This is a genomic window from Rhizobium sp. 01T437 (assembly GCF_056398505.1).
In genome coordinates this window covers 1-56,561 of the sequence record NZ_JBFTPM010000021.1, presented here as the reverse complement: position 1 = coordinate 56,561, position 56,561 = coordinate 1, and the positions used below count along the sequence as shown (strand labels likewise).

Annotated in this window: 55 protein-coding genes and 2 pseudogenes (1 of these 57 running past the window's edge); 26 read left to right on the top strand and 31 right to left on the bottom strand. The window is 60.6% G+C overall.

Annotated elements, in window-relative coordinates; translation table 11 throughout:
- Together AC1DM5_RS29845 and AC1DM5_RS29840 are read left to right on the top strand one after the other, a co-directional pair.
- A pseudogene (locus tag AC1DM5_RS29845) lies at window positions 1-238 on the top strand (MFS transporter) (its annotated part extends 16 nt beyond the left edge of the window); the annotation flags it as partial.
- Between the two features lie 116 nt (window positions 239-354).
- Window positions 355-558 carry a cold-shock protein gene (locus AC1DM5_RS29840; RefSeq protein ID WP_477823680.1) on the top strand — a complete coding sequence of 68 codons (204 nt, stop codon included), beginning with the start codon at window positions 355-357 and terminating at the stop codon, window positions 556-558.
- Window positions 559-674: 116 nt separating this feature from the next.
- Here AC1DM5_RS29840 and AC1DM5_RS29835 read toward each other — a convergent pair whose 3' ends face one another.
- From AC1DM5_RS29835 to repA, 4 genes are all read right to left on the bottom strand, one after another.
- Window positions 675-968 carry a DUF2934 domain-containing protein gene (locus AC1DM5_RS29835; RefSeq protein ID WP_477976425.1) on the bottom strand — a complete coding sequence of 98 codons (294 nt, stop codon included), beginning with the start codon at window positions 966-968 and terminating at the stop codon, window positions 675-677.
- Between the two features lie 555 nt (window positions 969-1,523).
- Window positions 1,524-2,744 (bottom strand): plasmid replication protein RepC, encoded by a 1,221-nt coding sequence (gene repC, locus AC1DM5_RS29830; protein ID WP_477976423.1) that lies wholly within the window; start codon window positions 2,742-2,744, stop codon window positions 1,524-1,526.
- 157 nt (window positions 2,745-2,901) lie between these two features.
- A complete protein-coding gene (gene repB, locus AC1DM5_RS29825; RefSeq protein ID WP_477976421.1) occupies window positions 2,902-3,879 on the bottom strand; it encodes a plasmid partitioning protein RepB in 978 nt (325 codons plus the stop codon).
- A gap of 72 nt (window positions 3,880-3,951) precedes the next feature.
- Window positions 3,952-5,160, bottom strand: coding sequence for a plasmid partitioning protein RepA (repA, locus tag AC1DM5_RS29820; RefSeq protein ID WP_477823502.1), 1,209 nt, complete (start codon window positions 5,158-5,160; stop codon window positions 3,952-3,954).
- A gap of 371 nt (window positions 5,161-5,531) precedes the next feature.
- Between repA and AC1DM5_RS29815 the strand changes: the two genes are divergently transcribed.
- The 12 genes from AC1DM5_RS29815 to AC1DM5_RS29760 all read left to right on the top strand — a co-directional run bounded on the left by AC1DM5_RS29815 (window position 5,532) and on the right by AC1DM5_RS29760 (window position 15,696).
- Window positions 5,532-6,158: an acyl-homoserine-lactone synthase gene (locus AC1DM5_RS29815; protein ID WP_477976419.1), complete on the top strand. Its 627-nt coding sequence runs from the start codon at window positions 5,532-5,534 to the stop codon at window positions 6,156-6,158.
- Between the two features lie 10 nt (window positions 6,159-6,168).
- Window positions 6,169-7,128, top strand: a complete 960-nt coding sequence (gene trbB, locus AC1DM5_RS29810; protein ID WP_477976417.1) for a P-type conjugative transfer ATPase TrbB — start codon at window positions 6,169-6,171, stop codon at window positions 7,126-7,128.
- Complete coding sequence (locus AC1DM5_RS29805; protein WP_477976415.1) at window positions 7,118-7,486, top strand: TrbC/VirB2 family protein; 369 nt, start codon at window positions 7,118-7,120, stop codon at window positions 7,484-7,486. The genes trbB and AC1DM5_RS29805 overlap by 11 nt, the downstream gene beginning before the upstream one ends.
- Window positions 7,486-7,785, top strand: a complete 300-nt coding sequence (locus AC1DM5_RS29800; RefSeq protein WP_477976413.1) for a conjugal transfer protein TrbD — start codon at window positions 7,486-7,488, stop codon at window positions 7,783-7,785. The genes AC1DM5_RS29805 and AC1DM5_RS29800 overlap by 1 nt, the downstream gene beginning before the upstream one ends.
- Before the next feature lie 8 nt (window positions 7,786-7,793).
- On the top strand, window positions 7,794-10,226 hold the full coding sequence (locus tag AC1DM5_RS29795) for a conjugal transfer protein TrbE (protein WP_477976490.1): 2,433 nt from the start codon (window positions 7,794-7,796) through the stop codon (window positions 10,224-10,226).
- A gap of 34 nt (window positions 10,227-10,260) precedes the next feature.
- Window positions 10,261-11,007, top strand: a complete 747-nt coding sequence (trbJ, locus tag AC1DM5_RS29790) for a P-type conjugative transfer protein TrbJ (protein ID WP_477976488.1) — start codon at window positions 10,261-10,263, stop codon at window positions 11,005-11,007.
- Window positions 11,001-12,203, top strand: coding sequence for a P-type conjugative transfer protein TrbL (trbL, locus tag AC1DM5_RS29785; protein WP_477976411.1), 1,203 nt, complete (start codon window positions 11,001-11,003; stop codon window positions 12,201-12,203). The genes trbJ and trbL overlap by 7 nt, the downstream gene beginning before the upstream one ends.
- A 16-nt stretch (window positions 12,204-12,219) precedes the next feature.
- Entirely contained in the window at window positions 12,220-12,879 is a 660-nt protein-coding gene (locus AC1DM5_RS29780) for a conjugal transfer protein TrbF (protein WP_310388809.1), read from the top strand.
- 14 nt (window positions 12,880-12,893) lie between these two features.
- Entirely contained in the window at window positions 12,894-13,724 is an 831-nt protein-coding gene (gene trbG / locus AC1DM5_RS29775; RefSeq protein ID WP_477976409.1) for a P-type conjugative transfer protein TrbG, read from the top strand.
- A 1-nt stretch (window position 13,725) separates the two neighbouring features.
- Entirely contained in the window at window positions 13,726-14,148 is a 423-nt protein-coding gene (locus AC1DM5_RS29770) for a conjugal transfer protein TrbH (RefSeq protein WP_477976407.1), read from the top strand.
- A 10-nt stretch (window positions 14,149-14,158) separates the two neighbouring features.
- A complete protein-coding gene (gene trbI / locus AC1DM5_RS29765) occupies window positions 14,159-15,451 on the top strand; it encodes an IncP-type conjugal transfer protein TrbI (protein WP_477976405.1) in 1,293 nt (430 codons plus the stop codon).
- A 92-nt stretch (window positions 15,452-15,543) separates the two neighbouring features.
- On the top strand, window positions 15,544-15,696 hold the full coding sequence (locus tag AC1DM5_RS29760) for a hypothetical protein (protein ID WP_477976403.1): 153 nt from the start codon (window positions 15,544-15,546) through the stop codon (window positions 15,694-15,696).
- An 88-nt stretch (window positions 15,697-15,784) separates the two neighbouring features.
- Here AC1DM5_RS29760 and AC1DM5_RS29755 read toward each other — a convergent pair whose 3' ends face one another.
- The 3 genes from AC1DM5_RS29755 to AC1DM5_RS29745 form a co-directional block, all read right to left on the bottom strand.
- The gene (locus tag AC1DM5_RS29755; RefSeq protein WP_477976401.1) at window positions 15,785-16,528 is read right to left on the bottom strand and encodes a hypothetical protein; all 744 of its coding nucleotides are present in this window, start codon (window positions 16,526-16,528) and stop codon (window positions 15,785-15,787) included.
- Between the two features lie 171 nt (window positions 16,529-16,699).
- The gene (locus AC1DM5_RS29750; protein WP_477823492.1) at window positions 16,700-17,404 is read right to left on the bottom strand and encodes an autoinducer binding domain-containing protein; all 705 of its coding nucleotides are present in this window, start codon (window positions 17,402-17,404) and stop codon (window positions 16,700-16,702) included.
- A 128-nt stretch (window positions 17,405-17,532) separates the two neighbouring features.
- Window positions 17,533-18,234, bottom strand: coding sequence for a winged helix-turn-helix domain-containing protein (locus AC1DM5_RS29745; protein WP_477976400.1), 702 nt, complete (start codon window positions 18,232-18,234; stop codon window positions 17,533-17,535).
- Window positions 18,235-18,435: 201 nt separating this feature from the next.
- On the opposite strand from AC1DM5_RS29745, the gene AC1DM5_RS29740 reads away from it, so the two are divergent.
- Both AC1DM5_RS29740 and AC1DM5_RS29735 read left to right on the top strand, forming a co-directional pair.
- Window positions 18,436-19,134: a winged helix-turn-helix transcriptional regulator gene (locus AC1DM5_RS29740; RefSeq protein WP_477976398.1), complete on the top strand. Its 699-nt coding sequence runs from the start codon at window positions 18,436-18,438 to the stop codon at window positions 19,132-19,134.
- Between the two features lie 16 nt (window positions 19,135-19,150).
- Window positions 19,151-20,554, top strand: a complete 1,404-nt coding sequence (locus tag AC1DM5_RS29735; RefSeq protein WP_477823489.1) for an amidohydrolase family protein — start codon at window positions 19,151-19,153, stop codon at window positions 20,552-20,554.
- Window positions 20,555-20,570: 16 nt separating this feature from the next.
- Here AC1DM5_RS29735 and AC1DM5_RS29730 read toward each other — a convergent pair whose 3' ends face one another.
- The 13 genes from AC1DM5_RS29730 to AC1DM5_RS29670 form a co-directional block, all read right to left on the bottom strand.
- Complete coding sequence (locus AC1DM5_RS29730) at window positions 20,571-21,914, bottom strand: MmgE/PrpD family protein (RefSeq protein ID WP_477976396.1); 1,344 nt, start codon at window positions 21,912-21,914, stop codon at window positions 20,571-20,573.
- A complete protein-coding gene (locus AC1DM5_RS29725) occupies window positions 21,902-22,981 on the bottom strand; it encodes an ornithine cyclodeaminase (protein WP_477976394.1) in 1,080 nt (359 codons plus the stop codon). The genes AC1DM5_RS29730 and AC1DM5_RS29725 overlap by 13 nt, the downstream gene beginning before the upstream one ends.
- Before the next feature lie 423 nt (window positions 22,982-23,404).
- Window positions 23,405-23,527: a DUF2188 domain-containing protein gene (locus tag AC1DM5_RS29720; RefSeq protein WP_477823486.1), complete on the bottom strand. Its 123-nt coding sequence runs from the start codon at window positions 23,525-23,527 to the stop codon at window positions 23,405-23,407.
- 144 nt (window positions 23,528-23,671) lie between these two features.
- On the bottom strand, window positions 23,672-24,013 hold the full coding sequence (locus AC1DM5_RS29715) for a hypothetical protein (protein WP_477976392.1): 342 nt from the start codon (window positions 24,011-24,013) through the stop codon (window positions 23,672-23,674).
- Window positions 24,014-24,039: 26 nt separating this feature from the next.
- Window positions 24,040-24,327, bottom strand: a complete 288-nt coding sequence (locus AC1DM5_RS29710) for a hypothetical protein (protein WP_477976390.1) — start codon at window positions 24,325-24,327, stop codon at window positions 24,040-24,042.
- A gap of 73 nt (window positions 24,328-24,400) precedes the next feature.
- Window positions 24,401-25,294 (bottom strand): carbon-nitrogen hydrolase family protein, encoded by an 894-nt coding sequence (locus AC1DM5_RS29705; protein WP_477976388.1) that lies wholly within the window; start codon window positions 25,292-25,294, stop codon window positions 24,401-24,403.
- Window positions 25,291-25,944, bottom strand: coding sequence for an RraA family protein (locus AC1DM5_RS29700; RefSeq protein WP_477823482.1), 654 nt, complete (start codon window positions 25,942-25,944; stop codon window positions 25,291-25,293). Before AC1DM5_RS29700 ends, AC1DM5_RS29705 begins: the two co-directional genes overlap by 4 nt.
- Before the next feature lie 24 nt (window positions 25,945-25,968).
- On the bottom strand, window positions 25,969-26,832 hold the full coding sequence (locus AC1DM5_RS29695; protein ID WP_477823481.1) for a TauD/TfdA dioxygenase family protein: 864 nt from the start codon (window positions 26,830-26,832) through the stop codon (window positions 25,969-25,971).
- A gap of 112 nt (window positions 26,833-26,944) precedes the next feature.
- Complete coding sequence (locus tag AC1DM5_RS29690; RefSeq protein WP_477823480.1) at window positions 26,945-28,030, bottom strand: ABC transporter ATP-binding protein; 1,086 nt, start codon at window positions 28,028-28,030, stop codon at window positions 26,945-26,947.
- A complete protein-coding gene (locus tag AC1DM5_RS29685; RefSeq protein ID WP_477823479.1) occupies window positions 28,027-28,830 on the bottom strand; it encodes an ABC transporter permease in 804 nt (267 codons plus the stop codon). The genes AC1DM5_RS29690 and AC1DM5_RS29685 overlap by 4 nt, the downstream gene beginning before the upstream one ends.
- On the bottom strand, window positions 28,827-29,660 hold the full coding sequence (locus tag AC1DM5_RS29680) for an ABC transporter permease (protein ID WP_477823506.1): 834 nt from the start codon (window positions 29,658-29,660) through the stop codon (window positions 28,827-28,829). The genes AC1DM5_RS29685 and AC1DM5_RS29680 overlap by 4 nt, the downstream gene beginning before the upstream one ends.
- Before the next feature lie 75 nt (window positions 29,661-29,735).
- A complete protein-coding gene (locus AC1DM5_RS29675) occupies window positions 29,736-30,752 on the bottom strand; it encodes an ABC transporter substrate-binding protein (protein ID WP_477976486.1) in 1,017 nt (338 codons plus the stop codon).
- 225 nt (window positions 30,753-30,977) lie between these two features.
- Entirely contained in the window at window positions 30,978-31,106 is a 129-nt protein-coding gene (locus tag AC1DM5_RS29670; protein WP_477823478.1) for a hypothetical protein, read from the bottom strand.
- A gap of 477 nt (window positions 31,107-31,583) precedes the next feature.
- Here AC1DM5_RS29670 and AC1DM5_RS29665 point away from each other — a divergent pair, with 477 nt between their 5' ends.
- On the top strand, window positions 31,584-32,450 hold the full coding sequence (locus tag AC1DM5_RS29665; RefSeq protein ID WP_477976386.1) for a type IV toxin-antitoxin system AbiEi family antitoxin domain-containing protein: 867 nt from the start codon (window positions 31,584-31,586) through the stop codon (window positions 32,448-32,450).
- Window positions 32,440-33,204, top strand: a complete 765-nt coding sequence (locus AC1DM5_RS29660) for a nucleotidyl transferase AbiEii/AbiGii toxin family protein (protein WP_477976384.1) — start codon at window positions 32,440-32,442, stop codon at window positions 33,202-33,204. The genes AC1DM5_RS29665 and AC1DM5_RS29660 overlap by 11 nt, the downstream gene beginning before the upstream one ends.
- Before the next feature lie 797 nt (window positions 33,205-34,001).
- On the opposite strand, the gene AC1DM5_RS29655 is transcribed toward AC1DM5_RS29660, so the two are convergent.
- The 4 genes from AC1DM5_RS29655 to traA all read right to left on the bottom strand — a co-directional run bounded on the left by AC1DM5_RS29655 (window position 34,002) and on the right by traA (window position 39,679).
- On the bottom strand, window positions 34,002-34,619 hold the full coding sequence (locus AC1DM5_RS29655; RefSeq protein ID WP_477976382.1) for a TraH family protein: 618 nt from the start codon (window positions 34,617-34,619) through the stop codon (window positions 34,002-34,004).
- Between the two features lie 17 nt (window positions 34,620-34,636).
- A complete protein-coding gene (locus tag AC1DM5_RS29650; protein WP_477976380.1) occupies window positions 34,637-35,800 on the bottom strand; it encodes a conjugal transfer protein TraB in 1,164 nt (387 codons plus the stop codon).
- On the bottom strand, window positions 35,790-36,287 hold the full coding sequence (gene traF / locus AC1DM5_RS29645; RefSeq protein WP_477976378.1) for a conjugative transfer signal peptidase TraF: 498 nt from the start codon (window positions 36,285-36,287) through the stop codon (window positions 35,790-35,792). Before traF ends, AC1DM5_RS29650 begins: the two co-directional genes overlap by 11 nt.
- A 65-nt stretch (window positions 36,288-36,352) precedes the next feature.
- Window positions 36,353-39,679 (bottom strand): Ti-type conjugative transfer relaxase TraA, encoded by a 3,327-nt coding sequence (traA, locus tag AC1DM5_RS29640; RefSeq protein ID WP_477976376.1) that lies wholly within the window; start codon window positions 39,677-39,679, stop codon window positions 36,353-36,355.
- A gap of 252 nt (window positions 39,680-39,931) precedes the next feature.
- Between traA and traC the strand changes: the two genes are divergently transcribed.
- The 3 genes from traC to traG are packed head-to-tail and all read left to right on the top strand — an operon-like array spanning window position 39,932 to window position 42,360.
- Window positions 39,932-40,225: a conjugal transfer protein TraC gene (gene traC, locus AC1DM5_RS29635; protein ID WP_477976374.1), complete on the top strand. Its 294-nt coding sequence runs from the start codon at window positions 39,932-39,934 to the stop codon at window positions 40,223-40,225.
- Window positions 40,226-40,229: 4 nt separating this feature from the next.
- Complete coding sequence (gene traD, locus AC1DM5_RS29630; protein ID WP_477976372.1) at window positions 40,230-40,445, top strand: type IV conjugative transfer system coupling protein TraD; 216 nt, start codon at window positions 40,230-40,232, stop codon at window positions 40,443-40,445.
- Complete coding sequence (traG, locus tag AC1DM5_RS29625; RefSeq protein WP_477976370.1) at window positions 40,432-42,360, top strand: Ti-type conjugative transfer system protein TraG; 1,929 nt, start codon at window positions 40,432-40,434, stop codon at window positions 42,358-42,360. Before traD ends, traG begins: the two co-directional genes overlap by 14 nt.
- A 317-nt stretch (window positions 42,361-42,677) precedes the next feature.
- Here traG and AC1DM5_RS29620 read toward each other — a convergent pair whose 3' ends face one another.
- Both AC1DM5_RS29620 and AC1DM5_RS29615 read right to left on the bottom strand, forming a co-directional pair.
- Window positions 42,678-44,639 (bottom strand): elongation factor G, encoded by a 1,962-nt coding sequence (locus tag AC1DM5_RS29620; protein WP_477976368.1) that lies wholly within the window; start codon window positions 44,637-44,639, stop codon window positions 42,678-42,680.
- A gap of 796 nt (window positions 44,640-45,435) precedes the next feature.
- The gene (locus AC1DM5_RS29615; protein WP_477824255.1) at window positions 45,436-45,747 is read right to left on the bottom strand and encodes a DUF736 domain-containing protein; all 312 of its coding nucleotides are present in this window, start codon (window positions 45,745-45,747) and stop codon (window positions 45,436-45,438) included.
- 446 nt (window positions 45,748-46,193) lie between these two features.
- On the opposite strand from AC1DM5_RS29615, the gene AC1DM5_RS29610 reads away from it, so the two are divergent.
- Entirely contained in the window at window positions 46,194-46,364 is a 171-nt protein-coding gene (locus tag AC1DM5_RS29610) for a hypothetical protein (protein ID WP_477824254.1), read from the top strand.
- Between the two features lie 52 nt (window positions 46,365-46,416).
- On the opposite strand, the gene AC1DM5_RS29605 is transcribed toward AC1DM5_RS29610, so the two are convergent.
- The 5 genes and pseudogenes from AC1DM5_RS29605 to AC1DM5_RS29585 all read right to left on the bottom strand — a co-directional run.
- Window positions 46,417-46,683, bottom strand: a complete 267-nt coding sequence (locus tag AC1DM5_RS29605) for a WGR domain-containing protein (protein WP_477976366.1) — start codon at window positions 46,681-46,683, stop codon at window positions 46,417-46,419.
- A gap of 367 nt (window positions 46,684-47,050) precedes the next feature.
- Window positions 47,051-47,971: a DUF2493 domain-containing protein gene (locus AC1DM5_RS29600; protein WP_477824256.1), complete on the bottom strand. Its 921-nt coding sequence runs from the start codon at window positions 47,969-47,971 to the stop codon at window positions 47,051-47,053.
- A 333-nt stretch (window positions 47,972-48,304) separates the two neighbouring features.
- The gene (locus AC1DM5_RS29595) at window positions 48,305-49,339 is read right to left on the bottom strand and encodes a DUF7146 domain-containing protein (RefSeq protein ID WP_477976364.1); all 1,035 of its coding nucleotides are present in this window, start codon (window positions 49,337-49,339) and stop codon (window positions 48,305-48,307) included.
- Window positions 49,340-49,643: 304 nt separating this feature from the next.
- Window positions 49,644-50,840 carry a DUF932 domain-containing protein gene (locus tag AC1DM5_RS29590; RefSeq protein ID WP_477976362.1) on the bottom strand — a complete coding sequence of 399 codons (1,197 nt, stop codon included), beginning with the start codon at window positions 50,838-50,840 and terminating at the stop codon, window positions 49,644-49,646.
- Window positions 50,841-51,128: 288 nt separating this feature from the next.
- Window positions 51,129-51,446: pseudogene (locus AC1DM5_RS29585) on the bottom strand (PIN domain-containing protein); the annotation flags it as partial.
- Window positions 51,447-51,562: 116 nt separating this feature from the next.
- On the opposite strand from AC1DM5_RS29585, the gene AC1DM5_RS29580 reads away from it, so the two are divergent.
- The 4 genes from AC1DM5_RS29580 to AC1DM5_RS29565 form a co-directional block, all read left to right on the top strand.
- Window positions 51,563-52,381, top strand: a complete 819-nt coding sequence (locus AC1DM5_RS29580; protein ID WP_477976360.1) for a helix-turn-helix transcriptional regulator — start codon at window positions 51,563-51,565, stop codon at window positions 52,379-52,381.
- A gap of 298 nt (window positions 52,382-52,679) precedes the next feature.
- Window positions 52,680-54,419: a type I secretion system permease/ATPase gene (locus AC1DM5_RS29575; protein ID WP_477824249.1), complete on the top strand. Its 1,740-nt coding sequence runs from the start codon at window positions 52,680-52,682 to the stop codon at window positions 54,417-54,419.
- Window positions 54,416-55,720, top strand: a complete 1,305-nt coding sequence (locus AC1DM5_RS29570) for an HlyD family type I secretion periplasmic adaptor subunit (RefSeq protein ID WP_477824248.1) — start codon at window positions 54,416-54,418, stop codon at window positions 55,718-55,720. The genes AC1DM5_RS29575 and AC1DM5_RS29570 overlap by 4 nt, the downstream gene beginning before the upstream one ends.
- 43 nt (window positions 55,721-55,763) lie before the next feature.
- Window positions 55,764-56,561: calcium-binding protein (locus AC1DM5_RS29565; RefSeq protein WP_477976358.1), on the top strand; the 798-nt coding region annotated here is incomplete at its 3' end.

Here is a 56,561-nt window from a genome sequence, read left to right as displayed (position 1 = left end):
GGGTAGGCGCGGGCCTCATTGGCATTGCGACACCGATCGCCGCAGAGCGCATCCTGTCAGGCACCGGGCGCTTCAATGTCGGCCTCCCGCCGTCCTGACGGTTCAGGGCATCGGCGCGTCTCTAAGCAATATCGTCGCCGGCTGGCTGACGGATCCCAGCGGCTACAGCCTTGCTATTTCGTTCATGGTGGGGGCGGCACTCCGTGGCCGTCGCGATGCGCGGGTTTCCGCTCCATAGCGCCGTCGCAAACAAATGAGGATGCCGAAGAGACCAAAGGCTAGGCCTGGGTTGATCTCGAAGAATGCGAAGGCTAGGATGCCGTTCCACAACAAGTGCAAACACACGAGGATGTCATGCCGACTGGCAACGTTAAGTTTTTCAATCAGGACAAGGGCTTCGGCTTCATCACGCCGGAAAGCGGAGGACCTGATGTCTTCGTCCATGTTTCCGCGCTCCAATATGGCGACGCTTTGAAGGAAGGTCAGAGCGTCTCCTACGACCTCGGCCAGGATCGGAAGACCGGCAAGTCGAAGGCGGAAAACGTCAGACCACTCTGATCTGCAAAAGAGTTGTTGTCGCAAGACACAACTGATCGCGGGGCGCCCATCAAGGCGCCCCGTTTCTCTAAGACCCATACGCCTGTCGACCGAATTGCCGCTCGCACTCAAACCCGTCAGTGCTTGGTGACGCTCGCGACAGGCCTGGCAGCTTTCGGCGGTGGAGTTGTCGTTGGAACGCTCTGGGCGCCCCCCTTGGATCTGCTTGCGACCTTTGGCTTTGCCGCATTGTCGGCGCTTGTGGCCTTCTTCGCGCGCGGCTTCTTGGCCGGCCGGCTGTCGGCGTCAGCACTCGCGGCAATTTCCTGAAATGCCTGAAGCCAGTGCCTCATATCCTCTCCATCCGGCCGGCCTTCCCGCTCCCAGATTTCATAGGCGCGCTGTCTGATACGGTCTTCTTTAGCTGACATCGTCGTCCTCCACTTGCTCATCCTGTCCGGATGAGACAGATGGCGCTGCAACCCGCGTCGACAACGGTGACGCGTGCTTTTCTAACTTCGGCCGCCATCACGAAATCGCGATTGCCGGATCCATCCTGACGTTTGCTCCGACCTCATGCCAGTCAGTCCCCTCCCCTCCTCAGATTTCAGCTCACCACGGGCCGGTTCGATGGTTCCACGGCCGTTAACCATGTTTGCGAAGCCTGTGGCTCCTGGAAAATTCCAGCGTGACTGCCGGTTCACGACTGCAGCTAGAAAAGTGGGCGATCCCATCATCCCTCTCGGCCGGCCCAAGCGCTCTGCTCATGCGGAACTCTTCACCGCTCTTCGCATTATCGCGCTGCTTCAACAAGGACCGTTCCATTGACCATCAGACGCTTCACGCAACCACCTTCGCCTTTGCATCTTTCGCGCTTGTCTGGTGGCAAACGAAAGCCTGATGGCTCACACTTACTGGAAATCCGGGATCCGATCGTCGCGAGGACGGATAGGTCGCCGACCGTCCCTCACTGCGGCGCGACCGCCCTAGCCTTTGCCGGCATGCCCGCTCGCACTCCCGTTGCTGCGATAAAGCGCCATCAGCATCGGCCCAAGCGAGAATTCACCGCGCGCAGCCTTCGCCGTCAGGTCCCTGAGATAGCCGCCTGCCGAATTAATGTGCCCGGCCCGCTCCAGAATACAGGCAATCGCGACGGCGGCATTCTCCGCCCCCATGACCTCGCAGGCCTCCTGATAGGCCGACGGGCTGACACCCAGCATCGAGCGGACGGTGATCGCAGCACTCATCAGTTCGCGCCAGTTGCCGATGCTTCCGCCCTGGCCATAGTCGGCAATCGCGGGGCAAGCCTGCAGCACCATGCCCAAAGGAAACGCCTTTATCGGCTCGGCAGGCGGCCTGATCTTATAACTCGACTTTTCGCCCTGCTCTTTTTCAGAGCGAGGTTCAAGTTCATTGCTGGATTCGGTATTTGAATTCTGTATGTGACGTTCAAAATGGACATCATTGCCGTCTGATTTTCGACTATTTTGCTGCAAATCCAGCTGGTTGATGATTTCTTCGTGCAACATCTCCATCTCTTCGAGTATCGGGGCGAGGTCTGCAATGCCGGGCGTGCGTGGAATCCGCGCGAGAAGTGCCACGAACTGGCTCTCGATGTAGCTCCAATCTCCCGGAGCGCCCTCTTCCATGGCCGCCGAAATCAGCTTGCGAATGTCGCGACGGCAAAGCGAAAGGTTCTCCTTGACGATCTGGAAACGTCTGCGCTCGGCAGCCACGCTCTGAGCAAGTGAAGCCAGCTCCTCCGATCGGGAAAGCAGTGGTGCTACGGAAAAGCCGAAGACCTGCTCGAGTTCGCCTGCTCCGTCACGGCGTGCGTAGCGCTTGCCGTTCGGGCTGTCCTTGCGCACGATCAGTCCGGCATCGACGAGTGCTGCCAGGTGCCGGCGCAGCGTCGTGCCGGCAATGCCATGGGCGCGCACGCTGAGCTGCGCATTCGACGGGAACACGACGAGCCCGATCTCCTCGCAAAGCTCATTGCTCGGCAAGAAGGTCAAAAGCGCGTCAAGAACGGCAAGCGCGCGATCCTGGACATCAAGCAGCGAACGGGCTTCGCAGACGTCGCGAAACACCTTCCATTTGTCGATCGACTTGCCCGGTTTGATCGCGGCAGCGTCCAACTGCCCTTTCACCAAGGCAAGCGACATCGGCCGCCGCCCAAAGGGCGTCGTCACCTTATGCGTTTGCATTTCTCTTTCACCTTCTGTCAGGCAAAAGAAATCCGCTCACCAAAATTCGGTGCCAAAGACTCTTGACTGTGATTCGGGGAAGTGCGATTCTCTGGGTGCTTAGATCAGAGGAAGGCTTCCACGACGGCAACGTTTGGGGGCCTTTTTCTTTTGCGGTTCAGTCTCCTTTGTTTCCCTCCTCGGCGAGGAACTGCTCATAGAGCGCGTCCAGGCGATTGGAGAGGAATTCGCCGAAACGGCCGGCATTCTTTGCCTTCATCGACATCGAAAACGCCTTGCCGGTATTCTTGATCTCAGCCTGCACCGCCTTGTCGCGCGGCTGCCAAGTCGCCTTGCCGGCCGCTGTCTCCACCTTGCGGACGGGCCTCGCCGATTTGTTGAGCGCGCCGTAAAGCCGCGAGAACCGCTCGTCTGACGGTAGTTCCTCAAAGCCTGCCGAATTCAGAACGTCGGAAACTTTCGCTCCATTCGAGGACTTGCCGACGAGAAGAGACAGTTCGAGCCAGCGCTCGCGTCCGACGCCCGGAGCAGACCCGAGCTGCTGGATCGTCGAAGCCGAGATCCGCTCGGTCACCGACATCATCTTGGAGATCGACGCTGCATTGGCGGCAAGGGCGGCTGCAATCACATCGCGATCGTAACCGAGATCCTCAAGACGGCGAGCAAACAGCGCGCGCTCGATGAAGGTAAGGTTGGCGCGGGCGGAATTTTCCTGGCCCTGGGCAATGACGTGCGTGCGGTCGTCGATCGGCTTGACGACAGCCCTGACCTTGCGTCCGAGCTCGCGCGCAGCCCTGAGGCGCCGATGTCCGAAGACGACCTGATAGCGGCCTTCCGCCGACCTGTGGGGGCGCACGAGAATAGGGGTGTCCTGTCCACGGACGCGGATTGCTTCCTTGAGCTCATCGAACTCAGCATCGTCCTCCGAGATACGGTCCTGGACGAAGGAGGCGTCGACCTGATCCGGATCGAGCTCGACGATCGCCTCGCCTTCGAGATACTTGTCAGCCTGCTTTGCCAGTTCATCAAGCGAGCGCACCATGGACTTGCCGGCGCCACGCATCGGATAGCTTGCGACACTTGCCGAATCGTTCGGAATATCGGCCAATCCTTCGAGCAGGTTCTTGCGTGCCATATCAGCACCTCCAATCGGCAATTAGAGGATTGAATTCGTGTAGGAAATGTCGGTTTTTGTCAGCTGACAAAATCAACGCCCCCACGATTGATGGATCAGATCGGCAATTTCGCCATTCACGGCGTTCAAGGATTCCAGCGCGCGATCATAGGTTCCGCGGTTCATGGAGGCTCGATCTACCTCGTAGAGTGTCTGCTTGGTGATGCCCGCATCCGAAACCGCCGTCGACTTCAGCATTTCGTTCTTCAGCATGAACTCGTGGAACATGGTGCGCATGAAACCGACCATCTGCGCCTGGGGCACGTCGCCGGGCTCGTAGCGCGTGATCACATAACGGTACCAGGAGAGATTGACCTCGGCGCCAGCGGTGCGAATCGGCTTCAATATGCCGCCGAGCATCAGCAGGAACTGGCCCATCGACATGACGTCCAACATCTGAGGATGGATGGTGATCATGACGCTGGTTGCCGCCGTCAGCGCCGTCAGCGTCAGATAGCCAAGCTGCGGCGGGCAGTCGACCACGACGATGTCGTATCTGTCATCCACCTCGGCGAACGCCCGCGAGATACGGGTGAAGAAGGTCTTGCCCTCGTTCGACGACTTGTCGGCCATCGCCAGCGGCGTGTCATATTCATATTCCTGCAGGTCGAGATTGGCAGGAACGATATCGAGGCCCGGAAAATTCGTCGGCCGGATGATATCGGATAGTGGTTTCCTGTCGCCATCATAGCGAATGGCATCATAAAGGGAGGAGACCTGATCGAGTTCCGGCTGAAAGCCATGCAGCGAAGACAGCGACGCCTGTGGGTCGAGGTCGATGGCAAGGACCCGGTGGCCGGTCAAAGCGAGATACTGCGCGAGGTGGGCGGCCGTCGTGGTCTTGCCTGAACCGCCCTTGAAGTTCACAACCGCGATGACCTGCAGCTTTTCGCCCGGCCGGCGATGGGGAACATACATGCGACTTTCGGAGCGTCCATGCGCGTCGAGATGCTGTCGAAGCTCAAGCATCTGCTCGGCCGTATACGAGCGACGACCGGAAGACGACGTCTGCGGGGAGGGGCCTTTTCCTTCGAGATGCAATTTCTTCAGCGTGCTCTGCGAGACGCCGACATAGTGGGCGACTTCGGCGAGCGAAAAGCTGCGCAGGGTCTTCTTGGCGTTAGGCGGGAATCGCTGCACGCTCAAAAGGTGTAGCTTCTGCGAAATCAGGTCCCCCTGTTCGAGGATCTGATCCTCAAAACTCATGGGCCTATTCGCGGAAGGTATCGAATTAGCGTTCATGACGATCGATCTTCCAGATAACGATTTTGGGGCTGAAAACCCCTTTGAACCGTTATTATGGCCGATTCTCCTTTCTCAGCAAGGAGATTAGGGTTAGCAAACTGTGAATCATGTCGCGCCCAGAGGTGGCGCCGGGTTTATATTTCCACCCGATTCACACGCTATTGCAATCGGTTAGCCTAATTTTTCCCGACGAGACAGGGCAAATTCTATCCCATCGCATCAGATGGGATCCAAAGCTTGTAGCAGCCAGAGATCGATCAAGATCGGCCCACGGTGCTGCGACTCAGTGCCCCTCACATCCGAGGGTCTGACAAGCGACGACCATCGTGGTCTGCATAGCCACACCTCACTTGGCGCGGAGAGCGATCATGTTTGCGACGGCGATTGCACCAGCAGATGCAGCATCAGAACCCTATCTTCTCGACAGCATGTTTCGCCTCAGGGCGCGCGTCTTCGACGCACGGCTCAAATGGCAGGTCACGGTGGAAGAGGGGAGGGAACGCGACCGGTTCGATGAGCTCGGGCCCCATTACATCGTCATCGTTGGCGAAAAGGGCGAGGCGATAGCGTCGGCGCGCCTGCTTCCCGCTTTGGGACCGACGATGCTCACGGATGTGTTTCCTGAGCTTCTTGGGAACAGACCCTTCCTGCCGCATGCGCGCATGGTCGAAAGCTCCAGGTTCTGCGTCGACACGCAGGCAGAGGCGACACATGGACCCTTCGGACTGAACCAGGCGACCGTCTTCCTGTTTACCGGGATCCTGGAATGGTGCCTGGCAACCGGCATGACGGAGATCGCAACTGTCACCGACCTCAGGTTCGAGCGCATTCTCAAACGCGCCTCCTGGCCCTTGGCGCGCTACGGCGAACCCCGCCTGATTGGCGATGTGCGCAGCGTCGCCGGAAGCCTGCCGGTCTCGCAGGCGCATCTCGAAGCGATGCGGCCACCCGCTTTTCGCTCAAGCGTGCCTTCCAGCTTTCGTAGCGCCGCGTGAGGACTGAGCGATGGAAGCCCGTTCGTTACCACGGCTCGTGCGCAAGCTCGAGGAAGCTCTTGGTCCGTCGCTCCTGGGCGCGCTCACCGATCCATTGGTCAGCGAGATCATGCTTAATCCCGATGGACGTCTCTTCATCGAACGTCTCGGCGCCGGCATCGCTGCAGCAGGCGAGATGGAGGAGGGGCGGGCCGAGATCATCATCGGTGCCGTCGCCCATGTCCTGAATACACACGTCGATATGGGGCGTCCGATCGTGTCCGGGGAACTGCCAATCGGTGGTCACCGTTTCGAGGGCCTGCTTCCGCCGATCGTGACGTTTCCTGCCTTCTCGATCCGCCGGCGCGCCTCCCAACTCATACCGCTTGACGACTACGTGGCATCGGGCACCATGACCGGACGGCAAGCCGGCATCCTGCGCGAGGCCGTCCGGGCGCGACACAACGTGGTCGTCTCTGGCGGCACCGGATCGGGCAAGACGACGCTTTCCAACGCCATCATTGCCGAGATTGCCGTCCATTGCCCCGACGACCGCCTCGTCATCCTGGAAGACACGAGCGAGCTTCGATGCGCGGGCGCCAACGTGCTGGCGCTGCGGACCAGCGACCATGTCGACATGGCGCAGCTCCTCAAAAGCACCATGCGCCTGCGCCCCGATCGGATCATCGTCGGCGAGGTGCGCGACGGTGCCGCACTCACGCTTTTGAAAGCCTGGAATACCGGCCATCCGGGTGGCGTCACCACCCTTCATGCCAATAGCGCACGCTCAGCCCTCCAGCGTCTCGAGCAATTGACGGCAGAAGCCAGTCGCCAACCAATGCAGACCGTCATCGGCGAGGCGGTCGACCTCGTCGTCTCGATCGAAAGGACCCCGGACGGCAGGCGTGTGAAGGATCTCCTTCACGTGAAGGGCTTTGATGGCGGCACCTATCACCTCAAACCCTATGCGGAGGAACGTCATGCAGCCTAGTCATCGTGCCGCCCTGACCGGGCTGGCCTTCCTGGCGCTCGCCGCCCTTGCTCCGCCGGCCCTTGCGGGGTCCGCGGGCGGCCTGCCCTGGGAGGCGCCCCTCGAACAGATCCAGGAATCGATCACAGGTCCTGTCGCCGGCTTCATCGCCCTTGCCGCGGTCGCCGTTGCCGGCGGCATGCTGATCTTTGGCGGTGAACTCAACGATTTCGCGCGGCGGCTGATGTATGTCGTCCTCGTGGCCGGCGTCCTTCTTGGCGCAACCCAGATCGTCGCCCTGTTCCAGGCGACGGGTGCCTCTGTCGGCATGGCCGCCGACGTCGCGCAAATGGCGCAAAAGAGGGGAGGGGAGAGATAATGGCTCCATCCGTCTCCAGCCTGCAGACCAACCGCATCCATCGCGCCCTGTCGCGGCCAAACCTTCTGATGGGCGCCGACCGCGAACTGGTCCTCGTCACCGGCCTTGCCGCCATCATCCTCATCTTTGTCGTCTTGACCGTCTACTCGGTCCTCATCGGCATCGCGATCTGGATGGTGATCCTTGGCTTGCTGCGTCGGATGGGCAAGGCCGACCCGATGATGCGGCGGATCTATCTGCGTCACCTGCGCTACCGACCTCACTACCGGGCGACGTCGACGCCCTGGCGAAGCGTTTGAGGCCGATGATGGTGGCGCTACGACTTTTCCGCCATGCCGGCCCGTCCTTTGCCGACCTCGTTCCCTATGCCGGCCTCGTCGATGAAGGCGTGCTGCTCCTGAAAGACGGCTCGCTAATGGCCGGCTGGTATTTTGCCGGTCCGGATTCGGAAAGCTCCACCGACGGGGAACGCAACGAGGTTGCTCGACAGATCAGTCAGGTGCTCTCGCGGCTCGGATCCGGATGGATGATCCAGGTCGAAGCGGTCCGCGTTCCGACGGCCGACTATGCCGCGCCCGCGCGCTCGTATTTTCCCGACCGCGTCACACGCGCGATCGACGAAGAACGCCGGCGGCATTTCGAAGCCGAGCGCGGCCATTTCGAGAGCCACCACGCGATCATCCTGACCTACAGACCGGCCGAGCCTCGCCGCTCCGCTCTCACAAGCTACGTCTATTCCGAAACCGGCAGCCGAAAGCAGACGCATGCCGACATCGCACTTGCAGCCTTTAAGGCGGCGACACGCGAGATCGAGCAATATCTGGCAAATACGCTATCGATCCGCAGGATGAAAACACGTGCGGCAGTCGTTGGCGCCAACACGGTGCGCTACGACGAACTCCTGCAGTTCGCCCGCTTCTGCATTTCGGGCGACAACCATCCAGTCCGGCTGCCGGATGTGCCCATGTATATCGACTGCATGGTGACGGCCGAAATGGAGCACGGCCTGACGCCGAAGATCGACAATCGTTTCGTCGCGGTCGTGGCCATCGACGGATTGCCGGCCGAAAGCTGGCCCGGCATCCTCAACAGTCTCGACCTGATGCCGCTCGCCTATCGCTGGTCGTCGCGCTTCATATTCCTCGATGCCGAGCTAGCGCGGGACAGGCTGGAGCGCACCAGAAAGAAGTGGCAGCAGAAGGTGCGGCCATTCCTCGACCAGCTCTTCCAGACACAGAGCCGCTCGATTGACCAGGACGCGCTGTCGATGGTGGCCGAAACGGAGGACGCGATTGCGCAAGCTGCTTCCGAGCTCGTCGCCTACGGCTACTACACGCCGGTCATCGTGCTGTTCGACGATCATGCCGAGAGCCTGGAGAAGAAGGCGGAAGGCGTTCGCCGGGTGATACAAGCCGAGGGTTTCGGCGCCCGGATCGAAACGCTCAACGCCACCGACGCCTTTCTCGGCAGTCTGCCTGGCAACTGGTACTGCAATGTTCGCGAGCCGTTGATCACGACACGCAATCTCTCCGACCTCGTACCGTTGAACTCGGTATGGACGGGCAGTCCGACCGCCCCCTGTCCCTTCTACGAGGCGGGCGCTCCGCCGTTGATGCAGGTCGCCTCCGGCTCGACACCTTTCCGCTTCAACCTGCATGCCGACGATGTCGGTCACACCTTGATCTTCGGCCCGACCGGTTCGGGAAAGTCGACGCTGCTCGCGTTGATCGGCGCCCAGTTTCTTCGCTACAGGGATGGCCAGCTCTTCGTCTTCGACAAAGGCTGTTCGATGCTGCCGCTCACCCTTGCCGCCGGCGGAGATCACTACGAGATCGGCGGGGAAGGGGAGGAGGGGCGCGAACTGAGTTTCTGTCCGCTTGCGTCGCTGTCGAGTGAAGCCGATCGCGCCTGGGCGAGCGAGTGGATCGAAATGCTCGTCGACCTTCAGGGCATTGCCGTCACACCAGATCACCGCAATGCGATTGCGCGACAGATCACCCTGATGGCCAATTCTTCCGGACGCTCGCTGTCGGACTTCGTCAGCGGCGTGCAGATGCGCGACCTGAAGGAAGCACTGCGCCATTATACGGTGGATGGACCAATGGGCCAGCTCATCGACGCTGAAAGCGACGGCCTGACGCTTGGCCATTTCCAGACCTTCGAGATCGAGCAGCTGATGACCATGGGCGAGCGCACGCTGCTTCCTGTCCTGACCTACCTCTTCCGGCGCATCGAAAGGCGGCTTTCCGGCGTGCCGAGCCTGATTATCCTCGACGAAGCCTGGCTGATGCTCGGCCATCCGGTTTTTCGCGAAAAGATCCGGGAGTGGCTGAAAGTGCTGCGAAAGGCCAATTGCGCCGTCGTTCTTGCCACGCAATCGATCTCGGATGCCGAGCGATCGGGCATCATCGATGTTCTGAAGGAAAGCTGCCCGACAAAGATCTGCCTGCCGAACGGGTCGGCCCGCGACATCGGGACGCGCGAATTCTACGAGCGGATCGGCTTCAACGAGCGCCAGCTCGAGATCGTCGCCACGGCGAGGCCAAAGCGGGATTATTACGTCGTCTCTCCCGATGGCCGGCGCCTCTTCGACATGGCGCTCGGACCGCTCACCCTTTCTTTCGTGGGCGCCTCGGGCAAGGACGACCTCAAGCGTATCCGCGCGCTGCGCAACGAGCATGGAAACGACTGGCCATCTGTCTGGCTCAAGGGGAGGGGCGTGTCCCATGTCACGATCTAGACGCGGCTTTCTCGCAGTCTCACTCGCCACCCTCATGGCAGTAGCCAGGCCGGTTCCTGTTCTAGCAGGGGCTGCGACCGGCGCGGCAACCGAATTCACGCAGCTTGCCAACAATGGCGAGCTCATCAAGCTGCTCGAAAGTTCGGGCGTCCAGGTCGACAACCAGCTGACCCAGATCACGCAGCTTGCCGAGCAGATCCAGAACCAGCTGAAGATCTACGAGAATATGCTGCAGAACACCGCGCAGCTTCCCGCCCATATCTGGGGCGAGGTCGAGGGCGATCTCAATCAGCTGCGATCGATCGTGTCCGACGGCCAAAGCATCGCCTTTGCCATGGCCAATGCCGATGACCTTTTGCGGCAGCGGTTCAAGAGCTATGCCGATCTCAGGGCGAACCTGCCGGACGCAGAAAGCTTCTCTGCAACCTACCAGACCTGGTCGGACACCAATCGCGACACGATTGCGGCCACGCTTAGCGCGGCAAGCCTGACGGCCAAGCAATTCGACACAGAGGAGGCGACGATGGCATCGCTTCGGTCGCTCTCCGATGGCGCCAATGGCCAGATGAAGGCGCTTCAGGTCGGTCACGAGATTGCCGCCCAGCAGGTTGCCCAGATGCAGAAGCTCCGCGGCCTCGTCTCCCAGCAGATGACGATGATGGGAACCTGGCTGCAGACCAATCAGACGGACAAGGACCTCGCGCAAGCCCGTCGCGAGCAGTTTTTCAGGGCCACCATCCCGCAGACAAGCGGCGGCAGGACCATGGAGCCGCAATGGTGAGGCATCTGCGAAGACAGAGAGCGGCGACTATCGCGCGCGATGTCGTTTGGGCAGCCCTCCTTCTTTTCGTCATGGTCGTGCCCGTCCATGCCCAGGAAGGATCCCTGATCACATCGCTACAGGACGAGATCAGCAGCGCGGCGCGCGGATGGGAGCAGACCGTATCGAATGTTTCGCGATCGCTCTTCTGGATCCTGGCATCAATCGAGATCGGGCTTGCTGCGATCTGGCTCGCCCTGCAGGCGCCGTCGCTGCAGGAATGGTTTGCCGAACTCGTCCGCCGCATCATGTTTGTCGGCTTCTTCGCCCTTGTTCTTGAGCGGGGACCAGCCTTTGCAAAAGCGGTTGTCGACAGCCTCTTTCAGATCGGGGCGTCGGGCGGAGATGCCTCGCCCGCCGATATCTTCAATGCCGGACTGGTGGTGGCGGGCAAGATGGCCGAAAAGATCCGCTTCGGCCTGTTCGAGGACAATGCGCTGGCGGTGTCGGCCGCCTTCGCAACGATCGTGGTCGTGATCGCTTTCTCGCTCGTGGCGGCGATCTTCGTGGCGATCATGGCCGAGATGTATATCGGCCTCCTTGCCGGCATGATCATGCTCGGGCTCGGTGGCTCATCCTTCACCAAGGATTTCGCGATCCGATATCTGGTCTATGCCTTCAGCGTCGGAATGAAGCTGATGGCGCTCGTCATGATCGCCCGCATCGGTTCGCAGGTCCTGATCGGCCTCGCCAATCGTCCGGAGATCGGCGAGCAATTCCAGACGCTGCTCGCGATCGCCGGAATTGCCGTCGTGGTCTTCGTCATCGCGATCTACGTGCCCGGCATCATTCAGGGCGTGATCCAAGGCGTGTCGGTCGGCAACGGGATGGAGGTTATCCGGCACGGCAGCCAGGCCGCCTCCTTTGCGGCAGGGGCCGGTTTCCTGATGGCCGGCAGCGCCTCGGCAGGCATGGTCGCGGCGAGATCGGCTCGGGCTGGCGGCGCATCCATGGCGGGCGCCGTCATGCGCGGCTTGGCCGAAGGTGTGAGCGCCGCGAGCATGGCGACCGCATCAGCCGTGAAAGACAAGGCGATCGAGGCACCGGGTTCGCATGCCGGATCGCTGCTTGGCCTTGCCAATGCCAAACTCGAACAGGGCCGGTCCGCGGCAGGCAAGGGATCGTCGACAGCGCCCCGACCCGGACAGCGGACGTGAACGAGGAGTGGGGATCATGAAGTCGAACGCTGCAGAAAACCCCTATCTCTCTGCCCGGCTGGAATGGAACGAACGCTATGGCTCCTATGTCAGGGCAGCGGCGGCCTGGCGTATTGTTGCAATCCTCGCCTTGATGATCGCGATCATCGGATTCGGCTACGCGCTCTTTCTCAGCACACAAGTCAAGCTCATCCCCTACATCGTCGAGGTCGACAGGCTGGGTACGCCGGTATCTGCAGGCTTTCCCGAACATATCGAATATGCCGACCCGCGCGTGGTGCGCGCGACGCTTGGAGGATTCGTGACCAGCTTTCGATCGGTAACACCCGATGCGGTGGTGCAAAAGCAGTATATCGATCGAACCTATGCGTTGCTGCGGACCTCTGACCCCTCGACGCAAAAGATCAACGCGTGGTTTCGCGGCAATTCCCCCTTCGAGAAGGCCAAGGCAGCCACGATCGCGGTCGAGGTGAACAACATCGTCGCGCTGTCAAGCCAGTCCTACCAGATCGACTGGACCGAGTTCGAGCGCGACCGGCGCGGCAAGGAGACCGGTACGCGCCGCTTCCGCGCGATCGCCACAGTGACGATCACCACGCCTCAGGACGAGGCGACGATCCGGCTCAACCCAATCGGTCTATATCTCAAGGACCTCGACTGGACGGCACAGCTATAGAACGAGGATAGGGCATGCATAACCGAACACACTTATCGGTCGCCTTCAGCTGCGCGATCGCGGCCACTACGCTCTGCGCTGCTCCTGCGGCCAAGGCCCAGGCCATGACGCCCAAAGAGGCGAAGGGTACGAACCTGTCTTCCAAGTGGCGCGATAGCTCGGGCCTCGTCACCAGGGGTTCCGATGGCAAAGTCGTCTTCCTCTTCGGCGAAACCCAGCCTTCCGTCATCTGTTCGCCGCTCCAGGTATGCGATATCGAACTTGAAGCCGGAGAGGTGGTTCGTGACGTGTTGGTCGGCGATACCGTCAGATGGAAGGTCGAGCCCGCGACCTCGGGAGCCGTGGGAGGACAGGCGATCCATCTGATCGTCAAGCCGGCCGAACCCGGCCTGGTGACATCCATGGTCGTCACCACGTCGCGACGCACCTATCATATCCAGCTGAAATCCCATCCCAGCCAATACATGGCGCGCGTCGGCTTTTCCTATCCCGAAGACGTTTCCGACAAGCTCGCAGATGTGAATGCGCGCCTGGAAGCGAAAGGAGTGCCAGGGACCGGTATTGCCGCCGACCAACTGAACTTTTCTTATTCCGTCAGCGGAAGCGCCGCCTGGAAACCGACGCGCGTCTATTCCGACGGCCAGAAGACCTACATCCAGTTCCCGCGCTCGCTTGCCGGACAGGATGCCCCCGTCCTCTTCGTCGTTTCCGGCGGACAGAACCGCATCGTCAACTACCGCATGGCAAACAATATGATGGTGGTCGACTACAATATCGAGCGCGCGATACTCCTATCCGGGGTCGGCTGGCGAAAGCAGCAGGTTACGATCCGGCGGAGCAGCTGACATGCGCCGGTCCCTTCTTGCCGTAACCGGATGCCTGGCTCTCTGCGGCTGCCAGACCGGGGATGGGGATTCACAAATCCGGCCCGCGCCGGTTTCGGCGGGCGCGGCGGCGGCGATCGCCGGCGACATGGCCAACCGCCTGTCCGAGCGTCTTCCCCGGGAAGCAAGCCCGATCAACCTGCCGGACGACCGGTCGGAATTCGGCCTGGCACTACAGGCGATGCTGAAGGGATCCGGCTATACGGTCGTGAGCAGCCAGAAGACCGAGGCGAAGGCGACCATGCTTTCTTATGCCCTCGACGGATCGGGCGACGGCGTGCTCGCCAGCCTGTCGACGGATGGTTTGCGGCTTGCGCGGCTCTATGTCGTGACGGGCTCCGGTGCAAGACCGGCAAGCCCATTGTCGGTGATGACGTTCAAGTAGGAGGGCACAGATGGCACAGTCACTCCAGCTCGGCAACATGCATGGCGGTCAGGCGCAGACGGTCCGTCGGCTCAACCGGCTGCCGGTGCTTGTCGCCATCGGTCTGATCCTCGTCTTCTTTGCGGTGGTCATTTTCGGGCTTTCCGCCAGGGGGTTCTACCCCAGGCAACATGAGCGCGAGGATGGAGCGGGCACCCCTGCATCGAACTACGCCGACCAGCTGAAGCGTGGCGTTCAAGACGGCATCATCGGCGAACCCGAGCCGGCCGAACTGTTCGACCCGCGGCCTGCTATCGACAAGGCGCCGGCGCAAGTAAAGCCCGACAACCCGCCAGCCACACCGAACGCTGCCACCAAAGCCGCCCAACCCGGATCTGATGACGATTTCGAGGTACGACTGGCACGAGAAGGACGCGAGCGCTATTTGCGCGAGCTCCAGCGCCGGAGGATGGCGCAGCTCCAGGCCGAGGAAGCAGCGCTCGATTCACCGCTTCAGGTCGACATCAGTCAGGCAGGGCCCTCCGAAGGTCGGGCCGATCCGTCGGAAAGACCGTCAGGCAGCCGGACCGCAACAACTCCCGCCGATCTCTACCAGGCTGCGCTGCAGGCCGGATTTGCCGGGCAGAACGCGGATCCGAACAAGCAGCTCTCGAAGGAAGACTTCTTCAATCAGGATATCAAGGAGCTTGGCTATCTGCCGAAAAAGATCGTTCCGCAGTTGTCGCCTTTCGAGCTCAAACGCGGTTCCGTCATCCCTGCAACGTTGATATCGGGCATCAATTCGGACTTGCCGGGGCGCATCAGTGCCCAGGTCGGCCAGAACGTCTACGACAGCGCCACGGGCTACCGACTGTTGATCCCACAGGGAGCAAAGCTGTTCGGACGCTACGATTCGAAGGTCGCCTTCGGTCAGGCGCGAGTTCTGGTCGTCTGGACCGATATCATTTTTCCGAACGGATCGACCTTGCAGATTGGTGGCATGGCGGGCACGGATGCCGAGGGTTATGGCGGCTTCAACGACCGCGTCAACAATCACACCATCAGGACATTCGTCTCGGCGGCCCTCATCGCCCTAATCGGCACGGGCATCGACGCGTCCATTCCGGAAAGCTCGACACGGTCAACGCAGGATACGGCCTCCGACGCTGCAAGGCGCAATTTCGCCGAAAGCTTCGGACGCGTTGCCGAGCGGACGATCGACCGAAACCTAGATGTCCAGCCGACGCTGGAAATCCGGCCCGGATACAGGTTCAACGTCCTGGTTGATCAGGACATCGTCTTTCCCGGTAGCTACGACAGGTAAGGACGCGCCGCTCAAGGCGGCTGCATCACCGGCTGACAATTTCACCCTTTGACAGGCTGAGCGAATTGGCGGCAGCAGCAACGCATGAAGACATGACTGCAATTGTCCATGCGATGCGCAATCATCACGGCGTGCGCAACCTCATCGAGAACTACTTCCAGGGCGGTCACTCTGTGATCGATATCCTTCAGACCAATGACGGCGCCTTCAACCTGCCTGCGCTCATCCCGCCGATGGTCGCCTGATTAAAGAAGTGGACTGAAAACGCCGCCCGACGGCGTTTTCGATCGGGGCGAGGCTCCTAACCCGCTCTCGCCCCGATTGGCTGTCCCATCATAGTTGTGACAGGAATGCTTCTCTCTGCTGCTTCAAGATCTCGAGATTGCCGGTCTGCTTCTGAAGTTGAGCATAAAGCGGATCGCTCATCATCGCCTCGTAGTCGATCGTCGGCTGCTGGACGACGATCTCCGGCAGTGCGGCATATTGAGACTGGGTCAGCGCCGTCGCTGATTTCGAGATCTTGCCGCCGAACATGTCGGCGATCTGGTTGGCCCGGTCCTGAGCGAGGTCCGGTCCGTTCGTCTCATCGACGCTGCCCTTCAGGAAATCCTTGAGCTTCGATCCCAGAGCATTGTCGTCGGTCTGTAGTGAGCCGTCATTGAAGATCGTCGCCACGACCCGTCCGTCAACGGTAACCGTCGCATAGGGCTTGTTGCCGGGATAGTCCGACAGATCCGGAGGCTCCGGAAACTGCGTGTGCTGCATTTCCAGATACTTTCTGTTGGCCTCGATCCTTGCCGCCTCTCCTTCGATAAAGGACTGATATTCGTCCTCCGGCAGCTCGGAGATGTTCATCGGCTTGAGGTCAACGGCCAGATTGGTCGCATCGATCACCCGGCCCATGAATTTGAAGGTTGCTGAAGAGGGCCTCGAATCGACCCGCGTGTCAGAGCCTGTCCTCGCCGCGGCCTGCTGGCCTGCGGAAAGGGAATAGGCCTGCTCGGACTTCGTCGAATTCGTCTTGTCGTAGCCGGCATAGCGAGTGCCGTAATATGATGCTGGTACAATGGTTGTCATCAAATTTCTCCCCGCATTGGCGCTAAAATGCTGGGTTGTGATAAACCACGACGCTTGCGTGCAACTTGTGAAAGCCGCATTCTATTCTACTTTTCAGTGTAAACGACCCACAAGCGCGGTGCAGGCGCGTTAGGTTAGGTCCAGCTTGCCACCGTCAAGAAGTCGGAATTGCTAGATCAGGCCGAGGCGGGTCGCCAGATAGATTGCATTCACCGTACTATGGGCACGGAGCTTTCGCCTGGCTTCATCGAGATAGTAGCGAACGGTGTTTTTCTTGATTCCAAGGATATCGGCCGTCAGCGCCATCGATTTACCGAGTGCGGCCCAGTTCAGACATTCCTTTTCCCGAACGCTCAGGCTGACCTGCGGTTTTTTCATGGTCGAAGGATCTCCGACCTTTAACGTTGCATGCACCAACGTTGTCGCGGTGGTCGCCCGGATGTCATCAATCATCCCGTCAACCTTGAACTCCGGCAGATGCGACGCGAGGGTCAAGACCGCTATCCGCCCAAATTCGATGCGAATTGGCATGGAGAGCCCGGAGACGATGCCGAATTGACGAGCATGCTCATAAAATCTTCGTTCCTCCGGCGAGGAGGCCCATCGCAAGGGCGTTGCTGACCAGTGGAAAGGCTTCAGGAGGCGCTTGGCGACGGTGATCACAGGGTCGACCTTCTGATAGTCGTTTGCGAAGTAGATCTCCTGCCACTCCTGCGGATAATTGGTAAAAGCTTCGGTATCTCCGGAACGCACGTTCACATAGGCGAAGCGGTCGAAGCCGCATTGCTGGGCGAACGTCAAAAGCGCGGTGCGTGTCGAGCGTTCATCGTTTGAAAGACTTAAAACATCAATCAGATTATCCAATCTCTTCTTCAAGACACATCGCTCCCGCTGGCCGGCCGCACGACGCTTAAAAACCAGCCGTCGACCGAGGCAATAATCGCAACTGACATATCCTTATCAGCCCAATTAAACACCCATGAGACGAGAATTGGAATCCGTACTTATTCAGGGTTGACGCGCGCTACAAATACGTAGCCACCAAGACGCACAGTCTGGATGAGTTCGCCGCCGTTCCCGGCTAAGGTGAGCTTGCGGCGGAGCCTGCAGATGTGAACATCGACACTGCGCTCGAGCGGCCTGCCAAGGCCGATATGCGTCGCGTCCAACAGGGAGCGGCGCGACAGGACGGCTCCAGGCTGGCGACAGAAGGCGATCAGGAGCTCGAACTCGGCTGCCAGCAGCGAAACGTTCGAACCGTCGGGTGCTAAAAGCAGGCGCCGGTGCGGATCGATATGCCAGCCGTCGAACTGCAGCACGCGCCGGCGTTCTTGCTCGTCCAATTCGGATCTGCGCAGCAGCGCGCGCGCATGCACCATCAACTGGCGCATCTCGGTCTCAATGGGCAAACAGTAATCGGCGCCGGCCTCGACCCCATCGAGCTGCTTGTCGGACGGAAGCAGCAAGATGATAGACATCGCGCTTGCGCTGCGGATCGTCCGACAGAGCTCTAGACCCAGATTTTCGGCGACCGTTGAGATGATCAGAATGCGGAAGCCATCGCGTGCCGAGACCTGCGTCGCCTGGGCGGGCGGGACCACCGCGCTCGCAATTTTATCTGCGCCAAGAGCATCGACGATCCTCCCGACGGAGGCGAAATCGTCGGTCGCAATCAGAATGGCGGCCTGCTGTCGCTCTTTTTCCATCGGGCGAGGAGAGCATAGAACGCGGCCGCTTCAAGTCGCAGATCTGAGGGGATGATTTCGTCAAGCAGAAAGGCGAAATCGCGGCCCTATACGGGAAATAATACTTAATATCATAGCGTTTGCCGGCCGCGACCATTCATGGCATCGTCGCATCCATAAGTTGCCGAATTCGAGAGGAGCTCGATTTCTCGCGGTCCTGTTGTGAAACCCAGCGTCGTCATAAGTTCGCTCGATGCCGACTTCAGCCTGTCGGTCCGCCATATTCTCGAAGCAGAGGGTTTTGCCACCGACCTTGCCATGGGACCGGTCGAAACCGTCGTGGCCGTGAAGGAAAAACACAATGTCGGGCTCATCGTTGACGGCAGGAACGAGTTCGCGGTCGGTCTCTGCAAGGTGCTGAAGGCGGATGCGACGACCGACCATGTTCGCATTGTGACGCTTGTCCCGGCCGGGGCTGCAGACCGCTTCGAAGCGTTTCTCGAGGTCGGCGTCGAAGAGGCGTTCATGCGCCCGGTCGAGCCCGATCGGTATCTGCGCGCCCTTAAACGACTGCTTGGTGCCGACGAGGAGCAGCCGATGGAGCGCGTGGAGCCGCAGACGATCAGCCACGCAGGCTTGATCGTCGACGCCCGTGCCCACCGCATCACCTACGAAGGTCGCGACATCCATCTCGGACCGATCGAGTTCGCCCTGCTGCGTCAGATGATCAGTGAGCCAACCCGCGCCTTCCGGCGCGAAGAACTGGCATCAAGAGCCTGGCCGCAGGGCGTCTTTGTCGATCCGAAAACGGTCAACGTCCATATCGGCAGGCTCCGCAAGGCGCTCTCGCCGTTCCTGAAGATCGACATCATCCGCACCGTGCGCGGTATCGGTTATGGACTCGAGGTCAAAGGATCCTGAGAGGAAGGAGTAACGGATGAGCCCGCAGCGCCCGATTGCGATCGTGAACGGCGAGCTGATCACGGGCGACGGCGCGACAGTGCTGAAGAAAGCGAGCGTACTCGTTTCCGGCCAAACGATCGAAGCCATCATTCAGTCAGACGACCTTACGGTTGCGCCCGACTACGCCGTGATCGACGCTGGCGGATGCACCATCCTGCCCGGCATTATCAATGCTCACGCGCATGGCTGTGTCCATGGGCCGTCGATGCCAAGCGGATCTCCGCCATTTGGCGAAGACGATGTGCTCTATCAGCGCAACCGCCATCTCTTGTCCGGCACGACCACCCTCTTGAATGTCTGCGGGCTTGCCCTGACCGACGAAATCGACACCGGGCGGGGCACGTTCCATCCGCTCGACGTCCACGTCAGCACCGGCCACACACCGTCGAGCCTCGCTGCGGCGGTGGCGGCTGACGGGAGCGGTCTTTCCGGGCGCCATTTGACGGCGACCATCGACGACATGCTCGCAAAAGGCGCCAAGGCGCTTGGCGAGGCTGGCGGCGGCCAGACGCTCGGCGGCGGGGCACAGGACTATCGATTTCTTCCATCCGCGATCGAGAAGGCTTCGGGAGTTGTTGTCCACCCAAGACTGGCACGCGAACTCAAGGACGTTGTTCTCGGTCATCGACTCGAGCGAAAGGATGGCGGAGACCGTGAAGCGCTCCGACGGATCATCGAAGGAAGCGAGCTCGACGACCACTTCACTGCAGAGAACCTCGCGACTTTGATCCACGATACGGTGATGCCATCAGTTGCGATTGCGCGCGGCGGTCTTTCCGAAATCGCTGCGGAGGCCGTACGCACCGGCGTGCCAGCGATCTTTCACAATGCCGCGCCGACGGGCGAACAGCTGATCGATCTCGCAAGGATCCATCCCAAGGCGCGCATCGTCGCAGGTCACAGCAATCATCCTTCGTTCACGACGAGCCAAGCGCTGGAAACGGCGCGCGCGCTGCGCAATCTCGGCGCCTTCGTCGATGTGTCGACGCTCGATTGCATTTCCACGCGATGGCGCAACAGCCCGGACAATCTCGACGCTCTGATCGAAGCCGGTCTCGTCGATACGCTTTCCACCGACTATGCCGGCGGCGACTGGGACGGCATATTGGAGGCCATTCATCGGCTGGTTCAAAGAAAGCTCATCGCGCCTGCAGCGGCGGTCGCATTGGCGACCGGCAACGTCGCGCGCATTCTGCCCGAACTGGCCGGCGACCGCGGCTTGATCGCCGGGGGAAAACGCGCCGATATCGTCATCAGCGAGGCCCATAATCATGGCCGTGTCCGTCACGTTCTCGTCGCCGGCCGGATCGTCGTCTTCAATGGAAGCCTCGTCGGTCGATCGGCGGATCGGTTTCGGATGTCCTTTCCGATCGCCTGAAGCAAATCCCAGCCAGCTAGCACGTCCGGCGGAGCGCCTGCAGGAGATCGGCGATCGCGGAAGGGCCCCCGCCTGGTAACGCGGCGACGGCGCCAATGATGCCTTGCTGCTCTGCCTCCTGAAGCTGGTGGCGCGTCAGATTGCGGAATTTCAGGCAGATGGCCTCCCAGCTCATCGGCCGCGTCTTGTCGCCGAGCGGAGCGTGAATATCAGAGGTCAGTTCGAGCGTCCGGGTTCGTATGACGACGCGCGCCAAGGTCTGCGCCGGGAAGCACCGGTCGAGATCGGGATCGACGGCCAGCCGGACCTTCTGCGCGAAGTGGATCAGGTCCTTTCGGCCAAGCGCAGCTTTATCGATCGGTGCGAGCGCCTGCCCGCCGTCGACAGCGAGGATCGCCATGCAGAAGGGGAGGCTGTATTGCATGTCGACCAGGCTCTCCGGCGAAACCTTGTTGGCAAGCTTCAAGGCCCAGGCAAATGTCTGGACCTCAACCTCGATGAGGTCGTCCGGACCAATCGTATCTGCGGCAAGTTCGCTATAGGCGTCGAGTGCCGGATGGATATAGCGACAACAGGCATAGGGCTTGAAATAGGTATCGCCGATTTCCCAATGCTGACCGAGTGCGCTTACGATACGCTCTCCGTCGTAATAATCGCAATGATCGAGAAGATCCTCGGGTCCCGTAAAACCGGCTGCCGCCAGATGAGCCGCCGTCATGCCGATCAGGCTGCTCCAGGCAATGCCTTCCTTGACGTCATTGCCCGTCAGCTGCGAATAACCCGAGCTTCCATTGGCGAGCAGGTTCGGCGCCAGCACGCCCGATATCGCAAGCGCCTGCGCAAGACGGGGCGGTTCGAGCTGCAAAAGGCGACCGGCCGTGGCAGCCGAAGCGAAAGCTGCCCAACGGCCCGACTGGCGTGTCCGGATCCCGCCGGCGCTCTGCGAGGCAGCGATCCGGACCCCGACGTCATAGCCGCAGATGATCGCGCTCATGAGTTCATTGCCCCCGGCACCGGACTGGCCGGCCATCATCAGCGCCGTCGGGATGACCGCTGCGCCCGGATGCCCGCGAGCCGCGCGATTGCCGTCATCGATATCGAGCGCAGATGCGGCGGTGACGTTGCAGAAAAGCGCACCTGCCGGTGCGCTCGTGCCTGCGAGCCAGATGGGTTCATCGCCGCGGCCAAAGATCGCTCCGGCAATGGCGCGCGCTGCGACCGCCGCCGGCATGTCGATGCCGGCGATGGCGGCACCGATGAGGTCGAGGATACAGCGGTGAGCCATGTCGGCGATGGCAGCCTGGTAGACTGTCGGTGCAGTGACGACATGCTCGGCCAGAACGCGGGTCAGAAGAGGCATTTCCGATCCGCCTCCACCATCGCATGGGTGCGGCGATGTTTGTCGAAGCTCGCCTGAGCGACGAAGAGATCGAGCACCGGCAGGCCGACACAGGTAATGCAGGTCGGACCGCCAGTGTCTTCATACCACGGCTCCGCGCTTGTGAGCTCGCGAATGCCGATGAGCGGGCCGATCGCCTGCAGCGACAGGTCTCTCCTCGAAAAATGCAAGGCGATGCTTTGCGAATTGCGCTTGGAAACGATCTGCAGGTCGTCGCAGACCATGAGCCCGGTTCGCAGGACACGTCGCAGATAGGTCTCGGGTGCCTCGTTGCCGCCGAGATGGAGCGTGGTCGCCTCGCGCGCCAGGTCCTCGTCGTCGAAAACCGGCTCTCGGGCATTGGATGCCGTGATCACCAAGGAGCAGGTGCGCATGTCCCGGTTGTCGCAGACAGGGACAAGCGGAATGCGCACCTCGTCGGCAAGCGCGATCGCAAGCGCCCGGGCGCTTTCCAATCTGCGGCTGCGGATGAAGATCTGTTCGATCCCGTTTCCGTGGGAAAAGGCGAGCGACCGGATGACACTGCGAGCGACAGGGCCGGCGCCGACAAGGAAGACGGATGCGGTGCCTTCTCGGCGAAGACATTTGTCGGCGACAAGCGAGGCATAGGTTCCGGTCCGATCTGCCGACAGCGCCGTCTCGTCGAGGATTGCCACCGGCCGGAGCGTAAACTTGTCGAGCAGGATGAAAGTCGAGGTCGATCGCGGAAACCCCAGGCTGCGATTGAACGCATTGGCGCCGATGATCTTCACCCCGCCATGCGTCGAGCTGACGCTATAGAGCGATGACAGCTTCCATCCGAGACGTTCCTCGGCAAAATCAGGCTTGAAGGCGGTGTAATCCGGCACCGCCCAGAATTCGTCTTCGGATAATGACAGCACCGCCTTGCCGCCGCGTGCCGCGCCCGACCGGATCTCGGCCCAGGCTGCCGCCACGGCCTCGTGAACTTCTCGGACCGTCAATGCGCAGCCAATCACGCTGAGCTCGGCCTTCTTCAAAAACCCAACCTCTCCTGACGCATCTGTCATCGTCTCCTCCCTTTCTTCGGTCCGATGAATGCAGTGCCAGTCTAGGGATTTCGCTCGGTGCTGGAGGTGAAGTTTTCAGCAAGATTGAGGCCACGGAGTTGCGACCATGGCGTCATTTCGGAGACATTTCGGCAACGTTTCGCGTGGCGGCTTCGCTTGTTCGCTCCATCACCGTATCAATCGATGGGGACCTTATCGATCCCCCCGCATTCCCCGAGATACTTAGAAGGATCGGTTATACCATCAGGCCCGCGTCGCGACGCGACGACATAGCTTTTGTCGGTCCCAGTTCCGATAGGCCCTGGTTGCTGGCTTCTTAGAAGAGAGGGTTGAAAAGGGTGACTCCCGGTCAGGGAGAATCACCCTTTTCGTGCTGAGTTCGCGTCATCAGCGAAACGGAAACTAGCAGACAGACTGCGGTCTTCAATCGGACCAAAGTCCGCCCTTGATGGCCTCTGTTTTGGTGTCGAAGCTCGCCGTGGGACGGCTCGCGCCATCGTTCGTCAAGTCCCACTGGGCCTCCTCCGACACACAGAAGTGCTTCATGGAATATTTCGATTTTTCCGACGGGAAATGGCGTCCAGTCGCAAAGCGCGAAATCGGTCCGATGAACACATGCTACGACGATATCGACGCCAATGGACCCTAGGCACGGGGCACCGGGCTGCACGAGACGGCGCCAAAATCGGCCTAGGATTCGGATCTGAGGGCACTGCTTGCCGCCGGCTTGATCCTGACCAGCTGGTCGCCACTGTCGGGCTCATAAACCGCAAGGTCGACGACCAGGTCACCGGACCTTGAAACGAGGTCCAGGAGGGCGACGGCGAGCCTGGCGGCGCAGACTGTGTTGGTCGACAGGTCGAGTGTCTCATCGCTTGTGAGGGCAAGGCGGACGGTTACTTTGCCGTCCGCCGACAAGGCGAAAGGCTGGCAGCTCTCGAATTCGAGACATGCGTCCGCCTCTCCGTCCGAAGACGGCTTTCTGGATTCAAAAACATGCCCGAAAGTCCGTGTCTTTTGTCGTCGGCCCATGGTGCCCCCGTGTCGGCGTCGTCTCGTCAGTGCAATGAAGATCGGTTCGGCCGCCGATTTGTGACATGCCTCAACACGCCAATGAGGCGTGCGCATGTGGTGACCACTTCGAAGGCGACGTCCGGATCACCTGCGCCGATATCGGGTGCCAGCCGTCGCATTGTCTGAGACACGTCCTTGACCAGCAGCGCAAGTTCCTGGCGATCATCCTCGCCGAAATCCTTCAGCAGTGCCACCAGCGTGTCTGCGAAGGAGACCAGTATCGCGATCGTTTGCAACGACGTGAACTGAGGTTTTGTAGGATCGATCCACATGAGGCCCCTCTTTGCCTGTGACTTGTCGCAACGATCGGCAAGGTCAAGGGCGAGAGGCCAAGGCGCGGCCGCATTAGCCTCGGTGTTCACGGGCGAGGGCAGGCTTGCCAACCGTGCCTGCCTTGGCAATCGCGACGGGCATGCCGCTGATATCGACGCGATGACCGTCCATTGGAATCCAGGACCGCACCTGCTTCAGCCGCTCCAGGTCGAGCCGCGCGCTGAACACGCCTGCCTCATCGCCGGCCCGCGTCAGAATTTGCCCCCAGGGATCGCAAATCATCGAGTTTCCGAACATGTGGCGTTCCTCGCCGTCGGGCGCTGTATAGGTACCGCATTGTCCGCAGGCGACCAGGAAAGTCTGGTACTCTATCGCGCGCGCCCGGCACAGCACCTCCCAGTGATAACGACCGGTCTGCGTTGTAAATGCAGCCGGCAGGATGAAGACGTCAGCATGATGGCTGGCCAATCGGTCGAACAGCCGGGAGAAGCGAAGATCGTAGCAAATGCAGCAGGCGATCCTGAACCCATTGAGCTCATAGATCAGCAAGTGGTTTCCGGGCGCGACAGTGTCCGATTCCGCGTAGCGCTTGCCGTCTGGCGCCAGGATATCGAAGAGATGCACTTTCCTGTATGTGCCAACCTGTCTTCCAGAAGCGTCAAATATGACGCTCGTGTTGAAGATCCGGTTGTGACCGGGAACACTCTCAAGAATGCTGCCGGCATGGACCGCAACACCGTGCTCGGCGGCAAAGTGCTGCACCATGTTGTAGGCCCTGCCGCCGGGAACAAGATCCGCGGCCGCCGACTTCTCGACTGTCGTTCCTCCCGTCCAATCGAAATGTTCCGGCAAGACGATGAGATCGGGGCGCTCATCGCGCACCGCCTTCAACATCAGGCGGCTTGCCTCGGAGAGATTATAGGCCCGGTCAGGCCGCGCATTCATCTGGATGAGAGAGATCTTCATGCTAGGTCCTGTTGATCGAATGAGAAAATGGAGCTGCCAGAAGCAAGATGGCGGCGCAGCGCCGCCGAGCGTTGCTGGCGCGCGATCGCAACATGGGCAAGCGCGCGCATACGCTCGGCGTCAGCGACGAAGACCCCCTCGTTGTCTGCAAGAACGGCATAACCTGGAAGCACAGCGGCCGTGCCGCAGGCGATCGGAACATTGATCGACCCACCGATCGCAAAAATCCTGTTTGTGGTGCGAGACGAGACACCGTGACACCAGACGGGAAGGCCAATTTCCCTAATCTCCTCGACGTCGGTGCAGGGGCCGTCGATCACGATGCCGCTCGCCCCCTTGGCCTTGGCGGCGGTCGCAACACCGCCGCCGACGCAGGCGACATCGTCGCGGTCGACGCGGGAAATGACCAGCATGTCGCCCGGCTTCAGCATGTCGATCGCCTTGTAGATGATGACGCCGTCGCGGCCTGGCGCCGCGACGGTCAAGGCGGGGCCAAAGGCCCGGCATGGAAAGACGGGACGGACATTGGCGCCAACAAAGCCCAGATGCTCGACATGTCCGATCGTTGCGGTCTCGACGGCCGGAAGCATGTCGAGGAGATCCGGGGGTAGGCAAAGCTGGCGTTCATTGGCCCGATAGAAGGGTGTCATGTCACGGTCTTTCCTAAAGGGAGATCAGATCGGGCGCTCGCCCGAAGTCGTCGTGCGATGCATGATGCGGATCGACGCCGGATCGAAGGAGTCACGCCGGTGCATGGTGCATCGGTTGTCCCACATCATGATGTCGCCCTCGTCCCATCGCTGGACGAAAACCTCCTGCTGCTTGGTCGTATGATCCCAGAGTTCGGCAAGCAGCGCGTTGCTTTCGTCGATCGGCATGCCGACGATCCAGGCACCGTCAGCCGTGCCGCCGAGATAGAGCGCCTTTCGGCCCGTTTCCCCATGCGTGCGCACCAGCGGATGGACCATGCCGTTCCACTCGCGGAAATCCCGGCTGGAGGGAGCCACTTCGCCGAGGCGGAGTTTGCCGGTCTTGTCATAGACGTGCTGGAAGAAGATCTGGCGGCCGGCGACGAGGTTCTTAAGGACCTGCGGCAGCGTCTCGTAGGCCATGTAGGTCGACAGGAAGTACGTATCGCCGCCGGAGGGCGGTACCTTGACAGCCCGCAGGATCGCGCCGGCGGGCGGCTTTTCATAGAACCAGGTATCGGTATGCCAGGTCGCCTCGCTGTTGCCCATGGCGCCCGTCGGCTTCCCGTCCTTCGTCGCATTGCTGATGACGAGGATCTCCGGATGGCTGGGATGGCCGCCTTCCTGGAGCTGTTTCGGATGGATCACGAACTCGCCGAAATGACGCGAGAATGCCACCTGATCGGCATCGCTGATCCGGGTCCGCTTGAAGCGCAGCACGCCATACTGGAGCCAATATTGGCGCAGATCCTCAATATCGTGCGCATCATAATTGTTGAAATCGAACCCCTCGATGTCGGCGCAGACATTGCTCTCCTGCTGCACCGCCTTCAGTCTTTCCTTCAGCATTTCAATCTCCTTCTGTGGTCTTCCTTGAGACCGGAGCCATCCTAGGTTGGCGCAGGACCGCAGTTCCAATATCGATCGCCGCGCATTGATAACGGGGGGCGATCGGTCGCTCTCAGCGGGAAAGAGGACGCACATCGGCCGGATCGACCGAGATCGTGACAGCCTGACCGGGCTCATAGGAACGGGCCATCGCACTGCCCGGGTGGTGCAGAACAAGCCGGTGTCCGCCCTCCACCACGACCTCCAGCTCGGCATGGGCTCCAAGATCGATCACTCTGCGGACCGTCGCTTCGAGCCGATTCATGCCATCAGGCACCGCTGCCCGGGCCACGAGCGTCAGGCTTTGCGGCCTGAGCGAGCAGAAGCTGATCACGCCGCCGTCGGCCGCACCGGATGGCGCCCTCAAAACGATCGGGCTGCCGTCGATCGACAGCTTCACGCCTGCGGCCGAAGGCGAGGATGCGCTGACCGGCAGGATGTTCGACCGTCCTATGAAATCGGCAACGAAACGCGAGGCGGGATTGCGATAAATGTCGCCGGGTGTGCCCTGCTGGGCGATTGTGCCGGCGTCCATGACGATAATTCGATCAGACATCGCCATGGCCTCTTCCTGGTCGTGCGTCACGTGGATGAAGGTCATGCCAAGCGTCTCATGGATCTCCTTCAACTCGACCCGCATCGCTTCGCGCAGCTTGAGATCCAGATTGGAGAGAGGCTCATCGAGGAGCAGGACGGAGGGCTTGGGGGCAATCGCCCGGGCGAGCGCGACACGCTGCTGCTGGCCGCCGGAGAGTTCCGAAGGATAGCGTGTGCCGAAGCCGTCGAGATGGACGCTACGCAGTGCGCGCTCCACGGCCGCGCAGATCTCGATGCGCGGCGCGCCTCGCATGCGCAGCCCGAAGCCGACATTGTCGGCAACCGTCATGTGCGGGAAAAGCGCATAGTTTTGAAACACCAGGCCGAGATTGCGTCTCTCGGGCGGCACTTTCACCTGGCTGCGTCCGCGGATACGGATGTCACCCTGGCTTGGCGTGCTGAAACCGGCAATCATGTTCAGCGTCGTTGTCTTGCCGCAGCCGGAGGGGCCGAGAATGCTCACGAACTCGCCGGCCGGAACCTGCAGATTGATGTCCCTGACCACGTTGAGGCCGGCGAAGGATTTGCTGACCGCGAGAAGTTCGATATCGAATTCGCTCATTTGCTTCCTCCATGAAGCTGTGCGGAGAAGCCGCCGACTTTCTCGAAGATCAGGATCACCGCCAGGATGAAGACCATGGATGCGACATTGACCGCCGCCATGATCGGATCGAGGCTGTATTCGAGGTGATTGATGACGGCGATCGGCAGGGTCGTGTCACCCGGGCGGACCAGAAAGACTGACAGCGGAATGTTGTTGAATGAGATGATGAAGGCGAAGGTCACGCCGGACAGAACGCCCGGCTTGATCAGCGGCAGGACGACATAGAACATCCGCTGGCGCTTGCTGGCGCCGAGGATCTGCGCTGCCCGATCGAGGTTTTCGTCGAAATTCGCAAGTGCGCCTGCCGCCATCCGCATCACGAATGGCAGGGCCAGCACGACGTGCGCGGCAATCAGCGCCGGCGTGCCGAGCATTTTCTGCAGACCGATGATCGACAGGAACAAGACGATCGCCACCCCCTTGACGATCTGCGGAACCGAAAGCGGCGACAAAAGTGCCGCCATGATCGCGCTTGAGCCCCGAATGCGCTCGTGGACAAGCGCAAAGGCGGCAAGTGTGCCGAGAAGGCCGCTGATCGCCGCGACGATCGCCGCAATCTGGACGCTCAGCAGGAAGGGCTGGAGCCATCGTTCCTCGAAGAGACCGCCATACCAGACAGGTGTCCATTCCCACGGTCGGAAGGTCACCGTCGAGTTAGGGCTGATCGACGCCGCAATGACGACCAGGAGCGGAAGTGTGATGAACGCCAGCACCAGAGCGAGCACGGACCAGAAGCCAACTGCAATCAATTTCGTCATTGCGTCTGTTCCTTCCGCGATGATTTGCGTGCTTTGAGGCTTGCCTCCCATCGGATCCCGATCAGCGAGACTGTGAGCATCATCGCGAGCAACGCGATCGACATGACGCTGGCGAAGGGCCAGTCGATGTAGAACAGCACCTGTTCGGAAATCATTGTCGCAAGCACCTTGAAGCGCGCGCCGCCCAGAAGGGCAGGCGTCGCGTAGGCGCTCGCCGCCATTGTGAAGCTGATCAACAGCGAGCTGACGATGCCGGGCACGGATAGCGGCAGGACGATGTGACGGATGACGGACGCTCTGGAGGCGCCAAGCATCTGCGCAGCGCGTTCAAGGTTGACGTCGATCCCCTGGATACTGGTCATCAACGACAATATCCCAAAGGGCAGCACGACATGCGTCAGCCCGGCGACGACTGCAAACAGGCTCTTCGAGAGGGGAAGCGGCGTTGAAATGACGCCGAGATGGATCAGCGCATCATTGATGAAGCCACGATCCTCGAGGATGATCAGCCAGCCATAAGTGCGCAGCACCACGCCGGCGAGCTCGGGCGCGAGCGCCAGCGCGAAAACGACGGTCCGCCAGCGCGATCGCGAACGGGCGAGGAAATAGGCCACGGGATAGCCGAGCAGTGTGACGGCCACGGCGACGAGGGCCGACATGATCGCCGTGCGGGCAAAACCGGCCAGGGACAAACCGTCGAGGAAGAAGCGTTCGTAATTTGCAAATGTCGGGACAAAGGTCCGGCTATCGAGAAAGCTCATGCCGATCATCACGCCCATCGGAAGCGCGAAAAAGATCGTAAGCAGGAGGCAGGACGGCGCCAGCAGCATCGATGCCGGCGCTCGCACGGTCAGGCGCCCGGAAACGCCCGGGGCAGTGGCAGCAAGCGTTACCATGGAAACTCCTCAACGGGCCTGCGAGACGACGTCCCGGTCCCAGCGTTCGCCCCATTCGGAAAGCTTGTCACCGAGCGCCGTCAGATCGGGCAGCTTGAGCGATTCGAGATCCTCTGCAGACGTGATCTGCCGGCGGCGGAGGGCTTCCGGAACATCTATATCGGTGCGAGCGCTGCCAACCTTGTAGCCTGCAACCCAGGCTTCCTGACTGGTCTTTTCGAGGAAGAAATCGATGAAGGATCTTGCCGCCGCCTTATGCTCGGACCCGACAGGAATGTTCAGCGTCGCGATAAGCGGGATGGTCCCTTCCTTCGGCCGCACGTAGTTGACGGGCAGACCCTCGTCGACAAGCAGCTGGGCGCGACCGCTCCAGAAGGGCATCGCCCAGACCGTGCCGTCCTTGATGTAGCTTTCGAGGATGGCGGAGGACTGCTCGAAGCCGATCGATTGCTTGGCAAGCCGCGCCATGGCCGCAAAACCCGGATCGATATTGTCGATCAGCCCGCCTCCCTCGCTGATCGACATCATCTCCAGGAGATAGACGGCCATGATATTCTGGAAGGCCGGCAGGACGACCTTGCCCTTCAGATTTGGGCCGAGAAGGTCCGTCCAGGAAGTCGGCGCGGAGCCGAGCCTGTCGGTCCTGTAGAGCAGCGACAGGTACTGGACCTCATGCACGGCGCCGCAGGGGCCAGCTGCACCCTGAAGGCCTGCGGTGAGGGAGGCGAGGTTGGGGATCGCGGAAGCGTCCAGCTTGTCCAGCACGCCATCCCGGCAGCCCTGGAGCGACTGCGACGCAGTCATGACGACGACGTCGAAACCCGGATGCCCGTTGGTCGCCTTGATCTTGGCATAGTCCTGCGAGGCGGAGCCGACGGCGTCATAGACGACATCGATACCGGTCTTGCGCTCGAACGGCTCGATGATCGCCTGGCGAATGATGGCCTCGTAAGGTCCGCCATAGCTATTGACCACGAGCGTTTCGGCATGCGCGAGCTCAGGCAGACATGCTGCAAAGGCTGCCATGAAAAGGGGTGGTGATTGGATTCTTCGCAACGTCGGTTTCTCCCGGTTGGTGATGTTCCCGGAAAAAGGGTGACGACGCGGACTCCACACGTCTAATAGCAATTGGCTGGGATTAATGCCTCGGCGGTATGAACGGGAACCTCCGCGCCGGCCTGCCATTTGTCGCTTGAACCCACGAGCGAGAAACTGAGACGATGTGGCCTAGGGTGGAGACTTTCACATCCATCAGATGACGACTGCTGCAGTATAGCATGTCGTGGCGAAGTCCATGGCGAGCTCGTCGGGTTGGCCGAGCTGGAAAACGGCGACCATGTCGTGTGCTTCTGCAATCTCGATGCCGGCCTGATCGATCACGGCGGCGTCTCCAGACGCTTCGCGCCGCAAAACTGTCAGCTATCATCCCGGTCTAAATTGTCGACCTTCAGCCCGCTCTTCCAATTCTACCCTCGATGACGAAAGGCGCAGTCGGTGAAGACCGCGCCCGGCCATATTCCGTTTAGACGCCCCGGCCATGGTAGGGCGATGGGCTCGCAACACCATTGTGCCCACCACTCAGCAAGTGGCTAAGCTGTAAGGTGTAGAGACGCACAGCGCAGGGGAGGGGAGGAGTCCAGCAGCATCAGGGCAGCGCCAACATCGCGGCGCTTGGGTGAGTACCTGGCCTAGATAGGTGCGCCGCTTCCGGGTCGGTCAGGTGATAGGTTTGGCGTAGATCGCCTTGGGGGTAGGATGGCTTTCGGCTGGGCAAGTCTTTATAGATATTCCTATTGGTCAACATGTAATTGACATTTTATATACCTTATAAAGTGATCTGGACACTCACTTTAGAAAATGGTATTTACGTCTATCATGGATAGACAAAAAGACGATTCATTAAAGAAAGTCATAAACCAAGTGCCTCAAGGTTTCCTGGTCGACTCCTCGTGGATGAACCGAAACGGCATCTCCAGGCAATCTGCGCATCAATATACACGGAACGGCTGGCTCGAAAGCCTTGGACGAGGCCTGTTTCGGCGACCATTCCCGGCTGGAACTCGGCCAGACGTATTGATAGACTGGAAAATACCGGTCTGGTCTACGCAGCGACTCATGAACCACCGGGTTCATGTTGGCGGAATGAGTGCGTTGCAGCTTGCCGGCGTGACCCATTACCTATCCTTTGGCGGAAACGCCCGGCTATACCTTTACGGTGAGGTACCGTCATGGTTCGAAAGATTGAGCCTGAACATCAGGCCATGTTTGAGACCGGCCAGTCTGTTTACCGACTTGGATCTGGGCATCGACAACAGCGATTTCAGCTTGGCGAGTGGCGATGGCCAATCGCTTTCGCTTTCCCCGTGGACGTGGCCAATGAGGATGTCATCGCCCGAACGCGCGATCCTGGAAATGATTGATGAACTCCCCAAAGAGGAGAGCTTTCACAACGTCGATACGCTTTTCCAGTCACTGAGTAATCTGCGGCCGAGAAAGCTTTCCGAGCTTCTGCAGGACTGCCGCAGTGTGAAAGTAAAACGGCTCTTTTTGGTCTTCGCAGAGCGGCATGGACATGCATGGCGTAAACATCTCGATTTAGCCAATGTCGATCTTGGAAGTGGGGATCGTTCGATTGTGAAGGGGGGGCGCCTGCACCCGATCTATCGCGTGACCGTCCCGTCTGAATTCGTGCCTGGCCGCAAGGAAGAAGAACTTGGCGCGTGACCACTACAAATCTCAGGTGCAACTACTGATCCGAGCCCTGCCTCAGATCGCCAAGGAGGAGGCGTTCGCGCTCAAGGGCGGTACGGCCATCAATTTGTTTTATCGAGACTTTCCGCGCCTGTCTGTTGACATCGATCTGACGTATCTACCCCTGAAGCCGCGTGAGGAGGCTCTTGAGGACATCAGCGCGACACTCGATCGTCTCGGCGACACAATCCCTAAATCGTTGTCCGGGGTGACATCGCAGCGTATTTCTGGAGGTAGCGGCAATGAAACCCGGCTGCTCATCAGGAAGGATTTCGTCGAGGTCAAGATTGAAACATCTCCGGTCGGCCGCGGCACGGTCCATGAGCCTGAGCTTCGGACGGTTACCGAGGCGGTTGAAGATGAGTACGGTTTTGCGGAGATGCCGGTTGTCGCTTTTCCGGACCTGTTCGGCGGCAAACTCGTTGCGGCGCTTGATCGCCAGCATCCGCGCGACCTCTACGATGTGCGGCTACTCTACGACAATGAAGGCATTACCGATGAGCTGTTTCGGACTTTCCTGATCTATGTCGCGATGTCCAGCCGCCCAATGCATGAGGTTATCGGGCCATCGCTACAGCCTCTGGAGATGCCATTCACGCGGGAATTCGAAGGCATGACCGAGGTGCATATTCCCGTCAAGGACCTTGAGGAAACGCCTTCGCTTGATAGAGGACATAAGAGGCAGGCTGAAGGCGCCCGAACGGCATTTTCTGCTCACCCTCCATGACGGAGAGCCTGACTTCGACGCGATTGGATTACCCCAGGCCGCCGCCCTGCCTGCCGTCAAATGGAAGGTCGTGAACCTGCGCAAGCTGCGCGGGGTCAACCCGGAGAAACATGCGCAGCAGCGCGAGGAGCTGAAGAGAAAATTCGGTTGAAGATTGGCTGAGACGACCGCAGTCGGCACGCCGCCGTGTTGCAGTTCGCCATTTTCTTCAAGGTAAGCGGCGAGAACGAACGCTTCGAGAATGTCGCCAGCGTCGATGACCGCGCCGCCCCGGAAAACAGCATCCGCCATTGCCCCGGTCAGACTGGTTCTGCGAGGTCGATCGGCGCGCAGGGTCGTGCGTATGCTTGGCGACGCGGCCTACATTCCTGATCAAGGAATGGCCGACAAATGACGGGAGGAAAACGTCTGGGCTGTCAGGGCCGGCGTCGATGCGATCAATGGAACGATTGCCGCCGGGGAATTCCGGCAGGCGTTTATGCCTCTGTTCTAGTTGTCTTTCCGGACGGCAGTGGCTTGCGTGGATGGCGCTGGCGCGTTGACCAGCTCGGAGACAAATTTTGTGAGGGGCACGATGTTTTCGTGCTGGCTCGCCTCTTCCAAGGCGTTCATGTACTCATCACGGCGCGCGACCGGGATGACGGTCCACGGGGCTCGCCTTTGACAAACACTATTATCATGCATTTGAGTCACACTAGTTTCGCGACTCTGAATCGCACTAGTTTCGTGTGTTTGAGTCACACTAATTTTATGAGGTCTCGCCGAGAACCGTTTCGCAACGCGAGACGAACTCGGTGCTATTTCTGGCCACCAATGCGCGACAGATCGATCCGTATCCCCGCGCGCCCAGCATCCTGCTCCGCCTCTGGCTGTTCCTCTCTTGCTTTCGCGTCAGCGTCCTCCTCTTCCTCGGCGGGGATCTTCTCTCTACTTTGCTGCGGCATTTCACCCGGGGTTCCCGGATCCTCCGCCTGAAACACGCTGACGCCCTCGAACTCGCTGGTCTTCCATGCGTAGACCGCATCCTCGAAGATCTGCGGAAAGACGTCTTTGCTCGTGGGGTTGCCATACCATTTCGCAACGATCTTCAGGACCTTGGCGAACATCGCCGTGCCCTTGCGAAGGTTCTGGCAGGCATCGACAATGTCCGGCTTCAGATCCGCCGGTTCCTTGACGCCGACGCCAGCGGGAAACTGAGTCAGCCCAACGCGCACGACCGCCCGACCAGCATATTGCCGTACGATCGCCATCGCCTCCTCCGCTGACGACGCTTTCGGCACGAGGATCAATCGGCCGCCCGATTTGACGGTGACGGCGAGGGGATCAGCGGAGCCCGCTGATGCCACGAACTGCTCGACGATCGCGGGTTCGAGGGAAGGGTCGGCGCATTCTTTTATCAGGGCGGCGTCGAGCATGGGTGTCTCCTTGGCGCTCAGGTGTTGAAGGCAATAACAAGCGGTTTTGCGAAGAGCCGCGCCCATGCGGTCGTAGCGGCTCGCTGGATGGAGACGATCGATGTGCCTTCGGTCCACCACCCGTTTCCGACGGCGACGACAAAATCCGGATCGTGAAGCATGGACTGCAGGATCGGCCAAACGATCAATTGTTCGTAACAGATCAGAGGGGCTGCCCGGCCGGCACCGATGGAAACGATCGGGTTCGCAAAGAAATCCGCCCTGGCGCCACCACTTTCTCCGAACCAGGATCGCCATGGCTGCCACATCGAGCCGGGGACCGGTATGCGTTCGCGATAGAGGATGCGGACGCTCTTGCTATCGATCGACACGAGGACGTTGTCGTAGCCCCTGGCGTCGGCCACCACAGCGCCAGCGATGACCGTCGCATCGGTATCGCCAGACGCGCTCGCCCAAAGTCGCTCCACGGTCGGTGTCCAGAAACCGAGCGCACTTTCCGGCAGCACCGCAAACCGAGCACCATCATCAACTGCGCTGCGCACCGTTGCGATCAGGTCTCGCTGGCGTTGAAGACCGGTGTCGCGGCCGAGCGAGGCGCCCAATTCCAGGTCGACACCACGCCAGCCATCGGGTAAACGCGGCTCGGTCCAGATTGCGGCGGACCACAGCCAAAGGCCTGCCAAGGCGATGGCGACAGCTGGCCACATGCGGGTTACGAGACCCGCTAGGCCAGCTGTCATAAGCCCAAGTCCCCACCATCCCCATCCCGGAAACAGAACACCCGCAGCGGTGACAGGATGCGCCCAGCCAGTGATGCCGAACGGCGGGATGGCCATGATGGCAGCCGCGAGAAGATATCGGAACGGACGAGTGCCAGCGTTCTTTGTCCAGAGGACGGCATAGACCGTGACAAAGCTCAAGGAAGCGCACAACCAGAGCAGCAGGCCCGGCCAGATATCGGCCGAATAGAAGGTGGCCACGCCTTGCGGCAGCCCCCGGGATGCGGCCAGGAAATAGCCGGCGGCGACGAGTGCCGCGACCGTCCTTCTTTGTGCCATCGACCACAGAACCGGAAACCCCAGCGCGACGGGCAGGAGCAGCACCTTGCCGCTCCAGCCCACCGCGCCGATCGCGATCGAGGCGGTGATCAGCAGGATCGACTGAGCGTGATCACGGCCCATGGGTGAGGACCTTCTGCGCCAAACCGAGAATGCCCGAGATTGGCACCGGACCAAAATACCGAGAGTCATAAGAACCAGGGAACGCGGAATGCAGGAAGACCGACCCGGGCGGTACGACGCCGCTCGAAAACGGCGCCAAGGGCCGGCCCTTTCCGTCCCGCTGCGCGAGATTGGAAGAGGAAACTCCCCGTCCGCCCACGCTCACGCTGGCACCGATTTCGACATGCTGTCCCGCGATGGCGATCACAGTTTTGATGAGCGGCGCAATACCGCCCGGGCAGGAACCGGAACGGAGATAGCCACGCACTCGTGCCTCCAGCATTTCCGCAGTTTCCGGCGGGCAGATGAACACTAGGTCATTGACAGCAACGGGGCGATAGAGCGGAACGATACGCCATAGGCCAAGTGGCTCGCTCGGCGTCAGATTGATGCGGTACCCGCCGGCGAGAGCAGTGCCGATCGCCAGAATGGCGACCAATGCGGCCATCAAAATGATTCCAGCCGCTCGTCGTTGTTGCGGGTTCATCGCCCGGCGCGCTCCAGCTCCCGCCGTCATTTCAGCGAGAGCCCCTGGCTCTTGGTTTGCCGCTGCGTCTCGGCCTGCTTGAGCGCTTCGGTCGTTCGTTCATGAGCAGCAAGTTGCTGGACCGTGCGCATGGAATTCCACGCGGACCGGACCTCCGCCCTCTGGCCCGCCGTCATGCCCGATGTGATTACCTCGAAGGTCTTGCCGCTGGTGTCTTTGGCAGTCAAAGGCAGGAAGGTTCGTTCTCCGAAGCGTTCGGACACGGCCTTGGCGAAACCTTCGAGTTCGGCCTTCACCATTTTGTCGGCCAGCGCATATTCGAGGCCTACCGGAAGATCGTTGCGATCGATCGCATCGCGCACGCGTTCGAGCGTTTGCCTGGCCGCTGGAGAGAGCGCAGGGATGTCGACCGAAACCTTGAGCCGGACCGCGCGCTCCTCCGTCTCATGTTTCAATTCGGCCTCGACCCTCTCTCGAAGATAGCGTTCAAGATTTCGGGCGAGTGCCGGCACATTGGCGACGGCTTTTTCCCGGTCCTGCCTGTCGGCACGGCTGGCGAAAAGACCGGTCCTGCCCTTCAGCGCACCGAAGCTTTCTGGGTCACCGGCAATCCTTGCGAGGGTGGACTGCGCGAACGACTGATCTTTGACCATGGCATCGACATTGATTGCCTTGAAGGCCGCTTCCGGTTGCAAATAGACGAGGTGGAAGCGGGTCGACACCTCATCCCATTGCTTTCTCAGGCCGGGATCGGCCGCGAGCTTATCCTCGACAGCGTGCCCAAGCGACTTCGGGAAGGTGGTGATGCCAGATACCATCGGCTTGGCCTCCTTGATCGTATTCGGGATGGATTGATTGTTGCTGCCGCGGACCAGTCCGAGCGCGGCGCCGATGGCGACGAGACGGGCACCGAGGTCGGCGAGTTTTTGTTTCTGCCGGACGGCCCATTCGAGGCGATCGTGTGCGATCGTGCGGGCGACGTTCATGAGGTGCAGGCCTCGTGCCTCGGCAAAGCGCAAGGCTTGGCCGTACAAAGAGCTCTTCTCGTAGTCGAGCGTTGTCTCTTTGGCGTTCCGGCGCGACAGGAGCGGGACAAGGCCGCCGGATTTCGCGAAGGAGCGCCGGCCGTAGTAGACGGCGAGATTCTCGCGGTGGCGCGTCATGGCCACATAGGTGAGATGCCGGTCCAACGAGAGGGAAGCAAGCACCTTCACCCGGTCGACGGTCGCGCCCTGGCTCTTGTGGATCGTCGTCGCATAGCCGTGATCGAGATTGTTGTAGAAGCGCTGCTCGATCCTGACCTGGCGGCGGTGCTCGGCGTCACCAATCTCTGCAACAATCTGGCCAGGAGCGGCTTCAAGCACCTTCGCGAGCATGCCGTTCTTGACACCAAAACTGCCCTCGTTCTTGAGGAACACGATCTGATCGCCGGCCGCGAACATGCGGGTTCCGTCCTCTGTCTTGAAGGCAAAGCCGTCTGCGATGATGCCGCGCTCGACCAGCTTGGTGCGCGCCTTATCGTTCAACATCCGAACGTCGCGTCGAAGGTGTGCAAGGATCAGGCTGCTCTTCGAAGGATCGTAGTCGCGATCCCAATCGGCGATCAGGCTTTCGACCGCTTGCGCCTTGAGGTCCAGCTCCCTGAAGTTCCCATGGGCACGATAAGCACCGACTGCTTTGCCGACGTTGCCGCGCGCCAGATCGAGCGAGGCGTCGCGCATCCATTGCTGGCGCTGACGATAGATCGTTTCGAGTTCGGCATAGCCGATCCGGTCGACAATCGCCCGGAAGGCGGCTCCTGCCTCGATCGGCTGCAGCTGTTCGGGGTCGCCGACCAGAACCAGTTTCGCACCGGCCTTGGTGACGGCTTCGACCAACAGCGCCATCTGCCGCGACGACACCATGCCGGCCTCGTCCAGTACGAAAACCGTCTTGTCGTCGATCTGGTTGCGGCCCTGATTCCAGCGAAGCTCCCACGACGACAGCGTGCGGGACTGAATGTCGGCTTCCCTCTCCAGGCCCTCAGCGGCTTTGCCGGCAAGTGCACCACCGACGACACGATAGCCGGCTGCTTCCCAGGCTTCGCGCGCCGCCTTCATCATCGTCGTCTTGCCGGCGCCGGCTCGGCCAATGACGGCGACGATCCGTTTTCTGCCAGCCACATGTTCGATCGCCGTCCGCTGCTCATCCGACAGGCGGGCATGGCGTGCAAAGGTCGTCTCCAGCACCGCCTCGCGCACGCCATGCGAGGCGCGGCCGGACAGCCAGATAGCCCGGTTGACCATCTCGGCTTCAAGCCGGATCATCTCACGCGTCGTGTACTTGGATGGCGTCCGGATACCGGTTGCAAAATCAATCCGCTCGCGTTCAAGACGAAGTGCTTCCGGGCTCTGCAGAACCCTCACCATCAAGCTTTGGAACAGACCGGCATCATCGATATAGCGATGCAGGATTTTGGCCACATCGCGTTCATCGAAGACGCTCTTCTCCCGCGTGATCAGGTCGAACACGATCTCCGCACTGCGCTGGATGCGGCGGGCATTCTCGGTGCGGCGGGCTTCCTGAAGCTCAAGGCGTTCAAGCTTGGGAGGCAGGGTCTCCGGCTTGCCGTCGGATTGCTGCGCCTTGCGCTCGATGGCTTTGGTGCCGACGCCCAGATGAATGGTTGGCTCCAGGGCAATACCCTGCCTTTCGAAGGAACGTCCATCGATCGCGATATCGAGGCCAGCAAGCGCCAGATGTTTGTTCTGGCAGGCAAACCAACCGTCGCGAAACACATTGAAATCGTCGGCGCTTCCGGCCCAAAGCTCATAGACGATCTTGCCGGCATCGTTGCGGATCGGCTTTCCGTCCGATCCCAGAACCGCGACCTTCTTCGATCCGAAGCTGTCTTCGGTGAGTGGCCGCAATGTGGTCATCAGATGGACATGGGGGTTGCCAGGGGCGTCGTGATAGACCCAGTCGGCGACCACGCCCCTAACCGTGATGTACCGCTCCACAAAATCGCGCATGAGCGCGATGTTCTGCTCGGCTGTCAACTCGAGCGGCAAGGCTATTGTAACGTCCTTTGCTAGCTGCGCGTCGGACCGCTTCTCGAATGCCTCTACCTTGTTCCAGAACGCCTCGGATGCGCCGGCGATCGAACGATCGGCAATCATCGAACGCAACCACTCGGGCGAGTCTGCCGGAATGACGAACTCCTCGTGCAGGAGTCCCTGTTTGCGGGTGTAGTCGATCGTCCGGGCTTCCCGTTCGAATTCCATTTTGGCGCAATGGCGATAGGCCACCGACAGCACAGCGCTGCGGCCGGAGCCACGGGCGATGATGCTGACGGAGAAGTGAGGGACGGCCACGGCGGAGTTCTCTCCCTGTTGCGCACGAAATCAATAGGTTTGCCGGGAGCGGCGGCCCGCTGGGGCCGCAAAGCAAGACGTCGTGCCAGCGACGTATAACTGCGCCCTTCAGGACCGCTCCTTCGGATCGGCCGGGATCATGCGCAAAGGTGTCGGCTGCGCCAACTCGCATATGTGATAGTAGATCGGCGCGCCGATCTACGGGACTGTCATGCCGATCGCGTTCGAAACGGCATGAAAGGACCAACCGGAATGAAGAAGCCATCCTCCAAGATCCGGCAGGAGATTTCCAAGCTGCAGGAACAGCTGAGGCTCGCCGAAACGCGTGAAGCCGAACGCATCGGCCGTATCGCACTGAAAGCAGGACTTGGCGAGATCGAGGTCGAAGAGGCCGAACTTCAGGCTGCCTTCGAAGAGCTGACGACGCGATTTCGCAAAGCCAAGACATCGGGCGGCAGCGAGCAGGGCAGGCGATCCGAAGCGAGCCCGGTTCAAACCGCGCCCGTCGCGCCTGGCGCGACTACGGGCGGGTCTGCTGAGGATTGAGCGCATGGCACGCGCGACCAAATCCGACGCCCGAAAAAAGGACACACGCGAGAAAATTGAGCTCGGCGGCCTGATCGTCAAGGCGGGTCTCAGGTACGAAAAACGCGCCGTGCTTCTGGGAGCTCTGATCGAGCTCGCTCAACGATTGAACGGCGACGAACAAGAGCGGACACGATTGGCAGAGCTGGGCGCGGAGGCCTTCGGTGATGATCGGGCATAGGATCCTGCTGCCCGGTCTCGTGATCGGCCTGATGCTATCAGCAACAATGATGACGAGCGGGATCGGAGAGACATTTGTTGGGCTTGCCAAGACACAGGCGACGAGGCTCTTTCTTACCCACGCCGGCATCGCGCTACCGTCTGCTCTGGCCGCCGCGACCGGCATTGTCTTGCTGTTTGCCTGCGCCGGATCTGCAAGTATCAGACATGCGGGCTGGGGTGTCGCAGCGGGAAGCCTTGCGAGCCTCGCCATCGCCATCCTCCGAGAAGCGTCACGCCTCGCGACGTCTGCGACGAGCGGCTTCGGTGATCGATCAATCATGACCGCTCTCGATGCGGGCGCTGTGGCTGGCGCTGCGGTTCTATTGATATCGGCCGGCTTGGGTTTGCGCGTCGTGCTCCTGGGCAACGCGGCATTCGCCGACACGCGGCCAAACCGCGTTCGGGGTCGGCGCGCCATCCATGGCGAGGCCGGCTGGATGAAGCTGCCCGACGCGCGCAAACTCTTTCCTCACACGGGCGGCATTGTCATTGGCGAGTGCTACCGTGTCGATTGCGCTCCCGTCGCTGGCCGGTCGTTTCGCAGCGACGACAAGGAAAGCTGGGGAACCGGCGGCAGGTCACCACTGCTTTGTTTCGATTGCTCGTTCGGTTCGACCCACGGGATCGTCTTTGCGGGATCAGGCGGCTTCAAGACGACCTCGGTGACAATTCCAACGGCGCTCAAATGGGGCGGCACACTCGTCCTCCTCGATCCTTCAAACGAAGTCGCTCCCATGGTGTCGGACCATCGCGAAGCGGCGGGCCGCAGAATTCGCATTCTCGATCCGCATCAGCCGCAGAGCGGATTCAATGCGCTCGACTGGATCGGCAAATTCGGCGGCAGCAAGGAGGAAGATATTGCTGCCGTCGCGTCCTGGATCATGAGCGATAGCGGCCGCGCAGCCGGCCTTCGCGACGACTTCTTCCGAACCTCCGGGCAACAGCTTCTAACCGCAATCATCGCCGACATCTGCCTGTCAGGACATACGGACGAAGACCATCAGACGCTCCGCCAGGCGCGGGCAAACTTGTCAGAACCGGAGCCGAAACTGCGCCAGCGCCTGCAGGAAATCTACGACAATTCCGGATCGGCTTTCGTCAGGGAAAATGTCGCCGCTTTCGTCAACATGACACCGGAAACCTTCTCAGGCGTCTACGCCAATGCGATTAAGGAAACCCATTGGCTCTCCTATCCAAACTACGCAGCGCTCGTGTCCGGGTCGAGCTTTTCGACCAAAGACATTGCCTCCGGCAAAACCGATGTGTTCATCAACGTCGATCTGAAGACCCTCGAGAACCATGCGGGGCTTGCCCGCGTTATCATCGGCTCGTTTCTCAACGCCATCTACAACCGGGACGGCGCAATGCCGGAACGCGTCTTGTTCCTGCTCGATGAGGTGGCGCGCCTGGGCTACATGCGAATTCTGGAAACCACCCGCGACGCCGGTCGCAAATATGGCATCACGCTGGCGATGATCTATCAGTCGATCGGCCAGTTGCGCGAAACCTATGGCGGTCGAGACGCCGCCAGCAAATGGTTCGAGAGCGCCAGCTGGATTTCGTTTGCGGCAATCAACGATCCCGAGACGGCAGAGTATATCTCACGCCGATGCGGCACGACGACGGTCGAGATTGATCAGGAGAGCCGCAGTTTCCAGCCTCGGGGATCATCGCGAACACGATCAAAACAGCTCGCATCCCGGCCATTGATCCAACCCCACGAAGTGCTGCAAATGCGAACCGACGAACAGATCGTCTTCACCGCCGGCAACCCACCGCTGAGATGCGGACGAGCCATCTGGTTTCGCAGGCAGGATATGCGCGCATGCGTGAACGATAACCGGTTCCATGTCAGTGTACCCCAGACAAAGTGAATAGATCTCTCCTCGAAATTCGGCCGGCAAGACGGTGTGAGCGTCATGCAATGGCCAATCACGTGCTCGCGAGCAGGAGAAGGTGGAGCCGCCTCAGAAAGGCGGCTCGGTGTCGATCGTGCCCGACAGTTCGGCCAGGTCCACGTTCAGCTCGGCCCGAGCCAGGTCCAGTTCGACTATGATCTGGCGGCGTTCGACCGGATCAACCGCATTCGAAAGCTCCGCCCATAGGTAGCGTGAAACGGCGCATTCTCACGGTTAACTGCCAAACGACATGAGCCCCATTCTGCGAACGAGCATGAAGTGGCGCGAACGTTTCAGTGTGCGACGCCTGGTTCCTCGTGTGCCCTCACGATGGCGTCCGCTTCCTTGCCGTATAGCTCCTCGAAGTGATCGAAGGTCTTGGAAAAATAACCAATGCCCTGCGTCGCCGAGCGCAGCGCCCGCGCCAGATCGTCAAGTGCGCCGCCCGGAATGAGTGCCCGGAAGATGTCCCATCCCTTAGCGGTTTCATCCCGGTCGAAGCCGAGAACCTGACCCTTGAGAGCGGAGACGATCTGGACGAGGCTGCCGGAATAGATCGACGGAATGTGAATTTCGCTGCGGAAGACCGGTTGCATTAAAACGGCCGACCCTTCGGAAAGCGCCTGTCGCACTCCCATTTTCGACGCAGTCCGGAAGGCGTGTTCCGAACTGTCGACGGCATGGTGCTGACCATCGTACAGCGTTACGCCGACATCGATGACCTGGAAGCCTAGCGGCCCTTTCTCCATCGCTTCGCGCGCGCCTGCTTCGACAGCAGGGATGTAGTTGCGCGGAACGACGCCACCCTTGACGGTTTCGCTAAAGGTGAAGCCCCGGCCGCGCTCGTTGGGACGAATGCTCAGCTTCACATCCGCGAATTGCCCGGCACCGCCGGTCTGTTTGCGATGCCGGTAATGAACCTCGGACGGCTTCGCAATTGTCTCGCGGTAGATCGGGCTGGGCATTCGATCGGTTACATCGATGTGAAACACGTCCGCCAGGGTTCGGCAAAGATCGCGCAGATGCACCGGGCCCTGGGCGCGGACGAGCTGGGCACCGGTGCCTTCCTCCTGCAAGACCGTGAGGCCGCGATCCGTCTCGGAAAGTTTTGCCAGCGTTTCGGAGAGCTTGTTTTCATCGCGTTCGCTGCCCGGGACCAGGATTCTTTCAAGCATCGGCGTAGGTGGCTCTGTCCATTCGGGTGGGGCAACCTTCGCGTCTGATGTCAACAGCGACGGGACGGGCAAGTGGTCGGACTTGACCGTCGCAAACACAATCCCCGGTGCAGGCACGATCGCCGAGTTCGACCGTCCGTTTGCGGGATCCTGCACGGCGCCGAGGCTGGAGCCGCCCAGTGATGCGCCCTGCCGCAGTCCCTCACCAAACGCACGCACCAGCACCGTCTTGCCGACATTCTGGCGATGATAGGCATGGAAGCTCACGGCGGTCAGCTTGTTTTCATCGACATTGCCCGCACGAGCCAGGCGCTGTCGAAGAACCCCCACCGGCGGCGCCTCGTGGCGCAGCGCCTTCATCAGCCTCATCATGCCGTTGCCGTGACTTGCGGCACCGATCAGGACTGGAATAATCCTGTTTTCCCTGAGAACCCGCGATGAAATGCCATAGAGCGCGTCGCTGGGCGGCTCGCGATCTTCGATCAGTTCCTCGAGAAGCCAGTCATCGAATTCGGACAGGTGTTCCAGGAGCTCGCTGCGCGCTTCGTGCTCGCGCTCGGCGGCGCTTTCGGGGATTGCGATCAGCGCCGAAGTCTGGCCTTCCCGGTAGCGCCACGCCCGTTCCGAAATCAGATCGCAACTGCCTATGATCCTGTCCCCCTCGCGGATCGGGATCTGGCGAAGCAAAAGCGTGTGGTTGGCGTAGTCTTGAAGCGCGGCGATCACGTCCCTCAGCCGCCCTCTCGGTTCGTCCATTCGGTTGACGAAGAGGATGCACGGCGTCCCCGAGGCTTCGACTATCCGCAGATAGGGCGCGGCGAGCACAGCCTCCTCGGGTGCCGATGAAACGCACAGGATGCAAGCGTCGCTGGCAAGAAGCGCGTGCTGTGCATGCGCCAACGCTTCGTTGGGTCCTGGCGCATCCAGCGCACACCACGCCTCGTTTCCAAAGGTGAATTCTGTGAGATTCAATCCATAAGGGGAGCTGGATTTTCTCGGCGCCCCCTCCAGGGAGCCGAGCTTTTCCACGACTGTTGATTTTCCGGTCTGCGAGGGTCCAAGCACGGTAAAGCAGCGCATCGGCATTCCTCCAACTGCCATAAACACAATTTTCAGCCATCATAGGATGCCCTGAACCGCTGCAAGGCGCCAGAGGTGTTCAGTTTCACAACGCTTTGACCTGGACTTGCATTTGAGGCTGATGTCGTCTTGCATTTAATCAAGAGATTCTGTCTGCAACGATTTCAAGAGGATACCTCGACACTTAATTCGTGACGCGGCAGTTAGTGTGGGAATGCCGTTTGGAGTTTGGCACATTATTTGAGAATCGCAGTGATTAGTGTGTCGGCTGTCGGAGGCTAATCTCTTTCGAGAAATTGCCGCCATTTCAAAACGTTGCTGATGCATTAGAAGCGGTTAGTGGCCGATAATCGCTCCCGCAAATCTCAGATTAAATGCCATAGGTAGCGTGAAACGGCGCATTCTCACGGATAACTGCCAAACGACACGAGGTTTTTGCACCCTCCTCAGCGATGTGAATGATGTTTCGCTTTGTCATCAGAGTCTCCTTTTCGTTGTCTGACGAAAAGTGTCCGCACCTTAGTCCGTGAGGAGTCAGGGACCGCGCAACGCGGCCGCCATGCGGCGAGCGAAGGAACCGTTTTTTTGTGCCGGCCGCGGCGCAGGAAAAATTGGAGGGGCAGCGATGTCCTTGACGCCGAAGCGGTGGGTGCAAAATGAACAGTCAGAGAGGGGTAAGACCGCGTCCCGGAGGGACGCGACCTCTGCGGACATGAATGCTGGAGCCGGATCCGATACCGGCACCGGCGTCCAGATGTAGCAGGAACAGCCCCGCCTTTCGGCGGGGCTGTGCCAGTCAGTCCTGGCTGACGCGGCGCGACCAGATCAGCTGGTATCCGTCTTCGCCTTCGACCCCTGAGAGTGTCGCGTAGATCGGGGCCGAGAAACTTGGATCGTCGAGCTTGACCGAAAGATAGTCGCGGCCTTGCTCGGAGGTCTTCTGCCATGCGGCGCCGAGTTCGACGGCGCCCGCGAAGATGCGGTAGTGCGGGCCCTTGTCGGAGGGATTTTCGATCCGGGCAATGCGAGCCTTGACGTTGAGGGCGAGGGTGCGGATCGAGCCGGAGAAGCCATTATCATTCGAGGTGAAAGTGCCGATGGTTGCCATTGTCCTGTTCCTTTCGTTGTTTCGGGCCGCGCCCATCGCGGCCTCGATGGCTGTCGCAAAGACCGGGGACGATCGGACCGCACCCATAGGGCCGAAATGTAATGGAGGACGGCAAGTCGCAAGTTTGTTAGTTGGCGCGGAATGACGGCAAAGCCGGCAGGGGTAAGAAAATTGCGATTGCCGTTGCGGCAGCACGATCGAGGCGCAGCCGCTTTCCGGTCAGACAGGCCCCATCGAGCCCGCAGTTGGGCTGCCGGATAACAGGCGTTCAAAGGAACGGGCATTGGTGCGACTGCACATTCATCACAGCAAAGGTCAGGCAACCGTCGCGCCCGACCCACCGACGACGAGGCAGACCGCCCGAATAGAACATTCTCGCACCGGGCCAGTTGCTAAGGCCAACGCAACGGATATCGTTGCCGAGCGATTCGCCGCGCGGAGGATATATGCGCCAGACAAAGCCGTTCATCGTCGAGATCAAGCAGACCAGGAAATCGAAGGCCCTCGCACGCAAGCCGTCGATCTGGGGCGATCTGGATCTCAGCCAGGATCAGGATCTTGCAGCCGTAGCACCGACGAACGAACCTGCCTCGGCCTCAGACGGCACCCGCGACTGATCAGGCACCTAAGTCAGGTCCGGCTGCCGGCGATCGGTTTCGCGCACGATACTCATTCCCATCCTCCCGATCTATCCCCAACCGGAACGTATCCTCTGTTGCGCTTCCTGCTGGCAAGCGCCAGGAAATGCGAAATCGCCTGCTGTTCACTCGAAAAGATCTCGCTCTTTTCTCCGCCGGCCTTGCCAATGCGACCCCAGCTGCGCATGACGGCGATCTCGCCGAACAGCGTCGGCTGGATCGACAAGGCATAATAGCGCGCCATATTTCGGGTCTCGTCGATACGCTGGCAATAGAGCTGGTAGGAATGGGTTGTCATGCGCGCAGGATCGCCAGCTTTATCCGTCGCGTCCAACGACAAGTTTGAATCGATCCGGCCGCACCGATTCATGATGATGATGGATAGCAGGCAGGGCCGTCTCTCGTTGAAATGTCCATTCTGTGGCCACCGCAATCGCCCGCCGAGCCCGCGACGGCGCAAGCCCGTCGGCGGACCTGACGAGAAGGCAGCGGACCTTTCGGCTGATGGCGTCAAACGATCTTCCGGATCAAGGATCGCCGCAGAAGGACGGCGATGGTGCCCGGTGACGAGAGCCCAGTCGTCCTGCCTGCTCAGGCCGGTGCGAGCCGGATGAAGCCCAGGCCGGAGACACGTCGTCCTGGTTCGCCATGCGGAGGAGGAGGCGTCACGCCCCGCCGAACGTCCAGACCGGAATGCCGAGCTTCCTGGCCTTGTCTGCGAGATTGTCGTTGATGCCCGTGCCGGGGAAGTGCATCACGCCCTTCGGCACGATCTCCAGCATCAGATCGTTGCGCTTGAAGGGCGCTGCGCGGCCATGCTTTGTCCAGTCGGGCGCGAAGCCGATTTGCACCACGCCGCGGTGTGTCGCCCAGAGCGAGGCGATCTTCTCGGCGCCCTTGGGTGACTTGCCGTGGACCAGCACCATGTCGCGATGCTTTGCGTGGACCTGGTCGAGCTTGGCCCAGATCAGCCGGTGATCGTTGAAGTCGACCCCACCTGTGATGACGATCTTCGGACCGGGAGGCAGAAGAATTTCTTGCTCGGCGCGCTTCCTCGCCATCAGGAAGTCGCGGCTGTCGATCATCGCCGAGGTGAGATTGCGATGATTGACCTTCGATCCGCCGCGCGGGAGCCAGGGCTTGCCCACATGGCGCTCGTAGTGTTCGGCCGCCTGGTCRCGCATCAGCTCGAAGGCGTTCTGGCGCTCGATCATCGTCATGCCCTCGGCGATCAGGCGTTCGAGTTCGACCGACTTCACCTCACTGCCGTCCTGTTCCCGCTGGGAGCGTTTCTGGGCTTGTTCGTTGTCGTCGAGCTCGCGGGCGATCCGCTCGCCCGCCCGATGGAAGACATTGACGGCCGACCAGAGGAGATCGTCGAGATCGGGTTCGAGGCGCGTATCCTCCAGGGTCGCGATCAGGGCGTCGAAGATGTCGGCAACGGCCCCTGCGACCGCGTTGCCGTCCGGCAGGAGCCGCTGGTCGGGTTCGTCCGCAAAGGGCCGATAGCCGTGAAGCTGCAACTCGTCGAGGATATGGTCGGTGGGTGAGGATTCGTGGTGCGGTTCGAAGTCGTGCTCGTTCATCGGATGCTCCGTCAGTTGGACCGCGACCGTCGCGGCCTTCATGGCGACCAAGCCCACGGGCCGGCTGTCCCTGCACCCGCAGCGTCAGCGCAGGGCCGGAGCGACAGCGGAGGATGGCGAGGGCCAACTATTTTGCCTCGCGATGGAAAGGCCCAAGTCCAGACGCGGCCTTCCGCGTCTGGACTTGGGCCGCCGGAAAATAGTCGGCCGCCGCCATTGCCGGGCGGGTCGGCTTGTGGGCCGATCGCTCTCTCGAAGGCCGAGGCGCGCTACCCTACGGGGCGACGCATCCCGACGAGCACAGCGGCACTGCAGCACGTTTCCGCTCGTCGGCTACGCCGCCTGCTCCATGAAGCGTACGACATCCCGCGGATCGATCGTCATTCGGGTCTGGCCGCGCAGCGAATCGAGACCAAGAGTGCGGAGATCCTCGTTGAAGTCGCCGAGCTGCGGCGAGAGGACGATCGCCTCGATCCCGACCGCGTTCGTCCGCTCGATCAGGCGGTCGCGTGCACCGTCGCCGGCCGGGTCATCGTCGCGCAAAATGTAGAGCCGCCGTAGCGTATCCGGGAATAGGACGGCGGCAAGGTGGGCTGCCGAGAGCGCTGCCAGCATCGGCATGTCAGGCAGGACCTGCCGCATCGAGAGGACGGTCTCGATGCCTTCGCCGGCCGCCATGACGTCGCCGCTCATGCCAAAGCGGACGGCGTTGCCAAGAAGGTTGCCCATCGCCCGACGCGGCCTATCGATCGGAGCCTTCCCCTGGCCTGCCGGGTCTAGCCAGGTACGATGCGCCCCGGTGATCCTGGCGTCCAGGTTGGTGACGGCCGCGATCATAGCGGGCCAGCTCTCGGTCGGGACTTGCTCGTCGGGCCGATAGTAGCAACACGGATGGAAGCGGAGATTTCCGGTTCCGCGTAGGTCCGTGATACCGCGTTCGCGCAAATAGGATTGCACGAGCGTGCCCGCTATGGGCTGCGACATGGCGAACAGGCGTCGTGCTGCCCTGAGCGAACCATGCAGCGCCGGAACCTGATGCGTGGCCGGCCGGGCAGGCCGAGGCTGCGGCATGCCGAGGAAGGTCCGTGCCTCGTCGACGGCCTCCTGGAAGGCGACGAGGCCACAGCTTTCACGGATCACGTCGAGGAGATCGCCGTGTTCGCCGGTGGCGGCGTCGGTCCATTTGCCGGCCGGGCCCTTTGGTGAGTCCTTAAGCCGGACATACAGGGAGCGGCCGGGCGTGTTATGCACGTCGCCGACCAGCCAGTAGCCACCTACGCGGCGGCCGCTGGAGAGATAGTGGCGGCACACTGCTTCTGCCTGCCGGCCAAGGCGATGGGCGAGATCGGAAACGTCCTGACGGGTCATCAAGCAGCCCCCCGCCTGGAGATGTGCGTCTCGGACGAGCCTACGCGTCGAACGTTTGGCTGGTTCAGCACCAGCTTATTGAAGGGAATGTCGCGCGAGGACGACAGGGTTATCTCCTGAACTGCAATAGCCATCGAGTTTGCTCCGCGACGGGCTGCCGAAAGTCTCTCTCTCGACCTTTAACCCGTCACGACGCGCAGCGCCGCCCCTCACTCTCGAGGGCAGCGCCGCCCGTTCCGTTTGAAATGAGGGGCGTGGACATCGAAAGCCGGAGCGCCGTCAATCGGGTCTCCAGCCCCGTGTGTCAGGCGGCGCTATCCAGAAGCTTCTTCGCCTTCGCCTCCATGTCGAGACGTGCGTCCTGATGCGGCTTGTCCCGCGCGACCGCGGTGATGCCCTGGACGAAGTCGAAGATGCTTTCAGGAGGCCGGCCTTCCTCGGCCAGCACCGTCTCGATGATCCTGCCGGTCTCGGCCTTGGAGAAGCCACGACGGCGCAGGAACTCTGTGCGATCCTCGTTATGGCGCGCCACGATCCGTTCGCGCGCCGCCCTGATGCCATTGATGAAGGGCAAAGGGGAGGAGTTCGCGAAATTGAGCAAGGCCGGTGCCGCCTCATGGGCAAAACGGGAGGCGGCATATTTGGAGTGGCGGATGATGATTTCCTCGAAATCCTCGACGCCCCAGAGATTGCGGTTCTGGCAAACGGCACGCAGATAAAAGCTCGCCATACCGAGTGTCTTGGCGCCGACCTCGGAATTCCAGGAATAGAATCCCCGGAAATAAAGATCCGGCGAGCCATCGGGGAGGCGCCCCGCCTCGATCGGGTTGAGGTCATCGACGAGGAACAGGAAGACGTCGCGGTCGGACGCGTAGAGTGTCGTCGTGTCCTTGGTGATATCGACGCGCGGATTGTAAATGCCGGTCGACCAATCGAGCACGCCGGGGACCTTCCATCTTGTGTCGCCCGTGYCGTTGCCGGCGATGCGCTGCACGGCATCGACGAGTTCGTGATCGAAGATCCGGCCATAATCGGGGCCGGTGACGGCGCGCAGTTCCAGCCGCCCGTCATCGGTTTCGAGCGTCTTGATCTGTTCAGCCCGCGTGGCGTTCAGGCCATATTGCAGGTTGATACCGGCGAGCGGGGCGGGAAGCTGGCGCAGGTAGGCGGCCGGAGCGCCAACAAGGCCGGCAAGCTGGCCGAAGCTCCAATGGGTCGGCACAACAGGACGATCGGCATCGGGGAGCAGGAGCGCTAGGTGCTCCGGATCGGCGCGGTTTGCCTCTACGTGGATGCGAGCGCTCTCCACAACGCGGGTCCGGCTGTGGTCGGCACGATCGCGGACGGAGCGCGCTAGGTCGGATAAGGAGAGGTAACGCTCGTCGGCCGGGCGAGAGAACCACTCGGACGAGACACGGCTCACCCGTTCGCCGCGGCGCGCGTCAACCTTGTAGCCGCCGCTCGTATCACGGCCTGCGTCGGGAATTTCAATCTGGGTCATGGGACCAAACTCCATGACGGGCGTCGGAGACCTCTTCTCCAACCCTCAACCCGTCATGGCAAATCCAGTCCGCGCTCTCACTCTAGGGGCGTTGCGGGACCACCGCGCAGAAGGGGGCGGCCGAGACGAAGGCTCGGCCGCAGGGACGGTTTTCCGCTTCGCGTGCCCGTATCAGTCTTGGATATATCTTTGGCTGCGTCCTTACATCCTATACTCGGCCGACCGCGTGCAGTCGCGGCCACAACGCGGGGCCACTCAATCGAGCAAGGGTCTGAAGCGAGTACAGGCCTAGGCACCGCTCACAGCCCAGGGGTTGATAATTCTCAGGCCCGCCGCTTCGAAAGGGCTTTTATCCCGGGTAGCGACCGTGAGATCGCGCGCTGCTGCGATCGCTGCGATGTAGCCGTTGCTGCGCCGATTGCTTTGCCTGACCAGTGGGCACGCGCCATGATCTCGCTGTAGGATCGCGAGGCTTCAAGGAAGGATGCGGCCTGAAATCAGCGGCAAGACGTCTCATTCCAGGCGACCATGAAGAATTGTCTGGCGTTTGCCCGCAAGCACAGCGGCGATACCGAAGCGAAGCTCGGCAACCAGGACCGCATGTATCACCGAAAATTCTCCTTATGGTGGGATTTTTTTGTTTTATGTCGCATGACTATAATTTAGAGTTGAATAAATCGCGTAATTTGTTCAATGCTGAATGGCATGCGCGAGGAGCTAGAATGCTGGATGGTCGATTCCTTGAGGATAGTCTCAGAGCCTTGGCAAACGCCAACTCCATCGATGATATTTCAGCAATCGTCCACGACACGCGGGACAAGTATGCATTTGCCCATATCACCTATCGGTCACTGAGGAAGAGCGGTGCTGGGAAAGTAACATCGCGAACGGTGATCTCTACAAGCGATCCGGAATGGTTCAGGCAATACGACGCGCGCGATCTCATTAGCATCGATCCGATCGTCAAGTCCGCATGGCAGGCACCGCTTCCACTCGACTGGGATCTTGTTGATCGACGTTCCAAATCGGCTCGCTTCTATTTTCAGGAGATGAAGCGCTTCAAGATTGGTGATCGCGGCTTGACCATCCCCATCTCGCCGGCGAACCGTCCACCTGGACTGTTTTCATTCATCGGCGACTCTATGAGCGACCAGGAGTGGAAGGCGCTCAAACGACGCTCCGAAGCCGATATGATGTTGTTCGGCCAGCACATTCATTTCCATACACTGCGTCTGGAGCAGTCGCCGAAGACGGAAGAGTTGCTGACGGAGCGCGGCCGAATATGTCTTGAACTCGTCCTGAATGGACACAAGCCGAATCTGATCGGAAAACTCCTCGGTCTCTCCGTCCATACGGTCCGCATGCATCTGCGCCACGCTCAGGAGCGTTTGCAGTGCCAGTCACTACCAGAGGCCGTCGTCAAGGCGCTGGAGCTTGGCATCATCAACAAAGCTGCGCGCCTCGCCGTTGTTGGAATCCTTGCTCAGCTCATGCAAGGAGGCCTCGTTGCCGAGGCCTGGTCAACACTGCTTGCCGGATAGGGCGCATCAGTCGGGCGTGATGCCTGTTTGACGATCTTCTAATGCATGGCCGGAGTGCATTATTTCTCGATGAGTGGCCTTTTCCGGGAACTTGGGGAGAAAAAATCTCAAAAATATCCAGAATTAGTCTTCCAATTCCAATTTCGGCTGACGGAAAAAATTCTTAAACGCCAAATTCTCTCAGCGAAATCAATTAGCTAGGCTGCTTTTTATACTACTTTGCATATATTGCCCCCTCGCGGGATTCCCTCATAGGTTATGCGCCGAGCACTACCTCTACGTGCTCGAGGGAGGATTGATGCGTACAGCCGGGCGATTTTTTCCTGCTAAGCTGGTGGCCGCTTTTTTCGGCATTCTTGCGTTCTCATGCGTGATGAACCTTCTCGCGCTTGCCGCGCCGATCTTCATGATCGAGGTCTACGATCGCGTTATTCCAAGCAAGAGCATTCCGACGTTGATCGCTTTGTTGGCCCTGACGGCCGGTCTTTACGCCTTTACCGGAATCCTCGACGTCATTCGCGGTCGCATGATGACGCGGATTGCCGCCATGCTGGATGCGGCACTCACAAAACGAGTGCTCGGCGCGATCGCTGGAGCGGGCTTGCGTATAAGGGTACCTGGAGACGTCCTGCGGCCAGCCCAGGACCTTGAGCAGATCCGGGTTTTCCTTGGAAGCAGCGGTCCCGTTGCTCTCTTCGATCTGCCATGGCTGCCGGTCTATCTGGTCATCTGCTTCTTCATTCACCCATTAATCGGCACGGTTGCTGCGATCACCATGGTCCTCCTTGCGCTGTTGACCTTGCTGACCGAAGTGATGACGAAGAAGCTGACGCGGCAATCGTCTGCCGCGCTGATTGCGCGAAACAGGCTAGGCGAGGCAGCGCATCGCAATGGCGAAGTCTTGGCCGCAATGGGAATGAAAGAGCAGGTCGCCAAGCGTTGGGACGACGCGCAGGCGACCTATATCGATTTGCAAAGGCGCATTTCCGATATCGCTGGCGTTCTATCCGGAATTTCCAAAATGATCCGGGCAATGGTCCAGTCGGGAACGCTGGCCCTTGGCGCATGGCTTGTCATTGAAGGCGATTTGACAGGCGGAATGATCCTGGCAAGTAACGTCCTGATGGGTCGGGCGTTGGCTCCCGCCGAACAGCTAATCGCCAGCTGGCGCAACCTTCTGACAGCCCGCCAGGGGTGGCAGCGCCTGACGGAGCTTCTGGCGCTTTTCCCCGACGAAGGCCCGAAGACGGTCCTTCCCGCCCCGCGAACGTCTCTCGTTGCCGAACAGCTGTCGGTCTACCCTCCCGGTGATCAGCGCGCGGTGGTTCAAAACGTCAGCTTCCGCATCGACGCAGGGTCCGTCGTCGGGGTGATCGGTCCAAGCGCGTCGGGCAAATCGTCCCTGATACGCGCCCTTGTCGGTGCCTGGAAGCCAATCCGGGGTGAGGTGCGTCTGGACGGTGCCGCGCTCGATCAGTGGGACCCATTCGAACGCGGTCGCCACATCGGCTACATGCCGCAAACATCCGATCTGCTGCCTGGAACGATCGCCGATAACATCGCGCGTCTTGACCCTATGGCCGACGACACAAGTGTCGTTGCCGCAGCAAAGGCAGCAGGCGTGCACGAGATGATCGTTGCCTTTCCCAAGGGCTACCAAACCGAGCTAGGCGATGGCGGTGTCAATCTCTCCGCCGGTCAGCGCCAGCGTGTTGCCCTTGCGCGTGCGCTTTATGGCGATCCCTTCGCTGTCGTTCTCGACGAGCCGAACTCGAACCTCGATGCCGATGGGGACGCAGCGCTTGCAGCCGCAATCGCAAGCGTCAAGCAGCGCGGCGGCATTGTCGTCATCGTCGCCCATAGAAACAGCATCCTGCCGCTGCTTGACTGCGTTCTCATCATGGAAAACGGACAGATGAAGGCCTTCGGTCCGAGGGATACTGTCTTGAGACAGGCATCGCCACCCCAGCAACGCCCAGCGCGAATGTCACCGTCCCCGGCATTGACTGTGATTGATGGTGAGGGTGCAAGGTCATGAACAACGGCCGTGAAATGACGTTCCGCAGGTCACTTGGCCGCCACCTCATTGCGGGCATGGGCACAATCGCCGTGCTCTGCGTCGGTTTCGGCGGATGGGCTTCGACCACCGAACTATCCGGTGCTGTGATCGCGCCCGGCCTTCTGTCGATCGAGGGACGCGCGAAATCCGTGCAGCACCTTACCGGTGGCGTCATAGCTCAACTGCTTGTGCAGGAAGGGCAGCAGGTCAGGGCCGGAGAGGTTCTCATCCGCCTTGACCCGACCGTTGCGCGTGCCAATCTGTCGGCCATCAGCGCAAATCTCAACCAACTCTATGCTCGCGAGGCACGCCTGGCCGCAGAGCGCGACGGCTCTGAAGGCGTCACCAGTCCCGAAATCCTGCAGCAACGTCTGGGCGCTGCCTCAAATGATGCCATGGCGAGCGAACGACGGCTCTTTGAGGATCGCCGCCAGGCACGACAGGGCCAGAAGGATCAGTTGCAAGAGCAGGTCGCCCAGATGCGTGAGCAAATTGTTGGCCTCGAGGTGCAGCTGAAGGCCAAGGATGATGAAATCGCTCTGATCGACAAGGAGATGATCGGAACACGCAAACTCTACGACATGGGTTTGATCCCCCTCAACCGTATCAACAATCTCGATCGCTCCGTGGCGCGCCTGGAGGGCGAACGGGGTGAGCTGATGGCGCAAAGCGCGACTGCGAAAGGGCGCATTGCGGAAATCGAACTGAAGCGGCTCGATATCGATCAGCGCATGCGTGCCGAAGTCGCAGCGGAGCTACGAGACACCGAAAACCGGCAGTCGGAAATGATCGAGAGGGAAGTTGCTGCCAGCGATCAACTCAGCCGGCTCGATATCACCGCACCGGCGACAGGTATCGTCCATGACCTTGCCATGCATACGGTCGGCGGGGTCGTGAAGCCCGGCGATCAGCTGATGCAGATCGTCCCGCGCGCCGATCTCGTCGTCGAGTCTCGCATCTCGCCACAGGATATTGATCAGCTGTCGCTTGATCAGGCCGCGACGGTACGGCTGACGGCCTTCAACAGGAATACGACCCCGGAGCTGGAGGGCAGGCTGATCCGCATCTCGGCGGACCTTGAGACCGACCCGAAGACTGGCGCAGGTTTTTATCGCGCCGCAATTGCGATCCCACAGAACGGGCAACAATTATCGCCGGGCCTTGCCCTTGTGCCTGGAATGCCGGCCGAAGTCTTTATCCGTACCGGCGACCGGACGGTTCTTTCCTACGTCATGAAACCGATCCGAGATCACGCTGAGCGCGTGTTCCGTGACGAATGACATCCGCTTTCTTTGACAAATAACGAGCGCCAGGGAGGCTCACATGGCAATTATTACCGGAACGACAGGCAATGACACTCTGAACGGCACGACGGCCGATGACCAGATTTCCGGTCTGGACGGCAACGATACCCTGAACGGCAGCAGCGGCAACGACCTGCTCGATGGCGGCGCGGGCGACGACTTCTTGACTGGTGGCGCTGGTGCTGACCAGTTGATCGGCGGAGCCGGCACCGATATGGCGATTTACGCGGCCCAGGTCACCATCAATCTGAAGACCGGCATCCATACCGGCGAGGCGACCGGCGACACTTTCGACAGCATCGAGATCTTCGCAGGGTCGACCGCAAACGACACCTTTGTCGGCAACGGAACCACTGTCACCTTCAACGGCGGCTCCGGGATAGACACGGTCGATTACTCGGCGTCGGCTTCCGCCGTCAACGTCACGCTCGGCGCCGCCGGTGTCACCACATCAGGCTCGGGCGGCGACGCCCAGGGAAATAGCTACATCAACATCGAGCAGGTCATCGGCTCGGCCTTCAACGACACGCTTACCTCGACGGCGACGATCGGCCAGACGCTGACCGGTGGCGCCGGCAACGACATTTACATTATCGCCAGCCAGAACGTCACCATTTCCGAGTCAGCAGGTGGCGGTGACGACGAGATCCGCACCAACGCCAGCGCCTACGATATGGCCTCCTATGCCAATGTCGAGCGGCTGACCTATACCGGCACTGGCGGAACGGCCCTCTACGGCAATGCCAGCGACAACATCATCACCGGTGGGGTCGGCAACGACACTTTGGCTGGCGCGGACGGGTCCGCGGACGGGTCC

Coding starts and splice junctions, on each gene's coding strand:
- AC1DM5_RS29840 (WP_477823680.1), top strand. CDS start 355: ATGCCGACTGGCAACGTTAAGTTTTTCAATCAGGACAAGGGCTTCGGC.
- AC1DM5_RS29835 (WP_477976425.1), bottom strand. CDS start 968: ATGTCAGCTAAAGAAGACCGTATCAGACAGCGCGCCTATGAAATCTGG.
- repC (WP_477976423.1), bottom strand. CDS start 2,744: ATGCAAACGCATAAGGTGACGACGCCCTTTGGGCGGCGGCCGATGTCG.
- repB (WP_477976421.1), bottom strand. CDS start 3,879: ATGGCACGCAAGAACCTGCTCGAAGGATTGGCCGATATTCCGAACGAT.
- repA (WP_477823502.1), bottom strand. CDS start 5,160: ATGAACGCTAATTCGATACCTTCCGCGAATAGGCCCATGAGTTTTGAG.
- AC1DM5_RS29815 (WP_477976419.1), top strand. CDS start 5,532: ATGTTTGCGACGGCGATTGCACCAGCAGATGCAGCATCAGAACCCTAT.
- trbB (WP_477976417.1), top strand. CDS start 6,169: ATGGAAGCCCGTTCGTTACCACGGCTCGTGCGCAAGCTCGAGGAAGCT.
- AC1DM5_RS29805 (WP_477976415.1), top strand. CDS start 7,118: ATGCAGCCTAGTCATCGTGCCGCCCTGACCGGGCTGGCCTTCCTGGCG.
- AC1DM5_RS29800 (WP_477976413.1), top strand. CDS start 7,486: ATGGCTCCATCCGTCTCCAGCCTGCAGACCAACCGCATCCATCGCGCC.
- AC1DM5_RS29795 (WP_477976490.1), top strand. CDS start 7,794: ATGGTGGCGCTACGACTTTTCCGCCATGCCGGCCCGTCCTTTGCCGAC.
- trbJ (WP_477976488.1), top strand. CDS start 10,261: ATGGCAGTAGCCAGGCCGGTTCCTGTTCTAGCAGGGGCTGCGACCGGC.
- trbL (WP_477976411.1), top strand. CDS start 11,001: ATGGTGAGGCATCTGCGAAGACAGAGAGCGGCGACTATCGCGCGCGAT.
- AC1DM5_RS29780 (WP_310388809.1), top strand. CDS start 12,220: ATGAAGTCGAACGCTGCAGAAAACCCCTATCTCTCTGCCCGGCTGGAA.
- trbG (WP_477976409.1), top strand. CDS start 12,894: ATGCATAACCGAACACACTTATCGGTCGCCTTCAGCTGCGCGATCGCG.
- AC1DM5_RS29770 (WP_477976407.1), top strand. CDS start 13,726: ATGCGCCGGTCCCTTCTTGCCGTAACCGGATGCCTGGCTCTCTGCGGC.
- trbI (WP_477976405.1), top strand. CDS start 14,159: ATGGCACAGTCACTCCAGCTCGGCAACATGCATGGCGGTCAGGCGCAG.
- AC1DM5_RS29760 (WP_477976403.1), top strand. CDS start 15,544: ATGACTGCAATTGTCCATGCGATGCGCAATCATCACGGCGTGCGCAAC.
- AC1DM5_RS29755 (WP_477976401.1), bottom strand. CDS start 16,528: ATGACAACCATTGTACCAGCATCATATTACGGCACTCGCTATGCCGGC.
- AC1DM5_RS29745 (WP_477976400.1), bottom strand. CDS start 18,234: ATGGAAAAAGAGCGACAGCAGGCCGCCATTCTGATTGCGACCGACGAT.
- AC1DM5_RS29735 (WP_477823489.1), top strand. CDS start 19,151: ATGAGCCCGCAGCGCCCGATTGCGATCGTGAACGGCGAGCTGATCACG.
- AC1DM5_RS29730 (WP_477976396.1), bottom strand. CDS start 21,914: ATGCCTCTTCTGACCCGCGTTCTGGCCGAGCATGTCGTCACTGCACCG.
- AC1DM5_RS29725 (WP_477976394.1), bottom strand. CDS start 22,981: ATGACAGATGCGTCAGGAGAGGTTGGGTTTTTGAAGAAGGCCGAGCTC.
- AC1DM5_RS29720 (WP_477823486.1), bottom strand. CDS start 23,527: ATGAAGCACTTCTGTGTGTCGGAGGAGGCCCAGTGGGACTTGACGAAC.
- AC1DM5_RS29715 (WP_477976392.1), bottom strand. CDS start 24,013: ATGGGCCGACGACAAAAGACACGGACTTTCGGGCATGTTTTTGAATCC.
- AC1DM5_RS29710 (WP_477976390.1), bottom strand. CDS start 24,327: ATGTGGATCGATCCTACAAAACCTCAGTTCACGTCGTTGCAAACGATC.
- AC1DM5_RS29705 (WP_477976388.1), bottom strand. CDS start 25,294: ATGAAGATCTCTCTCATCCAGATGAATGCGCGGCCTGACCGGGCCTAT.
- AC1DM5_RS29700 (WP_477823482.1), bottom strand. CDS start 25,944: ATGACACCCTTCTATCGGGCCAATGAACGCCAGCTTTGCCTACCCCCG.
- AC1DM5_RS29695 (WP_477823481.1), bottom strand. CDS start 26,832: ATGCTGAAGGAAAGACTGAAGGCGGTGCAGCAGGAGAGCAATGTCTGC.
- AC1DM5_RS29690 (WP_477823480.1), bottom strand. CDS start 28,030: ATGAGCGAATTCGATATCGAACTTCTCGCGGTCAGCAAATCCTTCGCC.
- AC1DM5_RS29685 (WP_477823479.1), bottom strand. CDS start 28,830: ATGACGAAATTGATTGCAGTTGGCTTCTGGTCCGTGCTCGCTCTGGTG.
- AC1DM5_RS29680 (WP_477823506.1), bottom strand. CDS start 29,660: ATGCTGCTGGCGCCGTCCTGCCTCCTGCTTACGATCTTTTTCGCGCTT.
- AC1DM5_RS29675 (WP_477976486.1), bottom strand. CDS start 30,752: ATGGCAGCCTTTGCAGCATGTCTGCCTGAGCTCGCGCATGCCGAAACG.
- AC1DM5_RS29665 (WP_477976386.1), top strand. CDS start 31,584: ATGGTATTTACGTCTATCATGGATAGACAAAAAGACGATTCATTAAAG.
- AC1DM5_RS29655 (WP_477976382.1), bottom strand. CDS start 34,619: ATGCTCGACGCCGCCCTGATAAAAGAATGCGCCGACCCTTCCCTCGAA.
- AC1DM5_RS29650 (WP_477976380.1), bottom strand. CDS start 35,800: ATGGGCCGTGATCACGCTCAGTCGATCCTGCTGATCACCGCCTCGATC.
- traF (WP_477976378.1), bottom strand. CDS start 36,287: ATGGCCGCATTGGTCGCCATTCTGGCGATCGGCACTGCTCTCGCCGGC.
- traC (WP_477976374.1), top strand. CDS start 39,932: ATGAAGAAGCCATCCTCCAAGATCCGGCAGGAGATTTCCAAGCTGCAG.
- traD (WP_477976372.1), top strand. CDS start 40,230: ATGGCACGCGCGACCAAATCCGACGCCCGAAAAAAGGACACACGCGAG.
- traG (WP_477976370.1), top strand. CDS start 40,432: ATGATCGGGCATAGGATCCTGCTGCCCGGTCTCGTGATCGGCCTGATG.
- AC1DM5_RS29620 (WP_477976368.1), bottom strand. CDS start 44,639: ATGCGCTGCTTTACCGTGCTTGGACCCTCGCAGACCGGAAAATCAACA.
- AC1DM5_RS29615 (WP_477824255.1), bottom strand. CDS start 45,747: ATGGCAACCATCGGCACTTTCACCTCGAATGATAATGGCTTCTCCGGC.
- AC1DM5_RS29610 (WP_477824254.1), top strand. CDS start 46,194: ATGCGCCAGACAAAGCCGTTCATCGTCGAGATCAAGCAGACCAGGAAA.
- AC1DM5_RS29605 (WP_477976366.1), bottom strand. CDS start 46,683: ATGACAACCCATTCCTACCAGCTCTATTGCCAGCGTATCGACGAGACC.
- AC1DM5_RS29595 (WP_477976364.1), bottom strand. CDS start 49,339: ATGACCCGTCAGGACGTTTCCGATCTCGCCCATCGCCTTGGCCGGCAG.
- AC1DM5_RS29580 (WP_477976360.1), top strand. CDS start 51,563: ATGCTGGATGGTCGATTCCTTGAGGATAGTCTCAGAGCCTTGGCAAAC.
- AC1DM5_RS29575 (WP_477824249.1), top strand. CDS start 52,680: ATGCGTACAGCCGGGCGATTTTTTCCTGCTAAGCTGGTGGCCGCTTTT.
- AC1DM5_RS29570 (WP_477824248.1), top strand. CDS start 54,416: ATGAACAACGGCCGTGAAATGACGTTCCGCAGGTCACTTGGCCGCCAC.